37 protein-coding genes (1 of these 37 only partly in view) are annotated in these 47,781 nt (G+C 71.5%); 12 read left to right on the top strand and 25 right to left on the bottom strand.

Features of this window, described 5'->3' with window-relative positions; genetic code table 11:
- Positions 1 to 119 precede the first annotated feature (119 nt).
- The gene (locus AB0M82_RS30315) at positions 120 to 788 is read right to left on the bottom strand and encodes a DUF3710 domain-containing protein (RefSeq protein WP_364728951.1); all 669 of its coding nucleotides are present in this window, start codon (positions 786 to 788) and stop codon (positions 120 to 122) included.
- Positions 788 to 1,291, bottom strand: coding sequence for a dUTP diphosphatase (gene dut / locus AB0M82_RS30310; RefSeq protein ID WP_364728948.1), 504 nt, complete (start codon positions 1,289 to 1,291; stop codon positions 788 to 790). Before dut ends, AB0M82_RS30315 begins: the two co-directional genes overlap by 1 nt.
- A gap of 24 nt (positions 1,292 to 1,315) precedes the next feature.
- Here dut and AB0M82_RS30305 point away from each other — a divergent pair, with 24 nt between their 5' ends.
- Positions 1,316 to 1,798 carry a DUF3093 domain-containing protein gene (locus AB0M82_RS30305; protein WP_364728945.1) on the top strand — a complete coding sequence of 161 codons (483 nt, stop codon included), beginning with the start codon at positions 1,316 to 1,318 and terminating at the stop codon, positions 1,796 to 1,798.
- A gap of 255 nt (positions 1,799 to 2,053) precedes the next feature.
- Here the strand turns inward: AB0M82_RS30305 and AB0M82_RS30300 are convergent, their stop codons facing one another.
- The gene (locus AB0M82_RS30300; RefSeq protein WP_013224476.1) at positions 2,054 to 2,362 is read right to left on the bottom strand and encodes a DUF4193 domain-containing protein; all 309 of its coding nucleotides are present in this window, start codon (positions 2,360 to 2,362) and stop codon (positions 2,054 to 2,056) included.
- A 515-nt stretch (positions 2,363 to 2,877) separates the two neighbouring features.
- On the opposite strand from AB0M82_RS30300, the gene cei reads away from it, so the two are divergent.
- Positions 2,878 to 3,558 carry an envelope integrity protein Cei gene (gene cei / locus AB0M82_RS30295; protein WP_364728942.1) on the top strand — a complete coding sequence of 227 codons (681 nt, stop codon included), beginning with the start codon at positions 2,878 to 2,880 and terminating at the stop codon, positions 3,556 to 3,558.
- Positions 3,559 to 3,710: 152 nt separating this feature from the next.
- Here the strand turns inward: cei and AB0M82_RS30290 are convergent, their stop codons facing one another.
- The gene (locus AB0M82_RS30290) at positions 3,711 to 4,529 is read right to left on the bottom strand and encodes an inositol monophosphatase family protein (RefSeq protein ID WP_364728939.1); all 819 of its coding nucleotides are present in this window, start codon (positions 4,527 to 4,529) and stop codon (positions 3,711 to 3,713) included.
- 67 nt (positions 4,530 to 4,596) lie between these two features.
- Between AB0M82_RS30290 and ppgK the strand changes: the two genes are divergently transcribed.
- Positions 4,597 to 5,361 carry a polyphosphate--glucose phosphotransferase gene (ppgK, locus tag AB0M82_RS30285; protein ID WP_364728966.1) on the top strand — a complete coding sequence of 255 codons (765 nt, stop codon included), beginning with the start codon at positions 4,597 to 4,599 and terminating at the stop codon, positions 5,359 to 5,361.
- A gap of 207 nt (positions 5,362 to 5,568) precedes the next feature.
- Positions 5,569 to 6,963: an RNA polymerase sigma factor gene (locus AB0M82_RS30280; protein WP_364728936.1), complete on the top strand. Its 1,395-nt coding sequence runs from the start codon at positions 5,569 to 5,571 to the stop codon at positions 6,961 to 6,963.
- An 83-nt stretch (positions 6,964 to 7,046) separates the two neighbouring features.
- Here AB0M82_RS30280 and AB0M82_RS30275 read toward each other — a convergent pair whose 3' ends face one another.
- The 11 genes from AB0M82_RS30275 to AB0M82_RS30225 form a co-directional block, all read right to left on the bottom strand.
- Positions 7,047 to 7,439, bottom strand: a complete 393-nt coding sequence (locus tag AB0M82_RS30275; RefSeq protein WP_364728933.1) for a hypothetical protein — start codon at positions 7,437 to 7,439, stop codon at positions 7,047 to 7,049.
- A gap of 156 nt (positions 7,440 to 7,595) precedes the next feature.
- Entirely contained in the window at positions 7,596 to 9,803 is a 2,208-nt protein-coding gene (gene glgB / locus AB0M82_RS30270) for a 1,4-alpha-glucan branching protein GlgB (RefSeq protein WP_364728930.1), read from the bottom strand.
- Complete coding sequence (locus tag AB0M82_RS30265; RefSeq protein WP_364728927.1) at positions 9,800 to 11,179, bottom strand: phosphotransferase; 1,380 nt, start codon at positions 11,177 to 11,179, stop codon at positions 9,800 to 9,802. The genes glgB and AB0M82_RS30265 overlap by 4 nt, the downstream gene beginning before the upstream one ends.
- A 5-nt stretch (positions 11,180 to 11,184) precedes the next feature.
- Complete coding sequence (treS, locus tag AB0M82_RS30260) at positions 11,185 to 12,993, bottom strand: maltose alpha-D-glucosyltransferase (protein ID WP_364728924.1); 1,809 nt, start codon at positions 12,991 to 12,993, stop codon at positions 11,185 to 11,187.
- Positions 12,994 to 13,033: 40 nt separating this feature from the next.
- Positions 13,034 to 15,016: an alpha-1,4-glucan--maltose-1-phosphate maltosyltransferase gene (locus AB0M82_RS30255; protein ID WP_364728921.1), complete on the bottom strand. Its 1,983-nt coding sequence runs from the start codon at positions 15,014 to 15,016 to the stop codon at positions 13,034 to 13,036.
- Between the two features lie 349 nt (positions 15,017 to 15,365).
- A complete protein-coding gene (gene glgX / locus AB0M82_RS30250; RefSeq protein ID WP_364728918.1) occupies positions 15,366 to 17,513 on the bottom strand; it encodes a glycogen debranching protein GlgX in 2,148 nt (715 codons plus the stop codon).
- Positions 17,514 to 17,584: 71 nt separating this feature from the next.
- Positions 17,585 to 19,300 (bottom strand): malto-oligosyltrehalose trehalohydrolase, encoded by a 1,716-nt coding sequence (treZ, locus tag AB0M82_RS30245; RefSeq protein WP_364728915.1) that lies wholly within the window; start codon positions 19,298 to 19,300, stop codon positions 17,585 to 17,587.
- Positions 19,297 to 21,573: a malto-oligosyltrehalose synthase gene (treY, locus tag AB0M82_RS30240; RefSeq protein WP_364728912.1), complete on the bottom strand. Its 2,277-nt coding sequence runs from the start codon at positions 21,571 to 21,573 to the stop codon at positions 19,297 to 19,299. Before treY ends, treZ begins: the two co-directional genes overlap by 4 nt.
- Complete coding sequence (glgX, locus tag AB0M82_RS30235) at positions 21,570 to 23,690, bottom strand: glycogen debranching protein GlgX (protein WP_364728909.1); 2,121 nt, start codon at positions 23,688 to 23,690, stop codon at positions 21,570 to 21,572. Before glgX (AB0M82_RS30235) ends, treY begins: the two co-directional genes overlap by 4 nt.
- A 79-nt stretch (positions 23,691 to 23,769) precedes the next feature.
- Complete coding sequence (malQ, locus tag AB0M82_RS30230; RefSeq protein WP_364728906.1) at positions 23,770 to 25,731, bottom strand: 4-alpha-glucanotransferase; 1,962 nt, start codon at positions 25,729 to 25,731, stop codon at positions 23,770 to 23,772.
- Positions 25,732 to 25,837: 106 nt separating this feature from the next.
- Entirely contained in the window at positions 25,838 to 26,413 is a 576-nt protein-coding gene (locus tag AB0M82_RS30225; RefSeq protein WP_364728903.1) for a hypothetical protein, read from the bottom strand.
- A gap of 109 nt (positions 26,414 to 26,522) precedes the next feature.
- On the opposite strand from AB0M82_RS30225, the gene AB0M82_RS30220 reads away from it, so the two are divergent.
- Genes AB0M82_RS30220 through AB0M82_RS30210 form a run of 3 tightly spaced genes read left to right on the top strand, consistent with a single transcriptional unit; the run spans position 26,523 to position 29,860 of the window.
- Positions 26,523 to 27,692 (top strand): histidine kinase, encoded by a 1,170-nt coding sequence (locus AB0M82_RS30220; RefSeq protein WP_364728900.1) that lies wholly within the window; start codon positions 26,523 to 26,525, stop codon positions 27,690 to 27,692.
- On the top strand, positions 27,689 to 28,342 hold the full coding sequence (locus tag AB0M82_RS30215) for a response regulator transcription factor (RefSeq protein ID WP_364728897.1): 654 nt from the start codon (positions 27,689 to 27,691) through the stop codon (positions 28,340 to 28,342). Before AB0M82_RS30220 ends, AB0M82_RS30215 begins: the two co-directional genes overlap by 4 nt.
- A 45-nt stretch (positions 28,343 to 28,387) precedes the next feature.
- A complete protein-coding gene (locus AB0M82_RS30210) occupies positions 28,388 to 29,860 on the top strand; it encodes an amino acid permease (RefSeq protein WP_364728894.1) in 1,473 nt (490 codons plus the stop codon).
- On the opposite strand, the gene AB0M82_RS30205 is transcribed toward AB0M82_RS30210, so the two are convergent.
- From AB0M82_RS30205 to AB0M82_RS30195, 3 genes are all read right to left on the bottom strand, one after another.
- Entirely contained in the window at positions 29,838 to 30,620 is a 783-nt protein-coding gene (locus AB0M82_RS30205) for a hypothetical protein (protein WP_364728891.1), read from the bottom strand. The two genes, AB0M82_RS30210 and AB0M82_RS30205, sit on opposite strands and share 23 nt — an antisense overlap.
- 59 nt (positions 30,621 to 30,679) lie before the next feature.
- Positions 30,680 to 32,038 carry a glutamine synthetase gene (locus tag AB0M82_RS30200; protein ID WP_364728963.1) on the bottom strand — a complete coding sequence of 453 codons (1,359 nt, stop codon included), beginning with the start codon at positions 32,036 to 32,038 and terminating at the stop codon, positions 30,680 to 30,682.
- A gap of 101 nt (positions 32,039 to 32,139) precedes the next feature.
- Entirely contained in the window at positions 32,140 to 32,943 is an 804-nt protein-coding gene (locus AB0M82_RS30195; RefSeq protein WP_364728960.1) for an EamA family transporter, read from the bottom strand.
- A gap of 342 nt (positions 32,944 to 33,285) precedes the next feature.
- Between AB0M82_RS30195 and AB0M82_RS30190 the strand changes: the two genes are divergently transcribed.
- Positions 33,286 to 33,465, top strand: a complete 180-nt coding sequence (locus AB0M82_RS30190; protein WP_364728888.1) for a hypothetical protein — start codon at positions 33,286 to 33,288, stop codon at positions 33,463 to 33,465.
- Positions 33,466 to 33,603: 138 nt separating this feature from the next.
- Here the strand turns inward: AB0M82_RS30190 and AB0M82_RS30185 are convergent, their stop codons facing one another.
- The 5 genes from AB0M82_RS30185 to AB0M82_RS30165 all read right to left on the bottom strand — a co-directional run bounded on the left by AB0M82_RS30185 (position 33,604) and on the right by AB0M82_RS30165 (position 40,729).
- Positions 33,604 to 34,785 carry an ROK family protein gene (locus tag AB0M82_RS30185; RefSeq protein WP_364728885.1) on the bottom strand — a complete coding sequence of 394 codons (1,182 nt, stop codon included), beginning with the start codon at positions 34,783 to 34,785 and terminating at the stop codon, positions 33,604 to 33,606.
- A gap of 11 nt (positions 34,786 to 34,796) precedes the next feature.
- Positions 34,797 to 36,263 carry an ABC transporter permease gene (locus AB0M82_RS30180; RefSeq protein WP_364728882.1) on the bottom strand — a complete coding sequence of 489 codons (1,467 nt, stop codon included), beginning with the start codon at positions 36,261 to 36,263 and terminating at the stop codon, positions 34,797 to 34,799.
- Positions 36,264 to 36,283: 20 nt separating this feature from the next.
- Positions 36,284 to 37,057: an ATP-binding cassette domain-containing protein gene (locus AB0M82_RS30175; RefSeq protein WP_364728879.1), complete on the bottom strand. Its 774-nt coding sequence runs from the start codon at positions 37,055 to 37,057 to the stop codon at positions 36,284 to 36,286.
- Between the two features lie 120 nt (positions 37,058 to 37,177).
- A complete protein-coding gene (locus AB0M82_RS30170; RefSeq protein ID WP_364728876.1) occupies positions 37,178 to 38,317 on the bottom strand; it encodes a substrate-binding domain-containing protein in 1,140 nt (379 codons plus the stop codon).
- A gap of 675 nt (positions 38,318 to 38,992) precedes the next feature.
- The gene (locus AB0M82_RS30165; protein WP_364728873.1) at positions 38,993 to 40,729 is read right to left on the bottom strand and encodes a DEAD/DEAH box helicase; all 1,737 of its coding nucleotides are present in this window, start codon (positions 40,727 to 40,729) and stop codon (positions 38,993 to 38,995) included.
- A 224-nt stretch (positions 40,730 to 40,953) separates the two neighbouring features.
- Between AB0M82_RS30165 and AB0M82_RS30160 the strand changes: the two genes are divergently transcribed.
- Positions 40,954 to 42,120: a YihY/virulence factor BrkB family protein gene (locus AB0M82_RS30160; protein ID WP_364728870.1), complete on the top strand. Its 1,167-nt coding sequence runs from the start codon at positions 40,954 to 40,956 to the stop codon at positions 42,118 to 42,120.
- An 88-nt stretch (positions 42,121 to 42,208) separates the two neighbouring features.
- Positions 42,209 to 45,346, top strand: a complete 3,138-nt coding sequence (locus AB0M82_RS30155) for an efflux RND transporter permease subunit (protein ID WP_364728867.1) — start codon at positions 42,209 to 42,211, stop codon at positions 45,344 to 45,346.
- Between the two features lie 128 nt (positions 45,347 to 45,474).
- Here AB0M82_RS30155 and AB0M82_RS30150 read toward each other — a convergent pair whose 3' ends face one another.
- Together AB0M82_RS30150 and AB0M82_RS30145 are read right to left on the bottom strand one after the other, a co-directional pair.
- Positions 45,475 to 46,311 (bottom strand): hypothetical protein, encoded by an 837-nt coding sequence (locus tag AB0M82_RS30150; RefSeq protein WP_364728864.1) that lies wholly within the window; start codon positions 46,309 to 46,311, stop codon positions 45,475 to 45,477.
- A 164-nt stretch (positions 46,312 to 46,475) separates the two neighbouring features.
- A complete protein-coding gene (locus tag AB0M82_RS30145; RefSeq protein ID WP_364728861.1) occupies positions 46,476 to 46,718 on the bottom strand; it encodes a DUF3039 domain-containing protein in 243 nt (80 codons plus the stop codon).
- Between the two features lie 67 nt (positions 46,719 to 46,785).
- On the opposite strand from AB0M82_RS30145, the gene AB0M82_RS30140 reads away from it, so the two are divergent.
- Positions 46,786 to 47,574: a sporulation protein gene (locus AB0M82_RS30140; protein WP_364728858.1), complete on the top strand. Its 789-nt coding sequence runs from the start codon at positions 46,786 to 46,788 to the stop codon at positions 47,572 to 47,574.
- 2 nt (positions 47,575 to 47,576) lie between these two features.
- On the top strand, positions 47,577 to 47,781 hold the 5' end (the start) of the coding sequence (locus AB0M82_RS30135; RefSeq protein ID WP_364728855.1) for a hypothetical protein. Its footprint extends 431 nt past the window's final position; the window shows 205 of its 636 coding nt (coding positions 1-205); its start codon is at positions 47,577 to 47,579; the stop codon falls past the right edge of the window.

The raw sequence follows: 47,781 nt of genomic DNA, 5'->3' as shown, positions 1-47,781 counted from the left end.
CGGGGCCGGGCCCGGGCCCCCGGCCCCCCCGGGGCGCCCCAACTCCCTTTTTGCCCCATTGCTGCCCTCACCCGCCCCTCAATGCGACATTCACGGCTTTCCGGGTGGGCCGGGTGGGCTCAGCCCTGCTCCTGCTGGGCGGCGATGTGCTCGGCGACCGCGTCCGGCAGCGTGATGGTCAGCGGGGTGCGGACCGGCATCGGGGCGTCACCGCGGTCCACGATCGTGCGCCGCACGATCTCCCGCAGCACGTCGACGGCACCCGCGGCCTCCGACTGCGGCCCCGCGATGACGCCGCGCAGCATCCAGCGGGGCCGGTCGACGCCGACGAAGCGCAGGGCCACGTCGCCGACGATGGCCGAGATCTCCAGGCCCCACTTGCCGCGGCCGAGGTTGACCTTGGCGCCGTCGGCCCGCAGCTGCTCGGCCAGCTCGGCGCTGACCTCGCGCCACAGCCCGCCCGAGCGCGGCGCGGCGTACGCGCTCACCGTGATCTGGCCCTGCTCGGTGACGACGTGCACGGCCCGCACGCCCCCGGTCTCCGGGTCCATCTCGACCTGGACCTGGGAACCGTCGGGCACCGGCACCTTCACCGAGCCGAGGTCGATCCGCGGGACGCCGTCGTCCTCGAAGTCCGTGACGTCGTACGGGCCGTCGGAGACGTCCGACAGCTCCGAGTCGTCGTATTCGTCGTACTCGCCGTCCTCGATCGTGTCGGCGGCCTCGGGCGCGGCGTGCCGTCCGGCGGACCCGCCCTCGGTCCGCCGCTTGCGTCCGAAAATCCCCACTACTTCTCCGTTCCTTCCCCCGCGCCGGCGCTCTCGGCGAGCGCCGGTGCTCCCAGTGTGGCGTGTCCACCCGTGGAGCCGTAGCCACCGTCGCCCCGCTCGGTGGCGTCGAGCTCGGCGACCTCGACGAACTCCGCGTGCTCGACCCGCTGCACGACCAGCTGGGCGATGCGGTCGCCGCGCGTGAGCTTCACCGGGTGCACCGGGTCGTGGTTGATCAGGCAGACCTTGATCTCCCCGCGGTAGCCCGCGTCGATCGTGCCCGGGGTGTTGACCACCGAGAGGCCGACCCGGGCGGCCAGGCCGGACCGGGGGTGGACGAACCCCGCGTACCCCGGTGGGAGTGCGATCGCGACGCCGGTGCCGACCACGCCGCGTTCCCCGGGTCGCAGCACGATATCCGAGGTGGTGACGAGATCGGCGCCCGCGTCGCCCGGCCGGGCGTAGGCGGGCAGCGGGACATCCGGGTCGAGCCGGGAGAGGAGTACCTGAACGCTGGACACGGGCGGCGAGATTACTCTCTACCCGTGGGTGAATCTGCGAAGACGGCCGCTAGTGCCGCGGTCCGGCACTCGGAGCGGCTCTACGTCCCGTGGTGGGGCTGGCCGCTGCCGGTGCTGGGCGCGGTCCTGCTGGCGGCCGAGATCGACCTCGGGTACCAGGGGGTCCGGGCGTGGCTGCCGTACGTGATCGCGCTACCGGTCGTCGTGGCGCTGCTGCTGTCGCTGGGCCGGTCGAAGATCCGGATCACCGGCGGCGCCGAGCCGGAGCTGTGGGTCGGCGACGCCCACCTGCCGCTGCGGTACGCCGGCGAGGTGGAGATCTTCGACAAGGAAGCCAAGCGGAAGGCCCTCGGGCGCGACGGCGACCCCGCCGCGTACGTGCTGCACCGCGGCTGGGTCGGCCCGGTGGTCCGGGTCCGGCTCACCGACGCGGCCGACCCGACGCCGTACTGGCTGTTCAGCACCCGGCACCCCGAGCGCGTCGCCGAGCTGCTCAAGGGCGCCTGACTGAAGGTTCCCGCCCGTGGTTCCCGCCCGTGGTTCCCGCCCGTGGTTCCCGCCCGTGGTTCCCGCCCGTGGTTCCCGCCCGTGGTTCCCGCCCGTGGATGTGGAAGGGGGCCGGCCTGCCGGCTGGCCCCCTTGTCCCCAGCGCGCTTCGAGCCTCTCCGGTGCCTCGAGTGCCTAGTGTGGTTACAGTGCCCTCGAGGCTCTCAGTCGCGTCTGTTCGTCCCCTGAACTCCCTGTCCGAGAACCCCCGCGCCCTCAGGCGCAGTCGCGGCAGATCAAGCGTCCGCCGTTGTCCTCGGCCAGCCGGCTGCGGTGGTGCACCAGGAAGCAGACGGAGCAGGTGAACTCGTCCGCCTGCTTCGGCACCACCTTCACGGTCATGTCCTCACCGGAAAGCCCGGAGAGGTCGGCACCCGGCAGCTCGAAGTTCTCGGCGGTCGCGTCCTCGTCGACGTCGACGACGCCGGACTGGTTCTCGTTCCGCCGGGCCTTGAGCTCCTCCAACGAGTCTTCGGCCAGCTCGTCGGCTTCGCTGCGGCGCGGAGCGTCGTAGTCGGTAGCCATGTGTCTCTCACCCCTGCGATCAGCTTGTGTAGTCGTTTCCCCGGACTCCGGGTGCCCCCGTGAGTCCGCCGTGCCGCTGGTCAACGTTCCAGGGCCGCTGTTTGTGCCCGACGGCCGAAGTGACCGAGGTCTCTTCTTTTGCGCCTCTTCCTGCGGCCGGAGCCCGGGAAGGGTAGCTCACGGCTCCGCGGGTTCTGCAACGAGTCAGATCATTGCCGGAGAATCGTCACCCGACAGGGGGAACCCGCAGGTAAGACGCGTCGTCCTCCGTTCGGGTTGCCCCCGGGTGGAGAACTTCACGCGGGGGCCCGTGTCCCCTTGCCCCGGCCGGCTCCGCCGTGGTGCGATCGCCGGACGGGGATCGGTGCCGGGCGGAGCACCGGTACCGCAGGCAGGGCACGGAAACCACCGGGGTGACCCGGAACGGTGCGCGATGCCCGCAGCGCCTAGGCTGGTCGGCCACGGCGGTGCCGGCACGCACCGGCCGGGTTCGGTGCTCGGGAAGGGACGGACGGGTGGCGTCGGGGAACGGCATCGGGGACCGTGGGACGCGGCCGTATCGCAAGCACAAGCCGCTGCCGGCGCTGATCGTGATCGGCGTGCTCGCCCTCGGCGCGATCATCGTCTGGGTGAACGCCGCCGTCGGCAAGGGCGACGTGGACGAGGCCGTCCGCTGCGACCCGCCGGCCAGCCCGCCACCGGGTGTCACGTTCAGCACCCTCCCGCACGGCGCGCTCGACGACCGCGCCCCCATCCCGCCGGACAAGGTCGCCTACCGGGTCCTCAACGCCTCCGGCACCCGCGGCCAGGGCGGCATCACCACGACCGCGCTGCGCGAGCTCGGGTTCACCGGCGCCGCCGAACCGGCCAACGACCCCGCCTACGACAAGCGCGAAGCCAAGTGCCGCGGCCAGATCCGCTTCGGCGAGAACGGCGGCCCTGCGGCCCGGACGCTCAGCCTGGTCGTGCCCTGCGCCGAGCTGGTCCAGGACAACCGCAAGGACGCGAGCGTCGACGTGGTCACGGGCACCCTCTTCGGCGACCTCCGGCCCCGCGCGGAGGCCCGCCGGATCATCACGCAGCTCGCCGACTGGTCCAAGACCCACCAGGCCGGCGGCAACGAGCAGTCGGCGGGCGCGAAGGCCCCGGTGGTCGACCAGACACTGCTGGCCTCGGCCCGCGACGTGGAGTGCTGACCGGCCGCTGAACCCAGCGGCCGGGGGGGCGCCCCCCCGTTTTCCACGCTACCGGGGGGCACCGACAGTTCCGGCTGCCGGACGCCGCGAATGACTCATTCGCGGCGTCGGAGGTCCCGAATGAGTCATTCGCGACCTCCGACCCGCTCCGCTCAGACCTCCGCTGCCCCGCAGTCGACCAGGACCTTCCGCAGCGGGTCCGCGATCGACGGGGCCGCCGCGTACGTCGCATCGGCGCCCAGGTCCGGCGCCGAGCCCGGCAGCAGGACCTCAGCGCCCGCCTCCGCCGCGATCAGCGCCCCCGCCGCCCAGTCCCAGCGGTGGAGCCCGTGCTCCACGTACGCGTCCAGCCAGCCCGCCGCCACCGCGCACAGGTCCAGCGACGCCGCCCCGTTGCGGCGGATGTCGCGCACCCGCCCCAGCAGCTCCGCCGCGAACCGCGACTGACGGGTCCGCCGCTCCGCCGAGTACGCGAAACCGGTCCCGACGAGCGTCACCTCCAGCCGCGACGGCGCCGACACCGCCAGCCGCCGCCCGTCCAGCCACGCGCCGCCGCCGCGGGCCGCCGACCAGACGCGGCCGCTCGCCGGCTCGACCACCGCCCCGGCCACCGACACCCCGCCGACCTGCGCCGCGACCGACACCGCGAACCACGGCAGCCCGTAGAGGAAGTTGACCGTCCCGTCGATCGGGTCGACCACCCACGTCACGCCGTCGCCGGTGGCCCCGCCGCCCTCCTCGCCCAGCACCGGCTCCCCCGGCCGCAGCTCGGCCAGCCGCGCCCGCACGAGGCGCTCCGACTCGTGGTCGACCGCGGTCACGACGTCGGTGTCCCCGGACTTCGTGCCCACGGCCACCGAGCGGCCACCGGCCATCCCCTCCCAGGCCTCGCGGACCAGCCCGGCGGCGTCCGTCGCGACCCGCACCGCGACGCTTTTCAGCAACGACTCGTCAACTCCCACGTCCGACATGTCACCACATCCGGTTAAAGTCTCCGAGGCAGGCTTCTGAATCGTGCGAGAAGGGACCACGTCCGTGGTGGAGGCGACCCGCCGAGGTTTCGGCATCGACATCGGCGGCAGCGGGATCAAGGGCGCCTTGGTCGACCTGGACAAGGGGCAGCTCATCGGCGACCGGATCCGGATCGAGACGCCGAAGCCGTCCACCCCCTCGGCGGTCGCGGACGTCGTCCACGACATCGTGACGCAGGCGGGCTGGGACGGCCCGGTCGGCGTGACGCTGCCGGCGGTCGTCAAGAAGGGCGTCGCGCACACCGCGGCCAACATCGACAAGCAGTGGATCGGCACCGACGCCGACGCGCTGTTCGCCAAGCGGCTCGGCCGCGGCGTCGACCAGATCGCGATGCTCAACGACGCCGACGCCGCGGGCATGGCGGAGATCCGCTTCGGCGACCCGGGCGCGCGCAAGGGCGTGACCGCGCTGCTCACCTTCGGCACCGGCATCGGCAGCGCGGTGTTCCAGGACGGCAAGCTCGTCCCGAACACCGAGTTCGGCCACCTGGAGATCGACGGCCACGACGCCGAGAAGCGCGCGGCCGCCTCGGTGAAGGACAACGAGGGCCTCTCCTACCCCGAATGGGCCAAGCGCGTGCACCGTTACCTGACCGTGCTGGAGAACCTCATCTGGCCCGACCTGTTCATCGTCGGCGGCGGCGTCAGCAAGAAGGCCGAGAAATGGGTGCCGCTGCTGGACCTCCGCACTCCGGTGCTGGTGGCGACGCTGCAGAACAACGCCGGGATCGTCGGCGCCGCGGCCGCCGCGGCGGAGGGCATCCAGCACTGATCCGGCCCCGATCACACCGCGATCGGGCGCCCGCGGCGGGCCCGGGGGTGATCGCTTCGCGACGCATGCGCGTACCGTCGTTACAATGGAACACGGCCCACGGCTGCGGAGGCCAAAACCGCAGGCCGAGGCGTGTTCCCCGAATGTGAGGCAGCAATGGTCCCCATGCCGTTGCTCGTCATGATCGACCGCTGCGAAAGGGCGTAAGTGGCAGCCGCAAGAACCGCAACCCGAGGCGGGACGAAGACAGCGACCGCAGCCGGCGAGCCGGCCGAAGAGGCAGCCACCGGGACGGCGAAGCCAGCGGCGCGCAAGACCACTGCCAAGAAGGCTCCGGCCAAGAAGGCACCGGCGAAGAAGCCCGCGACCAAGGGCGCGAAGACCGAAGACGGCGAGCCCGACGGTCCCGTCGACATCGACGAGGCCGAACTCGACACGCCCGACCTGTCGGACCTGGAAGAGGTCGAGGTCGACGTCGTCGACGAAACGGTCAACGACGAGCCGGACGCCGACTCGGCCGACGACGATGACGACGAGGAATCCGACGAGGAGACCCCGGCGCAGCGCCGTCGCGGGGTGGCGGCCGACAAGGCCGCGGCCAAGAGCGACAACCCGGACTTCGTCTGGGACGAGGAGGAGTCCGAGGCGCTGCGGCAGGCGCGCAAGGACGCCGAGCTGACCGCGTCCGCCGACTCCGTGCGCGCCTACCTCAAGCAGATCGGCAAGGTCGCGCTGCTGAACGCCGAGGAGGAGGTGGAGCTGGCCAAGCGGATCGAGGCCGGCCTCTACGCCGCCGAGCGCGTGCGCACCGCCGAGGAGGAGGGCGAGAAGCTCGTCACCCAGATGCGCCGCGATCTCAAGTGGATCGTGCGTGACGGCGAGCGCGCCAAGAACCACCTGCTCGAGGCGAACCTCCGGCTCGTGGTGTCGCTGGCCAAGCGCTACACCGGCCGCGGCATGGCGTTCCTGGACCTCATCCAGGAGGGCAACCTCGGCCTGATCCGCGCGGTGGAGAAGTTCGACTACACCAAGGGCTACAAGTTCTCGACGTACGCCACGTGGTGGATCCGCCAGGCGATCACCCGCGCGATGGCCGACCAGGCCCGCACCATCCGTATCCCGGTGCACATGGTCGAGGTCATCAACAAGCTGGGCCGCATCCAGCGTGAGCTGCTCCAGGACCTCGGCCGCGAGCCGACCCCGGAAGAGCTCGCCAAGGAGATGGACATCTCCCCGGAGAAGGTCCTCGAGATCCAGCAGTACGCGCGCGAGCCGATCTCGCTGGACCAGACGATCGGCGACGAGGGCGACTCCCAGCTCGGCGACTTCATCGAGGACTCCGAGGCGGTCGTCGCGGTCGACGCGGTGTCGTTCACGCTGCTGCAGGACCAGCTCCAGTCGGTGCTGCAGACGCTGTCCGAGCGCGAGGCGGGCGTGGTCCGGCTGCGCTTCGGCCTGACGGACGGCCAGCCGCGCACGCTCGACGAGATCGGCCAGGTGTACGGGGTGACCCGTGAGCGCATCCGGCAGATCGAGTCGAAGACGATGTCGAAGCTGCGTCACCCGTCGCGGTCCCAGGTCCTGCGGGACTACCTGGACTGAGTTTCTTACAGGGCAACGAAACCCCGCCACCGGCTGCCGGTGGCGGGGTTCTTCGTCTCCGGGTGATCTTGCGTCCGGACGGCTCAGGGCACGGCCAGCCCGCGCTCCCGCAGCGACTGTTCGACGCGCAGGCGTTCGATCTCGCGGTCCATCCCCTCGGGCAGCTCGGCGAGCCGGTGCGGCACGCCGACCTGGTGGCAGGCCTGGGTCAGCAGCTCGTCGTACGCCTGGCGCGTGCCGAACCGCCGCGCGGCGGGCGTGCCGGCCGGGTAGTCGACGAGCAGCCGGTGCACGCGCCGCAGGTCCGCGGCCACCCGTTCGATCGGCGGGCCCTGTGGCTGGGGCTTCGCGCGCTTCTCCCGGACCCACCGCACCACCGACGGGATGCGCAGCGCACACCAGAACAGCACCGTGGGGGTCACACAGACCACGGCGAACAAGACGAGGTTCCCGAGGACGCCTCCGGCGCCGTCCATGAAGTCATGGTAAGCCCGCCGGACCGCTCCGACGGAGCGATTTCCCACCCGCCTCGCGTGATCAGAAACGGAACTCGCGTGATCAGAGCCGGAACTCGCGTGAGTGGAGGCGGAACTCGCGAGTTCCGGCCTCAATCACGCGAGTTCCGGTTTCCATCACGTCAGATCGGGGTCCGGGGCGGTCTCTTCGAGGAGCCAGAGGACTCCGGCCGGGGGGAGCTGGAGGACCGCGGAGGCCGGCTGGCCGTGCCACGGTTCCTCCGTCGCCTCCACCCCACCGAGGTTGCCGACGCCCGAGCCGCCGTAGATCTCCGCGTCGGTGTTGACCACCTCGCGCCAGCGGCCCGCCGCGGGCAGGCCGACCCGGTAGTCGTGGTGCGGGACGCCGGCGAAGTTGGCCACGCAGGCCAGCCGGGAGCCGTCGGCGCCGAGGCGCAGGAAGCTCAGCACGTTGCCGCCGGAGTCGTTCGCGTCGATCCACGCGAAGCCGTCCGGTGACGTGTCCTGGCTGTACAACGCCGCCGTAGAACGGTACACGGAGTTCAGCGCCCGCAGCAGGTCCTGCACGCCGCGGTGCAGCGGCTCCTCCAGCAGGTGCCAGTCCAGTGACCGCTGCTCCGACCACTCCCCCTCCTGGCCGAACTCGCCACCCATGAACAGCAGCTGCTTGCCGGGGTGCGCCCACATGAACGCCAGCAACGAGCGCAGCCCGGCCGCCTTGTTCCAGGCGTCGCCCGGCATCCGGCCCCACAGGGATCCCTTGCCGTGCACCACTTCGTCGTGCGACAGCGGCAGCACGAAGTTCTCGCTCCACGCGTACACCAGCGAGAAGGTCATCTCGTTGTGGTGGTAGGCCCGGTGGATCGGCTCGTGCGACAGGTACCGGAGCGTGTCGTGCATCCAGCCCATGTTCCACTTGAAGCCGAACCCGAGCCCGCCGAGATGCGTCGGGCGCGTGACGCCCGGCCACGCCGTCGACTCCTCGGCCACCATCACGACACCCGGGTGTCGCTTGTAGACGGTCGCGTTCAGCTCCTGCAGGAACTTCACCGCGTCCAGGTTTTCGCGGCCGCCGTACTGGTTCGGCAGCCACTCCCCTTCCTTGCGGGAGTAGTCGAGGTAGAGCATCGACGCCACCGCGTCGACGCGCAGCCCGTCGAGGTGGAACTCCTCGATCCAGAACAGCGCATTGGCGACGAGGAAGTTGCGGACCTCGTTGCGGCCGAAGTCGAACACGAGCGTGCCCCAGTCGGGCTGCTCGCCGCGGCGCGGGTCCGCGTGCTCGTACAGCGCGGTGCCGTCGAACTTCGCCAGGGCCCAGCTGTCGCGCGGGAAGTGCGCGGGCACCCAGTCCACGAGCACGCCGATCCCCCGCTGGTGCAGGCGGTCGACGAAGTAGCGGAAGTCGTCCGGGGAGCCGAAGCGGGACGTCGGCGCGTAGTACGACGTCACCTGGTAGCCCCACGAGCCACCGAACGGGTGCTCCGACACCGGGAGCAGCTCCACGTGCGTGAAGCCGGTGTCGAGCACGTAGTCGCCGAGCTGGTCGGCCAGCTCGCGGTAGTCCAGGCCGGGCCGCCACGAGCCGAGGTGGACCTCGTAGACGCTCATCGGCGCCGCGGCCCACTGGGTCGCCTCACGAGTGGCGACCCACTCGTCGTCTTCCCAGACGTGCGCGGAGCCGGTGACGACCGACGCCGTCGCGGGCGGCTTCTCCGTCGCGAACGCCATCGGGTCGGCCTTCTCGTGCCAGTTGCCGTCGGCGCCGAGGATCCGGAACTTGTAGCAGGTGCCGACGCCGACGCCGGGCAGGAACAGCTCCCAGACCCCGGACGAGCCGAGCGAGCGCATCGGGTGCCCGCGCCCGTCCCAGCCGTTGAAGTCGCCGATCACGCGGACGCCGCGGGCGTTCGGCGCCCACACCGCGAACGACGTCCCCTCGACGACGCCGTTGGGCGTCTCGTACGACCGGATGCGCGCGCCGAGCACCTCCCAAAGCCGCTCGTGCCTGCCCTCGCCGATCAGGTGCAGGTCCAGCTCGCCGACCGTGGGCAGCCAGCGGTACGGGTCGTCGGCGGTGACGGAGTGCCCGTCGTACTCGACTTCCAGCCGGTAGTCGCCGGGGTGCTCCGGCACGGCGACGGCGAACAGGGCGTCGATCACCGGCTCCATCGGATACCGGTGCTCGCCGGCGCGCAGCGCGACGGCCTTGGCGCCGGGCAGCAGCGCCCGGGCCGCGAACCCGCTCCGCACCTGGTGCACGCCCAGCACCGAGTGCGGGTCGTGGTGGGACCCGGCCAGCAGCCGGTCGATGTCCGCGGCCGGCGGGGCCGCGGCCGGGAAGCCTTCCGGAACGGCGTTCACGGTGTCATCCCTCCGCTCGTGATCCGGGCGATCGAGGCGAGGGGCACGCCGAGCCAGTCGGGCCGGTTCGCGTGCTCGTAGCCCACCTCGTAGACCGCCTTGTCCAGTTCGAAGGCGCGCAGCAGCTCGCCCTGGTCGCGGGGGTCCGCCGCGACCGCGGCGTAGCCCTCGCAGAAGGCCGCCCGGTTCCGGTCCGACCACTCCATGGCGTGCTCGGCCAGCGCCGGGTCGTCCGGCTGGCCGACCAGCATCTGCTGGGCCGCGTAGTCGAACGACCTCAGCATGCCCGCGACGTCGCGCAACGGCGAGCGGAGCGCGTGGCGCTCCTCCACCGGGGCCGCGGGTTCGCCTTCGAAGTCGATCAGCAGCCAGCCGGTGACCGTCCGCAGCACCTGGCCGAGGTGCAGGTCGCCGTGGACGTACTGCATGGTCACCGAGTCGGTGGGCAGTGCGCGCAGCGTCTCGAACGCCGCCCGCAGCGCCGGGGCGTGCGGCGCGAGTTCCGGCACCCGCCCGGCGACCGCGTCGAGCCGCGACACCATGGCCTTCGTCGAGCGTTCCAGCTCGTCGGCGTCAACGGCCTCGGTGCCGAGAGCCTCGGCCAGGTCCGCATGCACCTCGGCGACGGCGCGCCCGAGCCGCTCGGCCTCGCCGGCGAAGTCGCCGCCGACCTCCTCGGGGTGCAGCTCCGGCGCGGCCATCAGGTCGCGGACGCTGGTGGTGGCCATCGCCCAGCCGTCGACCGCGTCCGGGATGAACTGCTGGAGCATGCCGACCGTGGTCGGCTCGCCGTCCAGGTCACCGGTGATCGAGCCGAGCAGCTGCGCGATGTGCTTGCTGCCGACCCCCTGTAGCGCGCGGTGCAGCAGCAGGTCCTTGTTCTTGCCGGGAGTGAGCTTGCGGAACAGCTTGAGGATGTACTGCCCGCCGTAGACCAGGGACGTGTTGCTCTGCTCCGACGTGATCGGCCGGGCGCGCAGGCCGGTCTCCAGCACGATGCCGGGCTCGTGCTCGAAGACGAGCGAGCCGACCTGGCCCTCGCGGGCCATCAGGTCCAGCAGCACGCCGGTGAGCTCCAGGTCCCCGGACGCCTCGTACGCGTTGAGGTCCCCGCCGGCGCCGATCCAGCTGGTCGAGGAGATCTCCGGCGGGTGCGTCCGCCTGCCCACCAGCAGCTGGTAGGGCTCGCGCCGGTCGTCCTGGGCGACTTCGAGGACCACGTGCAGCAGCTGCGGGTCGCCTTCGACCAGCTCGGTCACGCCGAGCGGCCGGACTCCGGTCACCGGCCGGTCCTTGCCGGCGAACCAGCGCTGCTCGGGCAGCCACCGCTTCAGGTCCTCGGCCAGGTCGTCGACCAGCACTCGCGGGTCGGACAAGGAACTCACCTCGTTTCGCCTTCGTCTCCCGGGCTCGTCAGCTGGAACCAGTAGAAGCCGTGCCCCGGCAGCGTCAGCAGGTACGACAGGTCCCCGATGCTGGGGAACCGCACCCCGCCGGTGAGCTCCACCGGCGTGCACCCGCGGTGCGCGGAAAGATCCAGCTCCACCGGCTGCGGAAACCGGGAGAGGTTGTTCACGCAGAGCACGACGTCCTCGCCGCCGTCCGGGCGCCGCCACTGGCGCTTGTAGGCCAGCACGCTCGGGTTGGACCCGCCGAGGTCGGTGAACTCGCCTTCGGCGAACGCGTGGTGCTGCTTGCGCACCTCGATCATCCGCCGGGTCCAGTTGAGCAGCGAGGAAGAGTTGTTCGACTGCGCCTCGACGTTCAGGCCCTGGTAGCCGTACACCGGGTCCATGATCACCGGCAGGTAGATCCGGCCCGGGTCGCACGAGGAGAACCCGGCGTTGCGGTCCGGCGTCCACTGCATCGGGGTGCGCACCGCGTCGCGGTCTCCGAGCCAGATGTTGTCTCCCATGCCGATCTCGTCACCGTAGTACAGAACGGGCGAGCCCGGGAGGGACAGCAGCATCGCGGTGAACAGCTCCTGCTGGTTGCGGTCGTTGTCCAGCAGCGGGGCCAGCCGGCGGCGGATGCCGATGTTGGCCTTCATGCGCGGGTCCTTGGCGTACTCCGTGTACATGTAGTCGCGTTCCTCGTCGGTGACCATCTCGAGGGTCAGCTCGTCGTGGTTGCGCAGGAAGATGCCCCACTGGGTGCCGCTGGGGATCCGCGGGGTCTGGGTGAGGATCTCCGAGATCGGGAACCGGGATTCGCGGCGCACCGCCATGAAGATCCGCGGCATCAGCGGGAAGTGGAAAGCCATGTGGCACTCGTCGCCGCCGACCTCCGGGTCGCCGAAGTACTCCACGACGTCCGACGGCCACTGGTTGGCCTCGGCCAGCAGGATCCGGCCCGGGTACTCGTCGTCGACGACCTTGCGGCAGCGCTTGAGGAACTCGTGCGTGCGCGGCAGGTTCTCGCAGTTGGTGCCCTCCTGCTCGAACAGGTACGGCACGGCGTCCAGCCGGAACCCGTCGATGCCCAGGTCGAGCCAGAACCGCAGGGTGTCGATCATCGCGTTCTGGACGTCGGGGTTCTCGAAGTTCAGGTCGGGCTGGTGGGAGAAGAACCGGTGCCAGTAGAACTGGCCGCGCACCGGGTCGTACGTCCAGTTCGACGTCTCGGTGTCGACGAAGATGATCCGCGCGTCGGCGTAGCGGGAGTCGTCGTCGCTCCACACGTAGTAGTCGCCGTACGGGCCGTCGGGGTCGCTGCGGGACTGCTGGAACCACGGGTGCGCGTCCGAGGTGTGGTTGAGCACCAGGTCGGTGATCACCCGGATGCCGCGGCGGTGCGCCTCGTTGAGCAGGAACACGAAGTCCTCGACGCTGCCGAACTCGGGCAGCACGGCGCGGAAGTCGCTGATGTCGTACCCGCCGTCGCGCAGCGGCGAGGCGTAGAACGGCGGCAGCCACAGGCAGTCGATGCCGAGCCAGGCCAGGTAGTCCAGCCGCCCGGCCAGGCCACGCAGGTCGCCGGTCCCGTCGCCGTTGGAGTCGGCGAACGCGCGCACCAGCACCTCGTAGAACACCGCGCCCTTGAACCACTCCGGGTTGCTCGGCGCCTGCTGTGCCGAGCGGAAGTCCCCGGCCTGGGGTTCCACGAGCATGCCGTCGGCGGTCATCGCCTCCCCGGTGTGCGGCACACCTTCCAGCCCCAGTGCCGCGTCGGGCCGGGCTTCTTCCGCCATGAGTTCCACCTCGTCCCTCAGGTTCCCTGTCCTTCCGCCCTCAGCCGGCCAGCCGGCGTCTCACCGACACGACGTGGGCCACCGCCCGCCAGGGTTCGAGCCGGACGAAGTTCGCCGGGCCCCAGTCCCAGGTGTCCCCGGTGACCTCGTCGTGGGCGATCAGCCGCTCGTGCGCCTCGAAGCCCAGCGCGCCGGTGTCGAGCCACAGGGTTCCTTCCTGCGGCCCGTACGGGTCGAGCGTGACGACGGTGACCACGGTGTCGCCGGTGGCCGGGTCCTGTTTGGAGTAGGCCAGCAGCGCGTCGTTGTCGACGTGGTGGAAGTGCAGGGTGCGCATCTGCTGCAGCGCGGGGTGCGCGCGGCGGACGGTGTTCAGCTTCGTCAGCCACGGCTCCAGCGAACGCCCTTCGGCGAGCGCGCGTTCGTAGTCGCGCGGGCGCAGCTGGTACTTCTCGGAGTCGAGGTACTCCTCGCTGCCCTCGCGGACCGGGACGTGCTCGAACAGCTCGTACCCCGAGTAGACGCCCCACGTCGGCGAGATCGTCGCCGCGAGCGCGGCCCGCAGCGCGAACATGCCCGGGCCGCCGCGCTGCAGCGACTCGTGGAGGATGTCCGGGGTGTTGACGAACAGGTTCGGCCGGCCTTCGTTCCAGTGGTCCCGCAGGTCGATCGCGAAGTCGATCAGCTCCTGCTTGGCGGTCCGCCAGGTGAAGTAGGTGTAGCTCTGGGTGAAGCCGAGCCGGGCCAGTCCCCACAGCCGCGCCGGGCGGGTGAACGCCTCGGCCAGGAAGAGCACGTCCGGATGGGCGTCCTTCACCGACTGGATCAGCCAGGCCCAGAAGTCCGGCGGCTTGGTGTGCGGGTTGTCGACCCGGAAGATCTTGACCCCGTGGTCGATCCAGACCGTGATGACCCGGAGCATCTCTTCGTAGATGGCCTTGGGGTCGTTGTCGAAGTTGATCGGGTAGATGTCCTGGTACTTCTTCGGCGGGTTCTCCGCGTACGCGATCGAGCCGTCCGGGCGGGTGGTGAAGAACTCGGGGTGCTTGAGCACCCACGGGTGGTCGGGCGCGGCCTGCAGCGCGAAGTCGAGCGCCACCTCCATGCCCAGCTCTTCGGTCCGGGCCACGAAGGCGTCGAAGTCGTCGAAGGTGCCGAGGTCCGGGTGGATGGCGTCGTGCCCGCCCTCGTCGGCGCCGATGGCCCACGGCGAACCGACGTCCTCCGGCTTGGCGTCGAGGGTGTTGTTGGGTCCCTTGCGGTTCACTCGTCCGATCGGGTGGATCGGCGGGAGGTAGACGACGTCGAAGCCCATCTTGGCGACCCGGTCGAGCGCGGCCGCGGCGGTGGCGAAGGTGCCGTGCACCGGCTTGCCCTCGGCGTCGAGCCCGCCGGTGGAGCGGGGGAACAGCTCGTACCAGGAGCCGTACGCGGCGCGCCTGCGGTCGACCCACACCTTGTGCGGTTTGCCCTTGGTGATCAGCTCCCGCACCGGGAACTCGTGCATGAGCTGGCGGATCTCGGGCGAGAGGGCCGGCCCGACGCGCTCGGCGAGGCCGCGTTCTTCGTCGCGCAGCGCCGTGACCGCACCGGTCAGGAGCGTTTTTTCGGCTCGGCGGTCGGGGCGGCGGGAGACGCGCTCCAGCAACCGGGCGCCGTTCTCGAGGTCGTTCGCGAGGTCCTCGGGCCCCTGCCCGGCGGCGACCTTCACTTCGACGTTGTGCTCCCACGTCGCCCAGGGATCACCCCACGCGTCGATCCGGAACGTCCACAGGCCGGTGGTGTCGGGGACGATCACGGCGGTGAACTCGTCCGGGTGATCGGACCCGCGCGGCGCCATCCGCGTCTGGCGCGCCATCCGGTCGTCCGGGCCACGCCACGCGACGGTGGCGGAGACCGCGTCGTGGCCTTCGCGCCAGACGGTCGCGGCGACCGGGATGTGTTCTCCCACAACCGCTTTGGCCGGGTACCGGCCACAGCTCACGCTGGGGGAGACGTCGTCGATGCCGAGCCGGCCGGTCATGGGCAACGCCCCTCGGTGTGTCGGTTGGACGCAGACGGCGACAGTCTGCCTGACCCGATCAAGCGCCCACGCGGCAGGGTTCTCTTCGCGGGTACCCAATCCGCTTCGGATGAAACGCTTTCCGCGCAACGAGTTCCGGCCGGATGTCCGGCAGGTTACGCCCGGGCGCCGTCCGGCGCCGGTCCGAACCGGACGACTCGCGTACCCGAACGGTCGGATCGCGTACCCAGCCGGTCGGTTCGCGTACACCGATGGACGACACGCGTACCCAGTTGGGCGACACCACGGCGCGGCTCGATCTTCGCCGTGTCGTCCGGCCGGGTACGCGAACCGGCCCGCCGGGTACGGGTCAGTGGCCTTCGGGGCGGGGGTCGGCGGCCAGGCGCGGGGCCCGCAGGAGGAGGAGCGAACGCGACCGCAGCGTCAGCCGGCTCTTGGCCTCCAGCGGGCCCGGGTGGGCCGGGCTGCCGTCCGCGGTGCTGGTGTCGAGCGTCGGCTTGAACGTCTCGCCGTACTCGCGGCCGGGCAGCACCACCTCGGCCGGCACGTCCCCGGCGTGCAGCCACAGCAGCCACGAGTGGTCGGGCACCAGCTCGCCCTCGCGGTTGCGGGCCTGGCTGTTCGACCCGTCGATCCACATGCCGAGCGTGTGGCGGTCCTCGAACCAGTCGTTCTCGCCGAACTCCTCGCCGTCCGGGCGGAACCAGATCAGGTCCGGCTTGCCGGTCGGCGTCGTCCGGCCCTCGAAGAACTCCGGCTGCCGCAGCGCGGGGCTGGAGGCGCGCAGCCGCACCACCCGGCGGGCGAAGGCGAGCATGGCCTCGGCCTCGGGGTCGTCCGGTGTCCAGTCGAACCAGGACGTCTCGTCGTCGAGGCAGTACGCGTTGTTGTTGCCGCGCTGGGTCCGCCAGAACTCGTCGCCCGCGGTGATCATCGGGGTGCCGGTGGACAGCAGCAGCGTCGCGAACAGGTTGCGCGCCTGCCGGGCCCGGAGCTCCCGGATCCCGTGGTCGGTGGTGTCGCCCTCCGCGCCGTGGTTCCACGAGCGGTTGTCGTTGCCGCCGTCGCGGTTGTCCTCGCCGTTGGCCTCGTTGTGCTTTTCGTTGTAGGACACCAGGTCCCGCAGCGTGAAGCCGTCGTGGGCGGTGACGAAGTTGATCGACTGCCACGGCCGTCGCAGGTTGTGGTCGTAGAGGTCGGACGAACCGGACAGCCGGTAGGCGAGGTCACGCACGCCGGTCGCGGTCCGCCAGAAGTCGCGGACGGTGTCGCGGTAGCGGCCGTTCCACTCCGCCCACTGGGCGCCGAAGTCGCCGACGCGGTAGCCCTCACCGGTCGCGTCCCACGGCTCGGCGATCAGCTTGCACTGCGAGAGCACCGGGTCGGCGGTGATCGCGGTGAGCATCGTCGAGTTGCGGTCGAACACGCCGCCGCGGGGCCGGCCGAGCGTGCTGGCGAGGTCGAACCGGAAGCCGTCGACGCCGAGCTCCTGCGTCCAGTACCGCAGCGAGTCGGTGACCAGCCGCACCACGGTCGGGGAGCCGGCCTCCAGGGTGTTGCCACAGCCGGTGATGTCGGCCATGTGACCACGCTCGGTGTGCAGGTAGTACACCGGCGCGTTCAGCCCGCGGAAGCTCAGCGTCGGCCCGTCCGGGCCGCCCTCGCAGGTGTGGTTGAACACGACGTCGAGGATGACCTCGATGCCGGCCGCGTGCAGGGCGGCCACCATCAGCCGGAACTCCTCGACCTCGTGGCCCGGCTCGCTGGCGTACGCGGCGTGCGGCGCGAAGAAGCCGAGCGGCGAGTAGCCCCAGTAGTTGTGCCGCCCGGCCCGGATCAGCGACGGCTCGTCGAGGAAGGAGTGCACCGGCAGCAGCTCCACCGACGTGACGCCGAGCCGGGTCAGGTACTCGATCGCCACCGGGTGGGCCAGGCCGAGGTAGGTGCCGCGCAGCGCCTCCGGGATGAACGGGTTCCGCTGGGTGAACCCCTTGACGTGCAGCTCGTAGACCACCGCCTCCTCGAACGGCACCTCCGGCTTGGCCCCGGTGTCCGGGCCGCCCGGCGAGGCGACCACCGACAGCGGCACACTGCCCAGGGAGTCCACTGTGGACATCGGGCCGCGCTCCGGGTCGCCGGTGAAGCCCTGTGCCGCGCGCAGGTCGGTGAGCCCGCCGGTGATCTGCCGGGCGTAGGGGTCGAGGAGCAGCTTGTGCGGGTTGCAGCGCAGGCCCCGGGCCGGGTCGTAGGGCCCGTGCACCCGGTAGCCGTATCGCTGCCCCGGCGTCACCCCCGGCACCAGGCCGTGCCAGACGCCGAAGGTGCGCTCGGTGAGCGCGATCCGGCGTTCGGACCCGTCGGCGTCGATCAGGCACAGCTCGACGGCGTCCGCGACGGCGGACGTGATCGCGAACCGCACCCCGCCGGCCTCCGGATGGGCACCGAGCGGGAAGGGGCGACCGGCGAGGACGTGGTCGGCGGAGGGTCGTGTGGCCATTCCTGAATCGTCCCAGATCGAAGGCGGTCCGTGCGCGGCGTGCCAGACGAGTTGTCCGGAGGCAACCGCCGTCAGGGTGTCGTTTCGGCCAGGACGAAGGTGTCCGGCGGCAGGTGCGCGGCCCCACCGTCCACCGTGGCCTCTCCCCAGGTGAGCAGCGTCACGGTCGCTCCGAGCGGCAACGTCACCACGCCGGGTCCGAAGTTGACGGCCAGCCGCAGGCCGCCGCGGCGCAACACGAGCCACGACCCGTCCGGCGCGGAGTCGACGCGCAGGTCCGCGACCCACGGGTCGGCCAGTGCGGGCTGTTCGCGGCGCAGCCGGATCAACGCACGGTAGAGCTCCAGCATCTCCCGGTGACCGGGCCGCTCGGCCTCCGCCCAGTCGAGCCGCGAACGTTCCACGGTGGCCGGGTCCATCGGGTCGGGGACGTCGGCTTCGCCCCAGCCGTGCCGGGCGAACTCGCGACGGCGGCCGGTGCGGACGGCCTCGGCCAGCTCCGGGTCCGGGAAGGAGGCGAAGAACTGCCACGGCGTGCTCGCCGCCCACTCCTCCCCCATGAACACCATCGGCGTGTACGGCGAGCAGAACAGGATGGCCGCGCCGCAGGCCAGCCGGCCCGGCGCGACCGTCGCCGACAGCCGGTCGCCGGTCGCGCGGTTGCCGATCTGGTCGTGGTTCTGCAGGTAGCCGAGGAACCGGTGGCCGGGCACGGTCCGGGTGTCCACCGGACGGCCGTGGGTCCGCTCGCGGAACGACGACCAGGTGCCGGCGTGGAAGAACACCTCGCGCAGCACCCGCTCGAGCGCGTCCGGCGCCGCGAAGTCGGTGTAGTAGCCGGACTTCTCCCCGGTGAGCTTGACGTGCAGGGCGTGGTGGAAGTCGTCCGACCACTGGGCGTGCAGGCCGTGCCCACCACGCTCGCGGGGCGTGACGAGCTTCGGGTCGTTGAGGTCGGACTCGGCGATCAACGTCAGCGGCCGGTTCAGCGCCGCCGACAGCGCGTCGACCTCGGTGGCGAGCTGTTCGAGCAGGTGGACGGCGCGCCGGTCGAGCAACGCGTGCACGGCGTCCAGGCGCAGCGCGTCGACGTGGAAGTCGCGCAACCAGCTGAGCGCGTTGTCGACGACGTACCGGCGGACCTCGTCGGAGCCGGGGCCGTCGAGGTTCAGGCCCGGTCCCCAGTCGTTCTGCCCGGCGAAGTACGGCCCGAACCGGTCGAGGTAGGCCCCCGACGGCCCGAGGTGGTTGTAGACGACGTCGAGCACCACGGCCAGGCCGCGCGCGTGGGCCGCGTCCACGAACCGCTTGAGCCCGTCCGGCCCGCCGTAGGGCTCGTGGACCGCGCCCCAGAGGACGCCGTCGTAGCCCCAGCCCGCGGTGCCGTCGAAGGCGTTGACCGGCAGCAGCTCGACGTGCGTGATCCCGAGGTCGACGAGGTGGCCGAGCCGCTCGATCGCCGCGTCGAAGGTGCCACCCTCGGTGAACGTGCCGACGTGCAGCTCGTAGACGACGCCGCCCGCGAGCTGCCGCCCGTGCCAGGCGTCGTCGGTCCAGTCGAACTCGGCGTGGTCGTAGACCCGCGAAAGCTCGTGGACGCCGTGCGGCTGCCACCGCGACCTCGGGTCGGGCAGCGGCTCGTCCGAGCCGTCCAGGAGGAAGCCGTAGTCGACGCCGTCGGCCTCGGCGTGCCACCAGCCGCCCTCGCCGGCGGTCATCTCGTGCACGCCGGCGTCGGCCTGGACGCGGACCCGCTCGGCGGACGGGGCCCACACGCTGAACCTCATGCGTCTCCTCGCACCAGCAACGCGACGGGATAGCGGTCGAACAGAGTGGCCGGCTCCTGGCTCGCTTCACGGCCGGTCAGGACGTCGGTCCAGCGGCCGTCCGGCAACGGCAGCACGGTGTCGCGCCAGCCACCGGCGGCCGCGAGGCCCACCGGCAGCCGGGTCACCGCGACCGCCAGGTCCGGCGTCCGCGTGAAGCTCAGGCAGTGCTCCGCCGCGGCCCCTTCGGCGCGCAACGGCCGGTAACCACGGAACAGCGCGGGGTGCTCCTGGCGCAGCTTCAGCGCCTTGTGCACCACCAGCAGCTTCGCCGCGCCCGACGCGTCGATCTCCGGCAGTTCGCCGTCGGCGATCCGCGCCAGGATCTCGCGGCGGGCCGCGTAGTCCACCGGGCGGCGGTTGTCCGGGTCGACCAGCGAGAAGTCCCACAGCTCGGTGCCCTGGTAGACGTCCGGGACGCCGGGCGCGGTCAGCTGCACCAGCTTCTGGCCGAGCGAGTTGACGTAGCCGGGCCCGGTGATCCGGCCGACGAACGTTTCGATCTCCGAAACCAGTTCGGCGTCGCCCATGACGTCTTCGGGCCAGGCGGCGACGTCGGCCTCGAACGCCTCGTCGTGGCTGGTCCAGCTGGTCCGGAGCTTGGCCTCCTTGGCCGCCTTGTCCAGGTAGTCCCGCAACCGGGCCGGCTCGATCGGCCAGGTCGCGACCAGCGTCTGCCAGGCCAGGAGGTTCAGCGACGGCTCGTCGATCCCGCGTCGCGCGGTCCACCGCCGGACCGCGTCGGCGAACTCGCCGGGCAGCTCGGCCAGCACCGCCATCCGGGCGCGGGTGTCCTCGGACCGCTTGGTGTCGTGCGTGGTCAGCGTCGTCATCGAGGCCGGGTGCCCGGCTTCGCGCCCGGCCGCCAGCCGGTGGAACTCCTCGACGCCGAGGCCGAACCGGTCCGGGTTGCCGCCGACCTCGTTGAGCGCGGCGAAGCGGGTGTAGCGGTAGAACGTCGTGTCCTCGGTGCCCTTGGCCACGACCATGCCGGACGTCTGCTGGATCCGGGTGGCCAGCTCGCCGCCGGGGTCCCGGCGCACGAAGGCGTCGAGGCGGAGCAGCGCGTCGGCGAGGTCGGGCCGGGCCTGCCGGGCCCCGGCGATCGCGGCCGCCCAGTGGGCCCCGCCCTCGGGGAGGTAGGACCGGTAGACGGGGAAGGCGATCATCGTTTCGGCCACCGCCTGCCGGGCCGCTTCCGGGTCGACGTCGGGCAGCAGCGCCGCGATCCGCCGGACCTCGGCCACCAGGATGCGGTCGGTGACCAGGCGCCGGGCCTCGGCCTCGACGCGGTGGTAGCCGGTCTTCACGCCCAGTTCGGTGGCGAGTTCGGTGAAGCCGGGTTCGCCCGCCGGGTCGACGAAGACGCCGGCGATCTCGCGCAGCGCATCGTAGCCGGTGGTGCCGTCGACCGGCCAGCTCTGCGGCAGCGGCTCCCCCGGGTGCAGGATCTTCTCCGCCACGATCCACGCGCCGGGCGCGTTCTCCCGCAGCCGCCGGAAGTAACCGCCCGGGTCGGCGAGCCCGTCCGGGTGGTCGACGCGCAGGCCGGTGACGTCGCCGTCGGCGACCCAGCGCAGCACCTCGCCGTGCGTCTCCGCGAACACCGTGGGGTCCTCGACGCGGACCGCGGCCAGGTTCGTGATGTCGAAGAACCGGCGGTAGGTCAGCTCCGCGTTGCCGCGGCGCCAGCCGACCAGGCGGTAGTGCTGGCGCTCGTGGACCTCCTGCGGCGTCCCGTCTTCCGTGCCCGGCGCCAGCGGGAAGCGGTGGTCGTAGTAGGCGAGCTCGTCGCCGTCGACGGTCAGCTCGGCGACCGCGTCGTCGTCACCGAGCACCGGCAGCAGGAGCGGGCCGCGGTCCCAGTCGACGTCGAAGAACGAGGCGGACGCGGCGTCGCGGCCGTGCTTGAGCACGTCCCACCACCAGCGGTTCGCCTTCGGCACCTCGACCGACATGTGGTTCGGCACGATGTCGACGACCAGGCCGAGCCCGGCCTCCTTCAGCTTTTTCGAGAGATTCCGGCGCGCTTCCTCGCCGCCCAGCTCGGGCCGCGCGCGCGTCGGGTCGACGACGTCGTAGCCGTGGGTCGAGCCCGGCACCGCGTCCAGCACCGGCGACGCGTAGAGCGCGCCGATGCCCAGGTCACGCAGGTAGCCGGCGATCTCCGCGGCGTCACTGAAGGTGAACTCCGGGCGCAGCTGCACCCGGTACGTCGACTCCGGCACCGTCATTCGGGCTCCGTCCGCTGCAGCACGATCAGGGACCGGGCGGGAAGGGTGAACTGGCCACCGCCTTCGATCGGCTTCGCCTCGGCGGGCTCCACCTCGCCGGTCGCGGTGTCGACCACGACGGTCCAGCTCTGGCCGTACCCGTTGCCCGGCAACGTGGTGTCGATGTCCTCGTGATGCGCGTTGAAGGCGAGCAGGAACGAGTCGTCCTCGACCGCCATCCCACGCTGGTCGAGATCCGGGATCGCCTTGCCGTTGAGGAAGACCACGACCGCCTTGCCGAAGGCGTCGTCCCAGTTCTGCTCGGTCATCTCCTCGCCGGCCGGGGTGAACCAGGCGATGTCGCCCAGACTGTCGCCCTTGCCGACCGGGCCGCCGTGGAAGAACCGCCGGCGGCGGAACACCGGGTGCCGTCGCCGGAGCGCGGTCAGCCCGGCGGTGAACTGCACCAGGCCGGCGTTGTCCTTCGCCAGATCCCAATCCATCCAGGACAGTTCGGAGTCCTGGCAGTAGACGTTGTTGTTGCCCTGCTGGGTCCGGCCGAGCTCGTCACCGTGCAGGATCATCGGCACGCCTTGGGACAGCATCAGCGTGGCCAGCATGTTGCGCTGCTGCCGGGCGCGCAGCGCCAGCACCTCCGGGTCGTCGGTCTCGCCCTCGACACCGCAGTTCCACGACCGGTTGTCGTCGGCGCCGTCGCGGCTGCCCTCGCCGTTGGCCTCGTTGTGCTTTTCGTTGTAGGACACCAGGTCCCGCAGCGTGAAGCCGTCGTGCGCGGTGACGAAGTTGATCGACGCGAACGGGCGGCGGCCGTCGTCCTGGTAGAGGTCCGACGAGCCGGTGATCCGCGACGCGAACTCGCCCAGCGTCGAGGGCTCGCCCCGCCAGAAGTCCCGGACGGTGTCGCGGAACTGCCCGTTCCACTCCGTCCACAGCGGCGGGAAGTTGCCGACCTGGTAGCCACCGGGGCCGACGTCCCACGGCTCGGCGATCAGCTTCACCTGGCTCACGATCGGGTCCTGCTGCACGAGGTCGAAGAACGTCGACAGCCGGTCGACGTCGTAGAACTCGCGCGCCAGCGCCGAAGCGAGGTCGAACCGGAAGCCGTCGACGTGCATCTCGGTCACCCAGTAGCGCAGCGAATCCATGATCAGCTGCAGGGTGTGCGGGTTGCGCACGTTCAGCGAGTTCCCGGTGCCGGTGTAGTCCATGTAGTACTCGGGTTCCCCCTCGACCAGGCGGTAGTAGGCCTCGTTGTCGATGCCGCGCATCGACAGCGTGGGCCCGAGGTGGTTGCCCTCCGCGGTGTGGTTGTAAACCACGTCGAGGATCACTTCGATGCCGGCCTCGTGGTAGGCCTTCACCATGCCCTTGAACTCCTGGACCTGGCCGCCCTCGCCGGGCATCGCGGCGTAGGAGTCGTGCGGCGCGAAGTAGCCGATCGTGTTGTAGCCCCAGTAGTTCGTCAGGCCCTTCTCCGCCAGGCCGTGGTCGGTGACGAACTGGTGCACCGGCAGCAGTTCCACCGCCGTCACGCCGATCTTCTGCAGGTGCTCGACGACGGAGGGGTGCGCGAGACCGGCATAGGTGCCCCGCAGCGCCTGGGGCACGAACGGGTGATTCACGGTCATGCCCTTGACATGCGCCTCGTAGATGACCGTCTCGTTGTACGGCCGCTTGGGCGGACGGTCGTTGCCCCAGGCGAAGAACGGGTTCGCCACCAGCGAGTACGGCACCCGGCCCGCCGAGTCGTGGTCGTTGCGCACGTCCGGGTTGCCGAACCGGTAGCCGAACAGCGACTCGTCCCACTTCACGCCGTGCGAGACGGCCTTCGCGTACGGGTCGATGAGCAGCTTGTTCGGGTTGCAGCGCAGGCCGCGCCTCGGGTCGTACGGGCCGTGCACCCGGAACCCGTACCGCTGCCCGGGCCCGACGTTGAGCAGGTAGCCGTGGTGAACGAAGCCGTCCACCTCTTCGAGCGCGTGCCGCGTTTCCGCGCCGTCGGCGTCGAACAGGCACAGTTCGACCCGCTCGGCGACTTCGGAGAACAGGGCGAAGTTCGTCCCCACTCCGTCGTAGGTCGCGCCGAGCGGGTAGGGCGTTCCTGGCCAGGGCCGCACTGGTTTCTCCTCGAGCTTGGGTCGTGCCGGGGCGTCCGCGGACGCGTGTCACCGGGGGTCGTGCGCCACGGGGTGGTCGTTACTCCAGCAGCGGACGGGCCACCGCCAGCGGCGCGACCGCGGCACGGACCCCCTTCGCGGTGAAGAAGCCGTCGACGCTGACGGGAAGGCGAATCCGCCAGTTAGGGTACTGGTCGATCGTTCCGGGCAGATTCGGCTGCCGCACCTGGCCCGCCACGTCCGCCGGCGACGTCAGCACCAGCCGCGAGGCGGCCGACGCCAGCAGCGTGTGCAGCGCGACGACCGGGTCGTCGTCCGGAATCCCTTCCCGCGCAACGAGTTCGAACAGGGCCTCGCGTTCGCCGGCGGCCGCTTCCGCTTCCGCTTCGACGCCGCGGTCCAGCAGCCCCAGCTCGGCGCGGACCCGGACGTGCTCGCCGGCCAGCCAGCCGGAAACCGTCGGCAGGTCGTGCGTCGAGATGCTGGCCATGGCGTCCGGGTCCCATTCGCGGGGGCGCGTGAACGGCTTGCCCGGCGCGTCCCAGTCGCGTTCGAACCACAGCACGGCCGAGCTGAGCATGCCGCGTTCGTGCATGGTCTCGGTGACGGTCTCCTCGACGGTGCCGAGGTCCTCCCCCACGACCACCGCGCCGGCGCGGTGCGCCTCGAGCGCGAGCACGCCGACCATCGCTTCGGCGTCGTAGTGGACGTACGTGCCGCGGTGCGCGGGCTCGCCCGGCGGGATCCACCACAGCCGCCAGAGCCCGGCGATGTGGTCGACCCGGATGCCGTCGGCGTAGCGCAGCACCCCGCGGATGACGTCCCGGAACGGCGCGTACCCGGCCTCGGCCAGCTTGTCCGGCCGCCACGGCGGCAGGTTCCAGTCCTGCCCCTGCTGGTTGAACGCGTCCGGCGGCGCGCCCACCCGCACGTCGGCCGCGAAGACGTCCCGCACCGCCCACGTGTCGGCCCCGCCGGGGTGCACCCCGACCGGCAGGTCGTGCACGATCCCGACGGTCATCCCGGCCTCGCGCGCCGCCCGGCGGGCGGCCGCCAGCTGCACCCGGCAGAGGTGCTGCAGCCAAGCGTGGAACCCGACGCGCTCCTTCAGTTCCTGCCGGGCCTTTTCCACCTCGGGGCCGGCCGGGTCGCGCAGCTCCTCAGGCCAGTCCCGCCAGTCCGCGCCGTGCCGCTCGGCGAGGGCGCAGAACAGCGCGAAGGCGGCCAGGTCGTCGTCGTCGGGCACCTCCTCCACCCGGTGGGGCCACAGCAGTTCGAGCGCGGCGTGCTTCGCCGTCCACACCGCGTCGTAGTCGATGAGGTCGCCCTCCCGGTCCGGCGCCAGCGACCGCACCGCGTCCTGGGTCGCGGCGCCGGCCTCGGCGAACGTCTCGGTCGCCGTGACGCGCAGGTAGACCGGGTTGGCGAACCGACGGCTCGCCGGCGAGTACGGCGAGCGCTCCACCGGGTGGGCGGGGCTGATCGCCTGGACCGGGTTGACCAGCAGGACGCCGGCGCCGAGCTCGGCGGCCGACCGGGCGGCGAAGGTCGCCAGGTCGGCGTAGTCGCCGATGCCCCAGGAGCCGGCCGAGTGCAGGGCGTAGAGCTGCAGCATCCATCCCCACGCGGGCCGGACCTCCGGCAGCTTCGCCGGCACCACGGCGAGCACGACGTCCTGGTCGGCGGTGACCACCCGGTGCCAGCCCAGCGGCAGGTCCGCCGGCAGCTCGCCCTCGGCCCGCCGCCGCGTCCCGTCCTCGAGCACGACCTCGGCGTCGACCCCCAGCCGCCGTCCGGTGCCTTCCCGCACGACGATCGCCGGCGGCAGCACGGCCGCGGACCGGGCTTCGCGCGCGGCCGTCAGCGCCGCGGCGATGGCCTCCTCACCGGTGGCGTCGACACCGAACTGTCCCAGGACGGCCACGACGACGTCATCGGCCACGTCGACCCAGACCTGGTCGGCGTTCTCGTACCGGGTGGCGACGCCGTGGAGGTCGGCGAGCTCGTGCAGGGGACGGCGGGCGGGGATCTCGGCGGACACGGGACCAGCATTCCGGTGCCCGGCCGTTCGCGCCATCCGCGCGCGAAGACGTCACTCGCGAAGCTCTCCCGCACCCGGCACGCGGAGCGGAATCCGATCGGCTCGGTCATGTCCGCGCCTCCTCGCGGTCGCCGGACAGCGCCTCCCAGACCGGGCCGGTGAACAGCCAGATCACCGACACGGTGCCCAGCCGCGGGAACCAGGCCCACAGCGGCGCCACCTGCTCCGGTGTGCCGATCGCGAAGATCGCGATCAGCAGGACCACCGCCGCCAGCCCGCAGGCCAGCAGGCACTTTCCGAACTCCCGCCATTCGTGGCGCAGCCTCGCCCGCCCCCGCCGCTTCGGCGGTGGTGGCGGCCCGCCGGCGAACCGGTGCGCGAACCGCCCGTCGGCCCACCGGACCATGCCCGGCCCGAACACGACGCTGAAGCCCAGGTAGACGGCGGCGAGTCCGTGGGTGAAGTTCGCCTTCGCCCCGCCTGCCAGGTCGAGCACGGTCGCCACCAGCACCACGACGTCGATCAGCGGAACCATGGCGAGCAGCACGACCGACGTCCGCCGGGCGCGCAGCACGTACCGCACGGCCAGCCCGGCCGCGATGACCACCCAGAACCCGACCTCGCCCGCCGCGATCACGGCGGCCATCGGGTTCTCCGCGAAGAACTTTCCGATCTCGTCCACGCCTCCACCCTCGCCCGGGCGCCGCCCCGGGCGCGTCGGCGAAAGGCACGACCGGGCGTCATCACTTCGTAGGACGCGGACCGGTCACCCCATGTGCTCAGATGGTCACATGCCCCTCCCGCGCCTGCGATCGCTCCCGGTGTGGCAGCAAGACGCCCTGATCGCGCTGACCACCTGGCTGATCGGCTTCCTCGGCTACGCTGCCGGCATCCACCGGCTCCTCACGGCGTACGACCACGCGCCGCTGTGGGTACGCCTGCTCGAGCTGACCGCGCTGTGCGGGCTGGAACTGTTCCGCCGGTGGGTGCCGGGAGCGCTGCTGCTGGCCACGGCGGTGCTGGCCGTCGACATTCTGCTCAGCCCGTCGCTGCCGGTGGTGATCATCTACACCGACTTCCTGTACGCGGCGACGCTGTACGGCTCCCGGCGCACGAGCCGGGTGATGATCGGCGTCGCCGCGCTGTCGGTGGCGGCCGTGTTCGCCGCGGTGCTGCTGCTCGCGCAGCAGTGGCGCACGGCGGTGCTGGCCGCGGTGAGCGTGCTGCCGTTCGTCCTCACGCCGGTGTGGTGGGCGGCGAACCTCCGGCAGCAGCGCGACATCGCCGAGACCGAGCGCGCGAACGCCGAGCAGCTGGCGAAGATCGCGCAGCTGGACCGCCGGGCCGCGGTGGCCGCCGAGCGCGGGCGGATGGCGCGTGACCTGCACGACGTGATCGCCGGGCACCTTTCGGCCATCGCGATCCAGTCGGAGGCGGCGCTGTCGATGCCCGATCCGAAACTGGCGAAGACGGTACTGGAGTCGGTGCGGGAAAACAGTGTCAGCGCGTTGGAGGAGATGCGCGCCATGATCGGGCTGCTCAAGGCCGAGGGCGGTGAGGCGGAGACGACCGCGCCGGCCCGGCTGGCGGAACTGGCCAAGCTGGTGGACTCGGCGCGGGCGAGCGGGCTGGAGGTGCACGTCGGGTCCACTGTGGACGCCGGCGTGGCGTTGCCCGCGGCGGTCGACCTGACGGCGTACCGGATCGCGCAGGAGGCACTGACCAACGCGGTCAAGCACGCCCCCGGCGGCCAGGTCGACGTGGACGTCCGCTACCTCGACGGCGTCCTCGCGGTCGAGGTGCGCAACGACGTCCACCACCCGCCCCGCGACCCCGCCGACGGCGCCGGCCTGCTGAACATGCGCGAACGCGCGGACGCGGTGGGCGGCAGGCTGACCGCCGGCCCGGCCGGGGACGGCTGGCTGGTCCGCGCGGAGCTGCCGGTGGGCGGCAGCCGATGACCGTCCGGGTCCTCATCGCCGACGACCACAGTGCCATCCGGTTCGGCCTGACCACCATCCTCGGCAACGCCGAGGGCATCGAGGTGGTCGGCGAGGCCGCCGACGGCGCCGCCGCGGTGCGGCAGGCCCGGGCGCTGCGGCCGGACGTCACCCTGATGGACGTCCGGATGCCGGGCACCGACGGCATCACCGCCACCCGCGAGCTGGTCGCCGAAGGGCTTTCGCAGGTGCTCGTGCTGACCACGTTCGACCTCGAGGAGTACGTGTACGGCGCGCTGCGGGCCGGGGCCGCCGGGTTCCTGATCAAGTCGGTCGAAGCGTCCCGGCTGATCGAGGCCGTGAAGCTCGTCGCGGCCGGGGAAGGCGTGCTCGCCCCGCAGATCACCCGGCGGCTGATCACCGCCTTCGCCGCCGCCACGCCGGAGCCGGCGCCCGTCCCGCACGGCCTCGCGGACCTCACCGACCGGGAACGGGAGGTGCTCGGCTGCCTCGGCGACGGCCTCTCGAACGCCCAGATCGCCACCCGGCTGCTCATCGGCGAGACCACCGTCAAGACGCACGTCTCCCGCGTGCTGGCCAAGCTGGACCTGCGCTCCCGCGTGCAGGCCGCGATCCTCGCCCAGGAGAACGGCCTGGCCGGGGAAAGCTGACCCGGCCGTTCTGCGGGACCGCCCGTGACCTTTTAGCTTCTCCTCATGGGTGAGCGGAGAACGTTGAACGTCGACGAGGTCCTGAAACGCCAGGACTCCGGTGAGCTCAAGCGGCGGCTGCGCGGACGCGACCTGGTCGGGTTCGGCGTCGGGATCATCATCGGCACCGGCATCTTCACCCTCGCGGGCGTCGAGGCGAAGACGCACGCCGGGCCTTCGGTGACGTTGTCGTTCGTGCTCGGCGCGGTCGTCGCCGGGCTCGCGGCGCTGTGCTACGCCGAGCTCGCCTCCAGCGTGCCGACGGCGGGAAGCGCTTACACCTATGCCTTCGCCACCCTCGGCGAAGTGTTCGCCTGGATCATCGGCTGGGACCTGCTGCTGGAGTTCGCGCTCGGCGCCGCCGTGGTCTCGCGCGGCTGGTCGGGGTACCTGGCGAACCTGCTCGGGCTGGCGCCGGAGTGGTTCGGCGAAGACGCGAAGGTCAATGTCGGCGCGGTGCTCGTCATCGCCGCGCTGACCGTGGTCGCCGTGCTGGGCATCAAGGAGTCGGCCTGGCTGACGAACCTGCTGGTGTGCGTGAAGGTCGGGGTCTGCGTGCTGGTGCTCGCGGTCGGCCTGTTCTTCGTCCGGGGCGCCAACCTGACGCCGTTCGTCCCGCCGGCGCAGGCGCCCGAAGCCGGGGCGACCGTGCTGGAGCAACCGGTGGTCCAGGCCGCGCTGGGCCTCGAACAGTCGGTGTACGGCCTGGCCGGGATGGTCACCGCCGCCGCCGTGGTCTTCTTCGCCTACACCGGCTTCGAAGCCCTCGCGAACCTCGGCGAGGAGACGCTGAACCCGCGCAAGGACCTCCGGGTCGGCATCCTCGGCGCGCTGGGCCTGTGCGCGGTGCTCTACATCGGCGTGTCGATCGTGCTGACCGGCATGATCCCGTTCACCGACATCGACACGGGCGCGCCGCTGGCCGACGCGTTCGACCGGGTCGGCCAGCACTGGGTGGGCGCGCTGATCTCGCTCGGCGCGGTGACCGGGCTGACGTCGGTGATGATGGTCGAGCTGGTCACGATCGGCCGGATCGGCTTCGCGATGGGCCGGGACGGCCTGCTGCCGAAGGCGCTCGGCACCGCGCACCCGCGCTGGGGCACCCCGCACCGGATGACGATCGGCGGCGCGGCGCTCATCGCCGTGCTGGCCGCGTTCGTCCCGATCTCCGAGCTGGCCGACATGGTGAGCATCGGCGCGCTGTCGGCGATGATCATCGTGGCGGTGGCGGTCCCGGTGCTGCGCCGCCGCCGTCCCGACCTGGAGCGGCCGTTCAGCGTGCCGTTCTCGCCGGTCGTCCCGGTGCTGGCCGCGCTGGCGTGCCTGTACCTGATGCTCAACCTCAACGTGCTCACGTGGATCCGCTTCGCCGTGTGGCTGGCGATCGGCCTGGTGATCTACTTCGCCTACGGCCGTCGCCACTCCCGCTTCGCGACCGGAGAAGCGAAGGCGGCGGTCAGTCCCAAAAGGACGGAGTGAGCCCGGCGACGCGGGCCGCCTCGCGGGTCACGCCGGCCTGGTCCGCGTCGACGACCACCAGCACGCCGAGGCCGGCCAGGGCCGCCGTCACCCATTCGACGGGCTGGTCGTGAATCCCGTTGTCCCCCAACGACGGGTAAGTGTCCACAACGGACAAGAGGGTGCCCTCGGCGCCGATGCGGATGCCCGCCAGGAGTACGAAGTGGCCGCCCGGCGGACGCCATCGGGACGTCCACAGTGGCGGGATGCCGGTGTCGAGGTAGTCGAGCAGCGCGCGCTCCGGGGTGTCGTGGGCGCCGAGCTCGGCGCCGTCGATCCGGGCGATCACCGCGACGCGCGGCACGTCCCACAGCCCCATCAGCAGGTCGAAGAGCGACTCGGTGGTCCACTCCCCCGTCACCGGCACGGCCACGAGCGCGCCGCGCGACAGCGAACCGACGGCCGCCGCCAGCCCGGAGACCCGGGTCCCCGCCGCGGCTGGGTCGTCGACGGACGGCAGCGGCAGCCGGAAGCCGGCCCGGCCCGCCTCGCCTGCCGGGCGCACGACCGGCCCGCGGCCGGTACCCGCGGCCGCCGCGACGGCGTCCTGGTCGGGCACGTCGAGCCCGGCCGCCCGCAGCGCCGCGAGCCCGCAGAACGCGGCGGCCAGGCCGTCCTTCTGGGGCAGCTCCGCCTGGGCCACCGCGGCCAGCCGGGCCCCGCCCGGCAGCCACCGCACCCCGGACAGGTCGAGCTGCCCGCCGTCGATCCCCGAAGACATCGGTCCCCTCAAGTGGCTTCCCGGAACCCGCGCGGGCTCCCTGAGCCATCTTCCCAGCTTCAGTAACGCCACAGGTGTGCGGCGACGATCTCGTCGGTCGTGCGTTCGGCCGCCCACGCCGCGTCGGACGCCCGGACCGCGCGGAACGCTCCCAGCAGTTCGTCGCCGAGCACGCCGGCGATCCGGGGCGAGGCGAGCAGCGCGGCGTCCTGTTCGGCGGTGTCCGCCGGCAGCCGGCGCACGCCGCGCGTCTCGCGCTCACCCTCCGTCCAGCCGCCCGGGTCCTCGCCGATGGGATCGGGCAAAGCGGGCGAATCCTCGATCCCGGCCATCCCGGCGGCCAGCACCGCGGCCAGCGCGAGGTACGGGTTGGCCGAGGCGTCGGACGTCTTGAGCTCGACGTTCGCGTGGTCGGCGCCCAGCAGCGGCGAGCCGGGCACGTACCGCAGCGGCGCCTCCCGGTTTTCGACGCCCCAGAACGCGTACGCGCCGGCGAAGTAGCCGGGGCGCAGCCGCAGGGTCGACGGGACGCTCGGCGCGGTGATCGCGGTCAGCGCCGGCAGGTCGCGCAGCAGCCCGGCGAGGTAGCCGGCGCCGGCTTCGGCGGGCAGGCCGTCGCCTTCGCCCTCGAGCAGGTTCCGGCCCTTCCGGCGGACGGACGTGTGCAGGTGCCAGCCGTTGCCGGCCGCGCCGAGGCCGATCAGCGGCGCGAAACTGACGGCGAGACCGTGCGTGTGCGCGGCGGCGTGGATGGTCTGGCGGGCCAGCAGCTGGTCGTCGGCGGCCGAGACCGGGTCGGTGGCGGCGAGCGACAGCTCGATCTGCGCGACGCCGTACTCGGCGTGCAGCTGGCCGATCCGCAGGCCGTTGGCCGCGAAGTCGTGCAGCAGGGCCGCGACGAAGCCGTCGAGGCGGACGAGCGCGTGCGGGCTGTAGGCCGGCCCGGCGTGTCCGGGCGTCGTCACGACGTCGGTGCTGCCCGCTGGCGCGACGGCGAACTCCAGCTCGTAGCCCGCGCGGAACTCCAGCCCGCGCCGGGCACCCTCCGCGACCTGCGCCTCGAGGACCGCCCGCTGGCAGTACGGCCAGGGCGAGCCGTCCGCGGCGACCTGCCGGACCGGCGCCCAGGCCAGCGCGGGCTGCCCGGCCAGCCGGCACAGCCGGTCGATCACCGGCACGAGCCGGATGTCGCCGGACGGCGTCGCGAGGCCGGCGTGCCCGTAGGTGATCGCGTCGTGGCTGTCGAAGACGGCGAACAGGGACGTCGCCCCGACGCCGCGGCCGGCGGCGTCGGCCAGGCCCGCGACGGGGACGATGCGGGAGCGGGGGATGCCGTTGTTGTCCGCCCAGGCCAGATGTACCCCGCCCACTCCGGCCGCGGCGAAGTCCTTCGCCGCCGCCGACGCCGCCTTCGTCATGGCCACCCGCTTCCCCTGCGCCCCGGGCCAGTATCCCGGTCGAGTGCGGCGGAGGCCATCGCGATCCGGCCCGCGGAAGCGGCCGGCCGGGGCGAGGCCGGTCAGCCCGGTGGCTCCGGAGACAGCCGGGACGTCGTCTCACGGCTCCGCAGGGCCACCCCCGCCACCACCGCCAGCGTCCCCAAGGCCTCCAAAACGCTCGGCACCTGCCCCAGGAGCACGAAGCCGGTCACCCCGGCCGTCACCGGCAGCAGGGCCAGCAGCAGCGCGAACCGGGCCTGGCCGACGCGGCGCAGCACCACCTGATCGAGCGCGTAGGGCACCACCGTCGAGAGCACTCCGACGCCGACGCCGAGCAGCAGCAAGCGCGGCGAAGACCACACCTCGCCGGTGCCGAGGGCCAGCGGGGAGAGCGCGACCGTCCCCGCGGCGAAGCCGATCGCCAGGCTGTCGATGCCGTCGCCTTCCACCGCCACCCGCTTGCCGAGCAGGATGTACCCCGCCCAAGCCGCCGCCGCGCCGAGGGCGAGCACCACTCCCAGGGCACTCCCGGACAGCCGGACGTCCGCGATGGCCACCACCCCGGCCGCCACGAGCAGCACCGCCAGCACGTCCCGCAGTGACCGGGAGCCGAACGCCGCCACCACCACCGGGCCCGCGAACTCGATCGCCACCGCCGTGCCCAGCGGGAGCCGGGCGATCGCCTCGTAGAAGACCACGTTCATGCCCGCCGTCACGACGCCGAAGACGATCGCCAGCGCCAGCCGCCGGCCGCGCCAGGCCGCCCGGGGTGGCCGCCGCCAGGCCAGCAGCACCACCGCCGCGCCGAGGCACCGCAGCCACGCCACCCCGGCGGGCGTCGCGTGTCCGAAAAGACCGACCGCGACGGCCGCGCCGACGTACATGGAAATTCCGCTGAGAACGAACAACAGCGGGGCGGGTGGCGTCGAAAGCTTCCGCGCCGGGCTCGCGGCACTCATGTGCCCATGGTGCCTGACCACGGAAAACGTAACTCTCCGGGTTTTCGTCTCCTGCATTGCGGGATACGACTACGGCATCCGGGGTAAATCGGCGTGACTCAGGTCCCACCGGCGCGGGAACACTTGCGGGCTGCGAAACGTCTGGAAGAGTGGAACCACGAACACCGCGGAGCCGGAGGCGATCGCCGCCACCGGCATCAGTCCCGAAGTGGGCGTAGCTGGATCGATGGCACCGGGCAACCGGTGCCGGGACGGAGGGAGACCCCCATGACATCGCCGACGCTCACCCGCCCCGAACTGACCGCCGCCGACCGCTGTGACCGGTGCGGAGCTGCAGCTCAGGTACGAGCCATCCTCAGCAAGGGTGGCGAACTGCTCTTCTGCGGGCACCACGCCCGTGAGCACGAGGCCAAGCTCAAGGAACTGTCCGCCGACCTCCAGCGGTAACCACCCCGAAACGCCCGAAGGCGGCCGGTGCGCACAGGCACCGGCCGTCTTCGTTTTCTGCAACTTGCAAAGTGCGGGGCCGAAGTCACGGTCCGGCCGCGAAATACCGTGATTCCGGACACAAAACCGGACAGGAAATCAGACAGAATCCAGCACGACCTCGAACGCCACTTCCGCGGCGCCCAGCAGCTTCACGTCGGCCCCCAGGGCCGAGCTGATGATCCGGGTGCCACCGACCGCCCGGCTCACCAGGCTGCGCCGGCGCACCTCGGCGCCGACGTGCCGGAGGACCGCGTCCGGCAGGACCGTGAGCAGGTCGCCGAGGATCACCAGCTGCGGCCCCAGCAGGTTGACGACGTTGATCAGCCCCAGCGTCAGCCACTCGGCGAACTCCGCGAGCCGCGTCAGCGCCGTCTCGGGATCGCGGCTCAGCTCCCGCAGCTCGAACAGGATCGCGCCGCGCGGGGTGTCCTCGGCCAGCCCGAGCGCCCGGCAGAGCGCGGCTTCGCCGACCTCGGTCTCCCAGCACCCGCTGCTGCCGCAGTAGCAGGCCCGTCCGCCCGGGCGGATCACCATGTGCCCGATTTCGCCGACGTAGCCGGAACCGCCGCGCAGCGCCGAGCCTTCGGAGATGACGCCGCCGCCGACCCCGACGTCCGCCGAGATGTACACCACGTCGGACGACCCGCGGGCCGCCCCGCGCAGGTGCTCGGCGACCGCGCCGAGCTCGGCGTCGTTGCCGACCAGGATCGGGATCTGCAGCACACTGCCGAGCCGCTCGCCGAGCGCGATGTCGGTCCAGCGCAGGTTCGGGGCCTCGTGCACGTACCCGTCGGCCCGCCGGACGACGCCGGGCACCGACACCCCGGCCGCGACCGGGGTCACGCCGAGGTCGCCGGCCAGGATGGCCGTCGACTCGAGAACGTGGGTGATGACCTCGTCGGGCTGCCCCATCCGGCCGCGCAGGTTCCAGCTGTTGCGGCCCAGGATCTGGCCGCCCAGCCCGACCAGGGCGATCGCGACGTGCTCGACCTGCAGGTCGACCGCGAGCACGACCGCCGCGTGCGGCTGGGGCAGGACCAGGAGCGAGGGGCGGCCCGCCCCTCGTCCCGGCCTCGGCACCTTCTCCTCGACGACACCGGCTTCGGCGAGCCCGTCGACGAGGGTCTTGATCGTGCTCCGGTTGAGCCCCAGCTGGGTGGCCAGGGTCGCCCGGGTGCTCGGCCCGCCGACGTGCAGCAGGCGGAGCAGTGTCGTGCGGTTGTGCCGGCGCACCTCGTCCGGTCGAGCAACGGGCGTGCTGGTCACGGACTTGATCATTCCATGCTGGTTCAGCGCGACGACGCAGCCGCGCGGCGCCGGGACAGCGCGTCGACGGTGGCGGCGAGCAACAGGACCAGGCCGGTGATGATGTTGACCACCGCGGCCGGCTGCTTGAGCAGGCCCAGGCCGTTGATGACCACGGCGATCACCAGGCCACCGACGACCGCGTCGGAGACCCGGCCCTTGCCGCCGAACAGCGACGTGCCGCCGATGACGGCCGAACCCACCGCGAACAGCAGGGTGTTCAGGCCACCGGACTGCGGGCTGACCGAACCGACCTTCGACGCGGCGACGATGCCGCCGATCGCCGCGATCGCGGAGCCGATGACGAACACGCTCGCCCGGATCTTCGGCACATCGATACCGGCGCGGCGGGCGGCTTCCTTGTTGCCGCCGACCGCGTAGACGTACCGGCCGTACTTGGTCCGGTTGAGCGCGTAGGTCCCGATCACCAGCAGCACCAGCATGATCGGGATGACGTACGGGATGCCCTGGATCGTGACGACCGCCTTGTTCGGCGAGCGGTTGATCGTCAGCAGCCAGGTGCCCAGTGCCGACAGCACGACGAGCGCCGCGACCTTGACCATCACCAGCGCCGTGGGCCGCACGACGAGGCCGCGCTTGAGCCGTTTGAAGTGGCTGAGCAGCGTGATCACCGCGAAGCCGCCGGCGGCGACGAGGAAGAAGATCCAGCTGCCCACGATGTCCAGGTTGCCGTTGGCGATCTTGTACAGCACGTCCGAGTTGGTGATGCCGATCGTGCCGCCCTCACCGATGAACTGCAGCAGGACGCCCTGCCACACGATGAACAGCGCCAGCGTCACGACGAAGGACGGCATGCCGATCTTCGACACGAGGAAGCCGGTGATGCAGCCGATCGCGGTGCCGACGCAGATGGCCAGCAGGATCTCGAGCCAGGCGTTGGCGGGGACGCCGATCGCGACGATCAGCACGCCGACCAGCGAAAGCCCGGCGCCGGCCCAGATCCGCTGGTAGGCCGAAAGCAGCATGGCCACGGCGAGGACGGCGATGAACGTGATGAACACGCCCGACCCCATGTTGCCCAGCAGGTTTCCGTTGTGGACGTAGTGCAGCGCCATCACCGACGCGGCGGTGCCGGACGCCACGCCGGCGGCGAGGTCGATCTCGCCGAGCAGCAGCACGAAGACGATGCCCATCGCGATGATGATCACGCCCGCGCCCTGCGGGAAGACGTTGGCGATGTTGGCCAGCGTGAAGAAGTTGTCCGACAGCGCGCTGAACAGGACCACAAGCACGAGCAGGCCGAACAGCGACGGCAGCGCGCCGAGCTCGCCGGCCCGCAGGCGGGCGAAGTAGTCGCGGATGGCTTCGCCGGTTGACATCGATGTCGTGTCGATGCCGAAGTCGGTGATCGCCGCGGTGGGGTTCTGGGTCTGCGCGAGCGCTTCCGCGGCCGGGGTGTCGACCTCGTGTCTGGCAGGGGTTTCAGTCATTTCCGGTTCTTTCTTCCCGCTCACAGGACCACAGCTTCGGGCCGGGCCAGACCGAGGTCACCGGAGCGACCCGCGGTGATCAGCTCCACGACCTGGCCGTGGGTGACGTCCTTCGTGTGCACCTCGGTGACGAGCCGGCCGAGGTAGAGCACGGCGATGCGGTCGGCGACCTCGAACACGTCGGCCATGTTGTGGCTGATCAGCACGACGCCGAGGCCCTGCTCGGCCAGCCGGCGAACCAGGTCGAGCACCTGCCGGGTCTGCGCGACGCCGAGTGCGGCGGTCGGCTCGTCCAGCACGACGACCTTGCTGTTCCACAGCACGGACTTCGCGATGGCGACGGTCTGGCGCTGCCCGCCGGACAGCGAGGAAACGGGCGTGCGGACGGACTTCACGGTCCGGACCGACAGTGAGGCCAGCGTCTCGCGGGCGGCCTTCTCCATGCTGGCTTCGTCCAGCTTCCACGAGCTGCCGCGCTCGCGGCCGAGGAACATGTTCTGGACGATGTCGAGGTTGTCGGCGAGTGCGAGGTCCTGGTAGACGACCTCGATGCCGAGGTCGGCGGCGTCGCGCGGGCCACGGATGTGGGTGTCCTGCCCGTTGAACCGCACGGCCCCCGAGTCGTACGGGTGGATGCCGGCGATGCACTTGACGAGGGTCGACTTGCCGGCGCCGTTGTCGCCGACGAGTGCCGTCACTTCCCCCGCACGCACGTCGAAGTCCACGTCATGGAGGACGTGGACAGGGCCGAAGCTCTTGTTCAGGCCCTTGATCTCGAGAATGGGCTCACTCATGGATGGCTTTTCTCCTGGGTGGGGACCGGGCCGGGACGCGCTGTCGGGGTGCGTGTCCCGGCCCGGCTGTTCATGGGTACTGCGCCGTTCGTTGCCAACCCGACCGGCAACGCGGGCGGCTCAGGAGGTGATGCCGAGCGAGCTGCACTTGGCGGCGAGTTCGCCACCGCAGATCTCGGTCGCCTTCACGTAGCCCTCGGTCACGACGATCTTGATGTCCTTCTCCAGGATCGTCTTCGGCGTGAGCAGCACGGACTTGATGTCGCGGTTGTTCTTCGGGTCGTGCAGCTTGCCGGTCGCGATGGCGTCCGCACCGGCCTTGTCGCCCTTGACCAGGGCGGCGGCCAGCTTGGCGGTGGCCTCGGCCTCCTCCTTGATCGGCTTGAAGACAGTCATGTACTGCTCGCCGCGCATGATCGCCATCAGGCCGTCGGCGGTGGCGTCCTGGCCGGTGACCGGGACCTTGCCGTTGAGGCCGTTCCGCTTGAGGACGGTGATGACCGCGCCGGCCAGGCCGTCGTTCGCCGCGACGACGCCGTCGACCTTGCCACCGTTGTTGGTGAAGATCTGCTCGAACGTCGTGCCGCCGAGCTGGTTGTCCCAGTCGTTGATCGGCTGCTTCTGGATCCGCTTCAGCGTGCCGGCCGCGTAGAGCGGGTCGAGGACGGACTCCTGGCCCTTGGTGAACAGCGTCGCGTTGTTGTCGGTCGGGGCGCCCTCGATCTGGACGACGCCCGCGCCCGGCTTGCTCTTCAGCGCCTCAGCCATGGCCTGGCCCTGCAGCTGGCCGACCTTTTCGTTGTCGAACGAGACGTAGTAGTCGGCGCTGCCGCCGAGGCTCGGCCGGTCGTAGTCGATGACCGGGATGCCCGCGGCCTTCGCCTTCGCCTCGACCGAGGCACCGACGGCCGGGTCGGCCGGGGCGATGATCAGGGCCTTGACGCCGGAGCTGATGAAGCCGTCGGCCAGGGTGGCGAACTTCTGGGCGTCGCCCTGGGCGTTCTGGACGTCGGCCTCGAAGCCCTGCGCCGACAGCGCGGCCTGCAGCATGGGCTTGTCGAAAGCCTCCCAGCGCGCCGAGCTGGCGGTCTCGGGGAGGATGACGCCGACCTTGCCGCTGGCGCCACCGGCGGCCGGGGCGGACGCGGAGTTGGAGCTGCTCCCCGTGCCCCCGTTGTTCGAACTGTTGGCGCCGCAGGCGGTGAGCACCAGGCCGGTGCTCACCGTGGCGGCAAGGAGGGTAAGGGTTCTGGTGCGCATCCTCGTTCCTTCCGGATCCAAGCATTGTGACGAGCGGCCGTCGACGTCGTCTCGGGCCTGCGGGGCGGTGATCCGGAGAGGCCCGGCGCACCGTCGCGCATATGTTGTGGGCGACAACATATGCCGCTGAGCGGCTGCGGGGAAGATAGCTGGATCGATTAAATGACACCAATTGGACACGGTTCGGCAACACGGACTGAACCTCGCCCGGAAAGAGTAGATCCGCTGACGATGTGATCGCCAGCACTCACGGTGGGTCACTTCGAAGTTTTCTGGTGGCCCGGACGTCCCCCGGCCGCCGGAGCCGCCGGGCACCGAGTGCGACCTGGCGCGGATTGGTGGTGATCCCACCGACCACGGCCACGCCTGGTCGCCGACTTGCGAAACCTTTCGGACTGACTGCCCGAACCGCCGTCCGGCCGGGGAAGAACGGGCAGCTTGCGGGTGACAGGCGGATACGCAGCGTCACAAGCGCTCGAACGGGGTTCGGGAACAGACGGTGACGGCCGGACTTCAACCTCTCGGGTGACACGAGACGGCGCAGGGGCCGCCCCGAAGAGGGCAAAACGGACTGTTTCCTTCACTGGCCCTTCGGTGCCCTGAAGCTCCCCTTCAGAGGCTTTCGGACGGGCGGCGTGCCGACGCGCCGCACCTGCGACGCTCACTGCCTGTGCGCTACCAGGAGCGCAGTGTCACGATCCGCTCCTCGAGCTGCTCGACGGTCGCCATCGCGGTCGGAGGACCGCCGCAGACCCGGCGCAGCTCGTTGTGGATCGCGCCGTGGGGCTTCTTCGTCCGGTGGTGGTACATGCCGACCAGCGCGTTGAGCTCCTTGCGGAGCGCGCCGAGCCGCTCGCTCACCGAGGCCGGGCGGGAGGGGGCCGGCGGGGCCTCCTCCTTCGCGGGCTTGCGGCGCTTCCCGTCCGCGATCTGCTCCTCCTGCCGCTTGCGCAGCAGCGCCCGGACCTGGTCGGGCTCCAGCAGGCCGGGCAGGCCGAGGTACTCCTGCTCCTCGTCGGAGCCGGAGAACACCGCGGTGCCGAACGAGTTGCCGTCGTAGATGACCTGGTCGAGCTCGGCGGAGGCGCCCAGCGACGTGAACGCCTTCTCCTCCTCGCCCGGCTCGTCCTCGGTGCGGTTGGCCTGGGCGAGGAGCTCGTCCTCCCAGCCTTCCTTCTCCCGGTGCGGCTTGCCCAGCACGTGGTCGCGCTGCGCCTCCAGCTCGCTGGCCAGCTCCAGCAGCACCGGCACCGACGGCAGGAACACGCTCGCCGTCTCGCCCTTCTTCCTGGCCCGCACGTAACGGCCGATCGCCTGGGCGAAGAAGAGCGGCGTCGACGCGCTCGTCGCGTACACGCCGACGGCCAGCCGCGGCACGTCGACGCCTTCGGAGACCATCCGGACCGCCACGATCCAGCGCTCGTTCGTCTCGGAGAACTCCTTGATCCGGCCCGAGGCCTTCGGGTCGTCCGAGAGCACCAGCGTCGGCATCTCCCCCGAGATGCGCTCGAGGATCTTCGCGTACGCCCGCGCCGTCTCCTGGTCGGTGGCGATCACCAGGCCGCCCGCGTCGGGCACGCTCTGGCGGACCTGCGACAGCCGCGTGTCGGCGGCCTGCAGCACCGCCGGGATCCACTCGCCCGCCGGGTCGAGCGCCGTGCGCCACGCCCGGGCGTTCTGCTCCGCGGTCAGCGGCTCGCCGAGCCGCGCGGTGAACTCCTCCCCCGCGCTGGTGCGCCAGGAGGCCTCGCCGGAGTAGGCGAGGAAGACGACCGGCCGGACCACGCCGTCGGCCAGCGCGTCCGCGTAGCCGTAGGAGTGGTCGGCCTTGCTGCGCTGGAACCCGCCGGAGTCCGGTTCGTAGGTGACGAACGGGATGGCCGAGTCGTCGCTGCGGAACGGGGTCCCGGTCAGCGACAGGCGCCGCACGGCCGGGGTGAAGGCCTCGCGGATCGCGTCACCCCACGACTTCGCGTCGCCGCCGTGGTGGATCTCGTCGAGGATGACCAGCGTCTTGCGGTTCTCGGTGCGCACCCGGTGCAGCGTCGGGTGGGCCGCGACCTGCGCGTACGTCAGGGCGACGCCGTTGTAGTCCGACGACGTCACACCCGTGGTGTTGCGGAAGTTCGAGTCGATCTGGATGCCGGCCAGTGCCGCCGACGCCGCCCACTGGTGCTTGAGGTGCTCGGTCGGGGTGACGATGGTGACCGCCTCGATCGTGCGGTCGCTCAGCAGCTCGGCGGCGATCCGCAGGCCGAACACCGTCTTGCCGGCCCCCGGCGTCGCCACCGCGAGGAAGTCCTTCGGCCGCCGGGTCAGGTACTTCGTGAGCGCCCGCCGCTGCCACGCCCGCAGCGGGCGCGCGGTCGAGTCCTTCTCCGCGGGAGGTGCCCCGAGCTGCGTCTCCGTCATCGCCGGTCCTCCCCCTCGCTCCCGTGCCTCAAGTGCTTTGACGTGCGAAAACCCTCACTGTGGTACCGACTTCGGCGTCGGCTACTGCGGTGAGGGCACTGGAGCGAGTCTACCGTCCGGGTCCGACAGTTCCCGGCACCGGCACGGGTGAGGCCCCTCGACACGCCCGGGCGCACCGACGGTGACGAGCCAAATCAGTGCCGATGGACCATGCTGGACACGTCATGGGTGAGGTGCAGCCGCCGGAGTCGGCGAAGGTGGCCCGCAAGGGGCCGTGGCGGCTCGTCACGCGCACGTTCGGCAAGGCCTGGGAAGGCAACGTCTTCTCCGAAGCCGCGGAGGCCGCCTTCTGGCAGACGCTGTCGCTGCCGCCGCTGCTGCTCGGCCTGCTCGGCAGCCTGGGGTTCGTCGGCGAGTGGTTCGGCCAGGACGTGGTCACCGCGGTGCACGACCGCATCATCGGCTTCTGCCGGACGGTCTTCAGCACCAACGCCGTGCAGGACATCATCGAGCCGACCGTGAACAGCATCCTCACCGTCGGCAAGGGCGAGATCGTCTCGGTCGGCTTCCTGATCTCGCTGTGGGCGGGCTCGTCGGCGATGTCGTCGTTCGTCGACGCGATCACCGTCGCGCACGACCAGTACGGCGTCCGCAACGACGTCTGGCAGCGGATCTTCGCGCTCCTGCTGTACCTGTGCGGCCTGGTGATCCTCGTGGTCGGGCTGCCGCTGCTGGCGATCGGCCCCGACCTGCTGCCGGAGTTCTTCCCGGCGGCCTGGCGCCCGACCGTGACGTCGTGGGTGAGCACGCTGTACTTCCCCGCGCTCGGCGCGATGATCACCCTCGCGCTGACCACGTTGTACAAGCTCGCGCTGCCGCGGAAGCTGCCGTGGCACCGCGGGCTGCCCGGCGCGGTGCTCGCCATGGTCGTGTTCCTGCTCTCCTCGATCGGCCTGCGCGTCTACCTGAACTGGATCACCAAGACCGGCTATACCTACGGCGCGCTGGCCGCGCCGATCGCGTTCCTGCTGCTGATGTTCTTCATCGGGCTGGCCGTGGTCGGCGGGGCGTACTTCAACAGCGCGATCCAGGAGCTGTGGCCGGCGAAGGCGACCCGGCGGCAGCGGCGCAAGTGGCGGCGGCTGGAGATGGAACGCGCCTCCGAGCGGCTGCGCTCGGAGGAGGGGCGCAAGCTGTGGGAGCGCTCGACCACGCCGCTGCGGCGCCCGCGCGGCGAAGACGTCTCCCGCAACGGCACGGCCGGGGACGACGTGGCCGCACCGTCCGAAGAGGACGGCAATCCGTCACGCAGCGCGCCGGAACCGGCACCCAGCGCTCCTCAGGGTCGCGGGTCCACCGAAGGGACGACCCGGAATCCACCCCCAGACTGAGTCGCTCCTCAGTTCGGACATGGGAGGCTCTCCGTGTCACTGACGCAGGCATGGGTCGCCGCGTCGTTCCTGAGGGGGTTTTCACATCATGTCCGTGCTGGCCAGACTGAGCCTGCGCAACCGGAGCCTGATCGGCCTGCTCGCGCTCGTCGTCGTCGGCTTCGGCGCCTTCGCGCTGCCGCAGCTCAAGCAGCAGCTGTTCCCGTCCCTGCAGTTCCCGCAGGCGCAGATCGTCACCGCGTACGCGGGCGCGTCGCCGGACGCGGTCGACCAGCAGGTCACCGAGCCTCTCGAAGGCGGTCTGCAGGGGCTGAAAGGCCTGGAGCAGCTCAGCTCGACGTCTTCCGACGGCGTTTCGCGGGTCGTCGCGCGGTTCGCGTTCGGCACGGACATCGACGCCGCCGTCTCGCGGATCCAGCAGGTCGTGAACCAGGTCCGGCCACGGCTGCCGCAGAACTCCGAGCCCACGGTGTCCGCGGGCAGCACCGACGACCTGCCGGTCGTGCTGGTCGCCGCGGGCACCACCGGGGACCCGCAGGCGCTCGCGCCCGCGCTGACCGACCAGGTCGCGCCGGAGCTGCGGAAGATCGACGGCGTCCGCACCGTGACGGTCACCGGCGTCCGGCAGCCGCGCGTCACGATCGCGCTCGACTACGCGAAGCTCGCCGCCGCGGGCGTCGACCCGGCTTCGATCGCCACCACGCTGCAGACGGCCGGAGCCGCGGTGCCGGCCGGGACGCTGACCGAGAACGGCAAGACGCTGTCGGTCCAGGTCGGGGGTGGACAGACCACTGTGGACAGTCTCCGCGGCCTGTACCTGACCCCGGGTGCCGCGCGAGCGGGCGCCCCGGGGCGGGGTCCGGTGAAGCTGGGCGACGTCGCCGACGTCCAGGCCGGCTTCGCGCCGCCGACGTCGATCACGCGCACCAACGGCAAACCCAGCCTCGGTCTCTCGATCACCATGGTGGACAACGGAAACGCCGTCGCGATCTCCGACGCCGTCCGCGACAAGCTGCCGGACCTGGCGAAGAAGACCGGCGCCGAGATGAGCGTCGTGTTCGACCAGGGCACGCCGGTGAAGGACGCGATCAGCGGTCTCACCACCGAAGGCCTGCTGGGGCTGGCGTTCGCCGTCCTCGTCATCCTGCTGTTCCTGCTGTCGGTGCGCTCGACGCTGGTGACCGCGGTGTCGATCCCGCTGTCGGTGGTGGTCGCGCTGCTGGCGCTGTGGACCGGCGACCTGTCGCTCAACCTGCTCACCCTCGGCGCGCTGACCATCGCGATCGGCCGGGTGGTCGACGACTCGATCGTGGTGCTGGAGAACATCAAACGGCATCTGGCGTACGGCGAAGAGAAACAGCGGGCGGTGCTCGACGGCGTCCGAGAGGTGGCCGGCGCGGTCACTTCGTCCACGCTGACGACCGTCGCGGTGTTCCTCCCGATCGCGTTCGTCGGCGGGTTCGTCGGCGAGCTGTTCACGCCCTTCGCGATCACCGTGACGGTGGCGCTGCTGGCTTCGCTGCTCGTGTCGCTGACCGTGGTTCCCGTGCTGGCGTACTGGTTCCTGAAGCGGCCCGCGGTCCCGGCGGACGCCATCGAGGCCGAGCGGGCGCGCGAGGCGGCGGTCGAAAAGGAGCGCCGCGGCATCCTGCAGCGGGCCTACCTGCCGGTGATCCGGTTCGCGACGCGGCGGCGGCTGACCGTCGTGCTGCTCGCGCTGCTGATCTTCGCCGGCACGGTCGGGCTCGCCACGCGGCTCGACACCAACTTCCTCGACCAGTCCGGCGGCACCACGCTGAACCTGACGCAGAAGCTGCCCGCGGGCACCAGCGTCGAGGCGAAGGAGCAGGCGGCCACCGCCGTCGAGCAGGCCCTCGCGGCCGAGCCCGCGGTGCGGACCTACCAGGTCAGCGTCGGCGGTGGCGGCCCGTTCGGCTTCGGGGGCGGCACTTCGACCAGCATCTCCGTCACCGTCGCGAAGGACACCGACCTCGACGCGCTGTCGGACCGGCTCCGCGGCAAGCTGACGGCACGGCCCGAGCTGGGCGAGATCAAGATCGGCGCCGACGCGTCCGGGTTCAACTCCGACCAGGTCTCGGTCACCGTCACGGCGCCTTCGCAGGACGCGCTGAAGCCGGCCGCCGACCAGGTGCTGCAGGCGCTGCGCGGGGTGTCCGGGCTGACCGAGGTGACCAGCGACCTCGCCGTCGGCTCGCCGCGGGTGCAGGTCGAGGTCGACGCCGCCGCGGCCGCCGCGCACGGGCTGTCGGCGGGCACCATCGGGCAGATCGCCAACCAGGCGATCGCCGGGCGCACGGTGACACAGCTGCCCGTGGACGGACAGCGCACGGACATCGTGCTGCGCGCCGGCACCGCCCCGGTGACCGTCGACCAGGTGCAGGGCCTGCCGATCCCGGGCCCGGGCGGCGTCGTCCGGCTCGACGAGGTGGCCAAGGTGTCCACTGTGGACGGCCCGGCGTCGGTGCGCCGCACCGGCGGCGACCTCAGCACCACGGTGACGGCCAAGAACACCGGGGACGACCTGACCAAGACCACCGCGGACATCAAGGCCAAGCTGGCCGGGCTGACGTTCGCCGGCGGCGCGTCGTCCTCGCTCGGCGGGGTGAGCCAGGACCAGCAGGAGGCGTTCTCGAACCTGTTCCTGGCGCTGCTGGCGGCGATCGCGATCGTGTTCCTGATCATGGTGGCCACGTTCCGCAGCCTGATCCAGCCGCTGATCCTGCTGGTGTCGATCCCGTTCGCGGCGACCGGCGCGATCGGGCTGCTGCTGGCCACCGGCACCGCGCTCGGCCTGCCGGCGCTGATCGGCATGCTGATGCTGGTCGGCATCGTGGTGACCAACGCGATCGTGCTGATCGACCTGATCAACCAGTACCGCGCCGAAGGGATGAGCGTCGCCGACGCCGTCACCGAGGGCGGCCGGCGCCGGCTGCGGCCGATCCTGATGACCGCGGCGGCGACGATCTTCGCGCTGGTCCCGATGGCGCTGGGCATCACGGGGCAGGGCGGGTTCATCGGCCAGCCACTGGCGATCGTGGTGATCGGCGGGCTGGTCAGCTCGACACTGCTGACGCTGGTGCTGGTCCCGACCCTCTACACGATGGTCGAGACCCGCAAGGAGCGCCGCCGGGCCCGCCGCGAAGCGCGCCGGACCCCGGCGAAGGCCCCGGAATCGGAGTCCCTGGACCCCGCCCCCACCGCCTGACCCCGTAACTCGCGTGATCCAAGCCGGATCTCGCGTGATTGGGGCCGTAACTCGCGAGTCACGGCCCCAATCACGCGAGTTACGGGTCTGATCACGCGAGTTACGGGTCTGATCACGCGAGTTACGGGTTATTGGCGGAAGCGGTAGGTCATGCTGTCGAAGAGGATGCAGATGCCCGGGGACATCACGATCACGCGGAGCGTGTTGTCGCGCTCGTCGAAGTCGAGGCCCTCGACCTCGAAGTTCCCGCCGCAGCCGCTGCGGAGCGGGAGCCGGCCCAGCGACGTGACGTGACCCGCGACGTCGGCGCCGGAAAGCGGGCCGGCCAGGTCGACCTGCAGCAGCGGCTTCGTCGTGCCGAAGAGGCTGCCGTCCGGGTCGTCGGACGCGCAGAGCAGCCGGGTGACGGTCTGGAAGTCGCAGCCCTGGACGTCGCGGACCGGGTGGTCGAGCCGGATCGCGGACGCGTACGGCAGGTTCTGCGCCGGGTCCGTGGCCACCGCGCCCGGCATCGGGTGCACCAGGAGCCGGGCCATGGTGCCCCACTCCCCCGCCACCAGCCAGCGCGCGTCGGGCGACACCGCGGCGAAGGAGTTGTTGTTCGCTTCCCACGACTCGAGGTCGTGCTTGTAGTTCTTCCACGAGCCGTCCGGGGCCTGGACGCGGAAGAGCTTCGCGCCCCGGTCGTCACGCTGGTAGGGCTCGACGTACCAGCCCTGGGCCGAGCCGGGGTCGCCGACGTGGTTCCAGCCCTGCGAGTTCTCCTCCGCCGGGATCGTGCCGACCCCGGTGTAGCGGATGGTGGTGCCCGACGGGCGGACGATCGTGGCGAGGCCCTGGCTCTCGTCGAGGGCACGGGCTTGGTCCCGGCCGACCTCCGCCCAGCCCGTGACGGCCTGGGCGAGCGCCGGCGAGAACGCGGTGAGCAGGGCGGCGACGGCGACGACGATTCCGGTTCTGCGCATGTGCGACTCCGGTGGGTGAGGGAACCTGGTCCGCTCGATCTACCAGGAGTCCCGCGCCGGCACACCCGCCGAATGAAGGTTATTCACATTTGTCCGGCGATCTGTCCGTTTCCGGACAGCGGAAAAGCCCCGGCGGGCACACCCGCCGGGGTCCCGGCCGGAGGTCACTCCCCCGGGCGCAGCCCGTCGAAGATCTCCTTGCAGGCCGGGCAGACCGGTGACCCGGGCTTCGGCGACTTCGTGACCGGGAAGACCTCGCCGCACAGCGCCACCACGTGACTGCCCATGACCGCGCTCTCGGCGATCTTGTTCTTCTTCACGTAGTGGAACATCTTCGGGGTGTCGTCGTCGGTGGTGTCCGCGCCCTCGGGCGTGGTTTCCGGCTTCGTCAGAGTCTCGGTGCTCACCCGGCCATTGTGCCCGAGTCCCCCGGAACCGCCTACGAAAGCCCCTCGACCTGGCAGGATCGCGGGCATGTTCCAGAAGGTGCTCGCGACGTTCGGCTCGGGCGGGGCGCGGCTCGACGCCCGGCTGCTGGACCGGACCGCTTCCCCCGGCCGCCCGCTGCACGGCGAGGTGCTGCTGCTCGGCGGCGAGGTCGACCAGGAGATCAAAGGCCTCGCGGTGACGCTGCTGGCCCGCGTCCAGATCCCCGGCGCCGACAAGACCGAAGACCTCCCCTTCGGCACGCAGCACCTGGTCGGCCGGGAGACCATCCGCGCCGGCCAGCAGGTCCGGCTGCCGTTCGAGCTGGCGCTGCCGTGGGAGACGCCGGTGACGAGCGTCTACGCCAAGCCGCTGGCCGGCACGGCGGTCGGGGTGCGGGCCGAGCTCGACCTGGCCGCGGCGGTGGCCGACCCGTTCGACGCCGACGCCGTCGCGATCGAGCCGCTCCCGGCGCAGAAACGGGTCCTCGACGCGGTCAGCCGGATCGGGTTCACCTTCCGCGAGGCGATCCTCGAGCAGGGCCGGATCCACGGCGCGCCGCAGCAGCTGCCGTTCTTCCAGGAGATCCGCTTCGCGCCTTCGCCGCGCTTCGCGAGCGTCTTCACGCAGCTCGCGGTCACCTTCCTGACCTCACCGGAGCGCACCGAGGTCGTGCTGGAGGTCACCAAGCGGGTCCGGGTGAGCAAGAGCGGCGGCTTCGGCGGCCGGGGCCAGGACTTCCTCGGGACGTTCACCATGAAGCCGGACGTGAACTGGGAGAAGCAGCTCGAGGACTGGCTCGACCAGGTGGCCCGGCCGCGGGGGATCTTCGACTAGCCATGGAGTGGCCCGAAGCGATCGCGGCGCTGGGCGGCGAGCCGTCGGCGGCCGGCTGGGCACGGCTCGAAGCGCGCTACGGCGAACCGCACCGCCGCTACCACACCCTGGACCACGCGGCCGCCGTCGCGCGGGACTCCGCCTGGCTCGCGGACGTCCTGGACCTCGGCGAAACCAGCCGCGCCCTGGTCGCCGTCGCGGCCTGGA

It is taken from the genome of Amycolatopsis sp. NPDC051128 (genome assembly GCF_040682715.1).
Taxonomy (GTDB): domain Bacteria; phylum Actinomycetota; class Actinomycetes; order Mycobacteriales; family Pseudonocardiaceae; genus Amycolatopsis.
This window is presented reverse-complemented; position numbering and strand designations above follow the sequence as displayed.

What these genes read in the sequence shown, in the direction of transcription:
- AB0M82_RS30300 (WP_013224476.1), bottom strand. Translation starts at nt 2,362, where the DNA reads ATGGCTACCGACTACGACGCTCCGCGCCGCAGCGAAGCCGACGAGCTG.
- AB0M82_RS30290 (WP_364728939.1), bottom strand. Translation starts at nt 4,529, where the DNA reads ATGTCGGACGTGGGAGTTGACGAGTCGTTGCTGAAAAGCGTCGCGGTG.
- AB0M82_RS30275 (WP_364728933.1), bottom strand. Translation starts at nt 7,439, where the DNA reads ATGGACGGCGCCGGAGGCGTCCTCGGGAACCTCGTCTTGTTCGCCGTG.
- treS (WP_364728924.1), bottom strand. Translation starts at nt 12,993, where the DNA reads ATGGCGGAAGAAGCCCGGCCCGACGCGGCACTGGGGCTGGAAGGTGTG.
- AB0M82_RS30255 (WP_364728921.1), bottom strand. Translation starts at nt 15,016, where the DNA reads ATGACCGGCCGGCTCGGCATCGACGACGTCTCCCCCAGCGTGAGCTGT.
- glgX (WP_364728918.1), bottom strand. Translation starts at nt 17,513, where the DNA reads ATGGCCACACGACCCTCCGCCGACCACGTCCTCGCCGGTCGCCCCTTC.
- treZ (WP_364728915.1), bottom strand. Translation starts at nt 19,300, where the DNA reads ATGAGGTTCAGCGTGTGGGCCCCGTCCGCCGAGCGGGTCCGCGTCCAG.
- treY (WP_364728912.1), bottom strand. Translation starts at nt 21,573, where the DNA reads ATGACGGTGCCGGAGTCGACGTACCGGGTGCAGCTGCGCCCGGAGTTC.
- AB0M82_RS30220 (WP_364728900.1), top strand. Translation starts at nt 26,523, where the DNA reads ATGCCCCTCCCGCGCCTGCGATCGCTCCCGGTGTGGCAGCAAGACGCC.
- AB0M82_RS30215 (WP_364728897.1), top strand. Translation starts at nt 27,689, where the DNA reads ATGACCGTCCGGGTCCTCATCGCCGACGACCACAGTGCCATCCGGTTC.
- AB0M82_RS30210 (WP_364728894.1), top strand. Translation starts at nt 28,388, where the DNA reads ATGGGTGAGCGGAGAACGTTGAACGTCGACGAGGTCCTGAAACGCCAG.
- AB0M82_RS30205 (WP_364728891.1), bottom strand. Translation starts at nt 30,620, where the DNA reads ATGTCTTCGGGGATCGACGGCGGGCAGCTCGACCTGTCCGGGGTGCGG.
- AB0M82_RS30200 (WP_364728963.1), bottom strand. Translation starts at nt 32,038, where the DNA reads ATGACGAAGGCGGCGTCGGCGGCGGCGAAGGACTTCGCCGCGGCCGGA.
- AB0M82_RS30195 (WP_364728960.1), bottom strand. Translation starts at nt 32,943, where the DNA reads ATGTACGTCGGCGCGGCCGTCGCGGTCGGTCTTTTCGGACACGCGACG.
- AB0M82_RS30190 (WP_364728888.1), top strand. Translation starts at nt 33,286, where the DNA reads ATGACATCGCCGACGCTCACCCGCCCCGAACTGACCGCCGCCGACCGC.
- AB0M82_RS30185 (WP_364728885.1), bottom strand. Translation starts at nt 34,785, where the DNA reads ATGATCAAGTCCGTGACCAGCACGCCCGTTGCTCGACCGGACGAGGTG.
- AB0M82_RS30180 (WP_364728882.1), bottom strand. Translation starts at nt 36,263, where the DNA reads ATGACTGAAACCCCTGCCAGACACGAGGTCGACACCCCGGCCGCGGAA.
- AB0M82_RS30175 (WP_364728879.1), bottom strand. Translation starts at nt 37,057, where the DNA reads ATGAGTGAGCCCATTCTCGAGATCAAGGGCCTGAACAAGAGCTTCGGC.
- AB0M82_RS30170 (WP_364728876.1), bottom strand. Translation starts at nt 38,317, where the DNA reads ATGCGCACCAGAACCCTTACCCTCCTTGCCGCCACGGTGAGCACCGGC.
- AB0M82_RS30165 (WP_364728873.1), bottom strand. Translation starts at nt 40,729, where the DNA reads ATGACGGAGACGCAGCTCGGGGCACCTCCCGCGGAGAAGGACTCGACC.
- AB0M82_RS30160 (WP_364728870.1), top strand. Translation starts at nt 40,954, where the DNA reads ATGGGTGAGGTGCAGCCGCCGGAGTCGGCGAAGGTGGCCCGCAAGGGG.
- AB0M82_RS30155 (WP_364728867.1), top strand. Translation starts at nt 42,209, where the DNA reads ATGTCCGTGCTGGCCAGACTGAGCCTGCGCAACCGGAGCCTGATCGGC.
- AB0M82_RS30150 (WP_364728864.1), bottom strand. Translation starts at nt 46,311, where the DNA reads ATGCGCAGAACCGGAATCGTCGTCGCCGTCGCCGCCCTGCTCACCGCG.
- AB0M82_RS30140 (WP_364728858.1), top strand. Translation starts at nt 46,786, where the DNA reads ATGTTCCAGAAGGTGCTCGCGACGTTCGGCTCGGGCGGGGCGCGGCTC.